The sequence below is a fragment of the Vreelandella subterranea genome (assembly GCF_900111305.1).
In the GTDB taxonomy this organism is placed as follows: Bacteria; Pseudomonadota; Gammaproteobacteria; order Pseudomonadales; family Halomonadaceae; genus Vreelandella; species Vreelandella subterranea.
Map to the genome: position 1 here is coordinate 1 of NZ_FOGS01000002.1, position 57,671 is coordinate 57,671.

Annotated in this window: 51 protein-coding genes and 1 pseudogene (1 of these 52 running past the window's edge); 19 read left to right on the forward strand and 33 right to left on the reverse strand. The window is 58.3% G+C overall.

Going from position 1 to position 57,671, the window contains the following annotated elements; all coding sequences use genetic code 11:
- Positions 1–555 (forward strand): annotated as a pseudogene (locus BMX75_RS02855) (IS5 family transposase); the annotation flags it as partial.
- A gap of 699 nt (positions 556–1,254) precedes the next feature.
- Here the strand turns inward: BMX75_RS02855 and BMX75_RS02865 are convergent.
- From BMX75_RS02865 to BMX75_RS02875, 3 genes are all read right to left on the reverse strand, one after another.
- Positions 1,255–1,755, reverse strand: coding sequence for a hypothetical protein (locus BMX75_RS02865; protein ID WP_092825108.1), 501 nt, complete (start codon positions 1,753–1,755; stop codon positions 1,255–1,257).
- Positions 1,756–2,032: 277 nt separating this feature from the next.
- The gene (locus BMX75_RS02870) at positions 2,033–2,383 is read right to left on the reverse strand and encodes a hypothetical protein (RefSeq protein WP_092825110.1); all 351 of its coding nucleotides are present in this window, start codon (positions 2,381–2,383) and stop codon (positions 2,033–2,035) included.
- Positions 2,384–2,519: 136 nt separating this feature from the next.
- Entirely contained in the window at positions 2,520–3,005 is a 486-nt protein-coding gene (locus tag BMX75_RS02875; RefSeq protein ID WP_092825112.1) for a hypothetical protein, read from the reverse strand.
- A gap of 513 nt (positions 3,006–3,518) precedes the next feature.
- On the opposite strand from BMX75_RS02875, the gene BMX75_RS02880 reads away from it, so the two are divergent.
- Positions 3,519–4,373, forward strand: coding sequence for a mechanosensitive ion channel family protein (locus BMX75_RS02880; protein ID WP_092825114.1), 855 nt, complete (start codon positions 3,519–3,521; stop codon positions 4,371–4,373).
- A 101-nt stretch (positions 4,374–4,474) separates the two neighbouring features.
- Here the strand turns inward: BMX75_RS02880 and BMX75_RS02885 are convergent, their stop codons facing one another.
- The gene (locus BMX75_RS02885) at positions 4,475–6,166 is read right to left on the reverse strand and encodes a methyl-accepting chemotaxis protein (RefSeq protein ID WP_092825116.1); all 1,692 of its coding nucleotides are present in this window, start codon (positions 6,164–6,166) and stop codon (positions 4,475–4,477) included.
- Positions 6,167–6,440: 274 nt separating this feature from the next.
- Here BMX75_RS02885 and BMX75_RS02890 point away from each other — a divergent pair, with 274 nt between their 5' ends.
- A complete protein-coding gene (locus tag BMX75_RS02890; protein ID WP_092825944.1) occupies positions 6,441–7,373 on the forward strand; it encodes a ketopantoate reductase family protein in 933 nt (310 codons plus the stop codon).
- A 10-nt stretch (positions 7,374–7,383) separates the two neighbouring features.
- Here BMX75_RS02890 and BMX75_RS02895 read toward each other — a convergent pair whose 3' ends face one another.
- Positions 7,384–7,974 (reverse strand): LysE family translocator, encoded by a 591-nt coding sequence (locus tag BMX75_RS02895; protein WP_092825118.1) that lies wholly within the window; start codon positions 7,972–7,974, stop codon positions 7,384–7,386.
- 102 nt (positions 7,975–8,076) lie between these two features.
- On the opposite strand from BMX75_RS02895, the gene BMX75_RS02900 reads away from it, so the two are divergent.
- A complete protein-coding gene (locus BMX75_RS02900; protein WP_092825120.1) occupies positions 8,077–8,526 on the forward strand; it encodes an Lrp/AsnC family transcriptional regulator in 450 nt (149 codons plus the stop codon).
- A 33-nt stretch (positions 8,527–8,559) separates the two neighbouring features.
- On the opposite strand, the gene mmsB is transcribed toward BMX75_RS02900, so the two are convergent.
- The 3 genes from mmsB to BMX75_RS02915 all read right to left on the reverse strand — a co-directional run bounded on the left by mmsB (position 8,560) and on the right by BMX75_RS02915 (position 11,882).
- Positions 8,560–9,462, reverse strand: coding sequence for a 3-hydroxyisobutyrate dehydrogenase (mmsB, locus tag BMX75_RS02905; protein WP_092825122.1), 903 nt, complete (start codon positions 9,460–9,462; stop codon positions 8,560–8,562).
- A gap of 87 nt (positions 9,463–9,549) precedes the next feature.
- Positions 9,550–10,665: an enoyl-CoA hydratase/isomerase family protein gene (locus tag BMX75_RS02910; RefSeq protein ID WP_092825124.1), complete on the reverse strand. Its 1,116-nt coding sequence runs from the start codon at positions 10,663–10,665 to the stop codon at positions 9,550–9,552.
- A 62-nt stretch (positions 10,666–10,727) separates the two neighbouring features.
- Entirely contained in the window at positions 10,728–11,882 is a 1,155-nt protein-coding gene (locus BMX75_RS02915; protein ID WP_092825126.1) for an acyl-CoA dehydrogenase family protein, read from the reverse strand.
- Positions 11,883–12,213: 331 nt separating this feature from the next.
- Between BMX75_RS02915 and BMX75_RS02920 the strand changes: the two genes are divergently transcribed.
- The 8 genes from BMX75_RS02920 (at position 12,214) to BMX75_RS02955 (ending at position 21,903) form a co-directional block, all read left to right on the forward strand.
- Complete coding sequence (locus tag BMX75_RS02920; protein ID WP_092825128.1) at positions 12,214–12,663, forward strand: MerR family transcriptional regulator; 450 nt, start codon at positions 12,214–12,216, stop codon at positions 12,661–12,663.
- 88 nt (positions 12,664–12,751) lie between these two features.
- The gene (locus BMX75_RS02925; protein ID WP_092825130.1) at positions 12,752–13,921 is read left to right on the forward strand and encodes an isovaleryl-CoA dehydrogenase; all 1,170 of its coding nucleotides are present in this window, start codon (positions 12,752–12,754) and stop codon (positions 13,919–13,921) included.
- Between the two features lie 22 nt (positions 13,922–13,943).
- Complete coding sequence (locus BMX75_RS02930) at positions 13,944–15,551, forward strand: carboxyl transferase domain-containing protein (RefSeq protein ID WP_092825132.1); 1,608 nt, start codon at positions 13,944–13,946, stop codon at positions 15,549–15,551.
- Between the two features lie 12 nt (positions 15,552–15,563).
- The gene (locus tag BMX75_RS02935) at positions 15,564–16,388 is read left to right on the forward strand and encodes an enoyl-CoA hydratase/isomerase family protein (protein WP_092825134.1); all 825 of its coding nucleotides are present in this window, start codon (positions 15,564–15,566) and stop codon (positions 16,386–16,388) included.
- Positions 16,385–18,466, forward strand: coding sequence for an acetyl/propionyl/methylcrotonyl-CoA carboxylase subunit alpha (locus BMX75_RS02940; RefSeq protein WP_092825136.1), 2,082 nt, complete (start codon positions 16,385–16,387; stop codon positions 18,464–18,466). Before BMX75_RS02935 ends, BMX75_RS02940 begins: the two co-directional genes overlap by 4 nt.
- Before the next feature lie 11 nt (positions 18,467–18,477).
- On the forward strand, positions 18,478–19,386 hold the full coding sequence (locus BMX75_RS02945) for a hydroxymethylglutaryl-CoA lyase (protein ID WP_092825138.1): 909 nt from the start codon (positions 18,478–18,480) through the stop codon (positions 19,384–19,386).
- A 59-nt stretch (positions 19,387–19,445) separates the two neighbouring features.
- Positions 19,446–21,143, forward strand: coding sequence for an AMP-binding protein (locus BMX75_RS02950; RefSeq protein WP_092825140.1), 1,698 nt, complete (start codon positions 19,446–19,448; stop codon positions 21,141–21,143).
- A 190-nt stretch (positions 21,144–21,333) separates the two neighbouring features.
- Complete coding sequence (locus tag BMX75_RS02955) at positions 21,334–21,903, forward strand: hypothetical protein (protein WP_092825142.1); 570 nt, start codon at positions 21,334–21,336, stop codon at positions 21,901–21,903.
- Here the strand turns inward: BMX75_RS02955 and BMX75_RS02960 are convergent.
- Complete coding sequence (locus BMX75_RS02960; RefSeq protein WP_092825144.1) at positions 21,900–23,804, reverse strand: monovalent cation:proton antiporter-2 (CPA2) family protein; 1,905 nt, start codon at positions 23,802–23,804, stop codon at positions 21,900–21,902. The two genes, BMX75_RS02955 and BMX75_RS02960, sit on opposite strands and share 4 nt — an antisense overlap.
- Before the next feature lie 111 nt (positions 23,805–23,915).
- Here BMX75_RS02960 and BMX75_RS02965 point away from each other — a divergent pair, with 111 nt between their 5' ends.
- From BMX75_RS02965 to BMX75_RS02975, 3 genes are read left to right on the forward strand one after another with little or no spacing between them, the layout of a single operon-like run.
- On the forward strand, positions 23,916–24,194 hold the full coding sequence (locus BMX75_RS02965) for a Trp family transcriptional regulator (protein WP_066320066.1): 279 nt from the start codon (positions 23,916–23,918) through the stop codon (positions 24,192–24,194).
- Positions 24,191–25,612, forward strand: a complete 1,422-nt coding sequence (locus BMX75_RS02970; RefSeq protein ID WP_092825146.1) for an anthranilate synthase component I family protein — start codon at positions 24,191–24,193, stop codon at positions 25,610–25,612. Before BMX75_RS02965 ends, BMX75_RS02970 begins: the two co-directional genes overlap by 4 nt.
- Positions 25,609–26,277, forward strand: coding sequence for an anthranilate synthase component II (locus tag BMX75_RS02975; RefSeq protein ID WP_092825148.1), 669 nt, complete (start codon positions 25,609–25,611; stop codon positions 26,275–26,277). The genes BMX75_RS02970 and BMX75_RS02975 overlap by 4 nt, the downstream gene beginning before the upstream one ends.
- An 11-nt stretch (positions 26,278–26,288) precedes the next feature.
- Here BMX75_RS02975 and rluF read toward each other — a convergent pair whose 3' ends face one another.
- The 7 genes from rluF to cysM form a co-directional block, all read right to left on the reverse strand.
- Positions 26,289–27,344, reverse strand: coding sequence for a 23S rRNA pseudouridine(2604) synthase RluF (rluF, locus tag BMX75_RS02980; RefSeq protein ID WP_092825150.1), 1,056 nt, complete (start codon positions 27,342–27,344; stop codon positions 26,289–26,291).
- Between the two features lie 36 nt (positions 27,345–27,380).
- Positions 27,381–27,926 carry a DUF924 family protein gene (locus BMX75_RS02985; protein WP_092825152.1) on the reverse strand — a complete coding sequence of 182 codons (546 nt, stop codon included), beginning with the start codon at positions 27,924–27,926 and terminating at the stop codon, positions 27,381–27,383.
- Positions 27,927–27,997: 71 nt separating this feature from the next.
- Positions 27,998–30,646, reverse strand: coding sequence for a phosphoenolpyruvate carboxylase (ppc, locus tag BMX75_RS02990; RefSeq protein ID WP_092825154.1), 2,649 nt, complete (start codon positions 30,644–30,646; stop codon positions 27,998–28,000).
- Between the two features lie 34 nt (positions 30,647–30,680).
- Positions 30,681–31,523, reverse strand: coding sequence for a nucleoside triphosphate pyrophosphohydrolase (gene mazG, locus BMX75_RS02995; RefSeq protein ID WP_092825156.1), 843 nt, complete (start codon positions 31,521–31,523; stop codon positions 30,681–30,683).
- Complete coding sequence (gene relA / locus BMX75_RS03000; RefSeq protein WP_092825158.1) at positions 31,523–33,805, reverse strand: GTP diphosphokinase; 2,283 nt, start codon at positions 33,803–33,805, stop codon at positions 31,523–31,525. Before relA ends, mazG begins: the two co-directional genes overlap by 1 nt.
- 60 nt (positions 33,806–33,865) lie before the next feature.
- Positions 33,866–35,266 (reverse strand): TRAM domain-containing protein, encoded by a 1,401-nt coding sequence (locus tag BMX75_RS03005; protein ID WP_092825160.1) that lies wholly within the window; start codon positions 35,264–35,266, stop codon positions 33,866–33,868.
- Positions 35,267–36,163 carry a cysteine synthase CysM gene (cysM, locus tag BMX75_RS03010; protein ID WP_066320041.1) on the reverse strand — a complete coding sequence of 299 codons (897 nt, stop codon included), beginning with the start codon at positions 36,161–36,163 and terminating at the stop codon, positions 35,267–35,269.
- 92 nt (positions 36,164–36,255) lie between these two features.
- Between cysM and BMX75_RS03015 the strand changes: the two genes are divergently transcribed.
- The gene (locus BMX75_RS03015) at positions 36,256–38,952 is read left to right on the forward strand and encodes an ATP-binding protein (RefSeq protein ID WP_092825162.1); all 2,697 of its coding nucleotides are present in this window, start codon (positions 36,256–36,258) and stop codon (positions 38,950–38,952) included.
- Between the two features lie 60 nt (positions 38,953–39,012).
- Here BMX75_RS03015 and acpS read toward each other — a convergent pair whose 3' ends face one another.
- The 11 genes from acpS to rpoE all read right to left on the reverse strand — a co-directional run bounded on the left by acpS (position 39,013) and on the right by rpoE (position 49,056).
- Positions 39,013–39,390, reverse strand: a complete 378-nt coding sequence (gene acpS, locus BMX75_RS03020; RefSeq protein ID WP_092825164.1) for a holo-ACP synthase — start codon at positions 39,388–39,390, stop codon at positions 39,013–39,015.
- A gap of 3 nt (positions 39,391–39,393) precedes the next feature.
- Complete coding sequence (gene pdxJ / locus BMX75_RS03025; protein WP_092825166.1) at positions 39,394–40,218, reverse strand: pyridoxine 5'-phosphate synthase; 825 nt, start codon at positions 40,216–40,218, stop codon at positions 39,394–39,396.
- A 32-nt stretch (positions 40,219–40,250) separates the two neighbouring features.
- The gene (recO, locus tag BMX75_RS03030) at positions 40,251–40,943 is read right to left on the reverse strand and encodes a DNA repair protein RecO (RefSeq protein WP_092825168.1); all 693 of its coding nucleotides are present in this window, start codon (positions 40,941–40,943) and stop codon (positions 40,251–40,253) included.
- Positions 40,944–40,951: 8 nt separating this feature from the next.
- The gene (gene era, locus BMX75_RS03035; protein WP_092825170.1) at positions 40,952–41,851 is read right to left on the reverse strand and encodes a GTPase Era; all 900 of its coding nucleotides are present in this window, start codon (positions 41,849–41,851) and stop codon (positions 40,952–40,954) included.
- Positions 41,848–42,540, reverse strand: coding sequence for a ribonuclease III (gene rnc, locus BMX75_RS03040; protein WP_092825172.1), 693 nt, complete (start codon positions 42,538–42,540; stop codon positions 41,848–41,850). The genes era and rnc overlap by 4 nt, the downstream gene beginning before the upstream one ends.
- A gap of 61 nt (positions 42,541–42,601) precedes the next feature.
- Complete coding sequence (lepB, locus tag BMX75_RS03045) at positions 42,602–43,396, reverse strand: signal peptidase I (RefSeq protein WP_092825174.1); 795 nt, start codon at positions 43,394–43,396, stop codon at positions 42,602–42,604.
- Between the two features lie 15 nt (positions 43,397–43,411).
- Complete coding sequence (gene lepA, locus BMX75_RS03050) at positions 43,412–45,226, reverse strand: translation elongation factor 4 (protein WP_066320015.1); 1,815 nt, start codon at positions 45,224–45,226, stop codon at positions 43,412–43,414.
- 186 nt (positions 45,227–45,412) lie between these two features.
- The gene (locus tag BMX75_RS03055) at positions 45,413–46,837 is read right to left on the reverse strand and encodes a DegQ family serine endoprotease (RefSeq protein ID WP_092825176.1); all 1,425 of its coding nucleotides are present in this window, start codon (positions 46,835–46,837) and stop codon (positions 45,413–45,415) included.
- Between the two features lie 63 nt (positions 46,838–46,900).
- A complete protein-coding gene (locus BMX75_RS03060; protein WP_175474686.1) occupies positions 46,901–47,356 on the reverse strand; it encodes a SoxR reducing system RseC family protein in 456 nt (151 codons plus the stop codon).
- Positions 47,357–47,504: 148 nt separating this feature from the next.
- Positions 47,505–48,266: a sigma-E factor negative regulatory protein gene (locus tag BMX75_RS03065; RefSeq protein WP_092825180.1), complete on the reverse strand. Its 762-nt coding sequence runs from the start codon at positions 48,264–48,266 to the stop codon at positions 47,505–47,507.
- 190 nt (positions 48,267–48,456) lie between these two features.
- The gene (gene rpoE, locus BMX75_RS03070; RefSeq protein ID WP_066320008.1) at positions 48,457–49,056 is read right to left on the reverse strand and encodes an RNA polymerase sigma factor RpoE; all 600 of its coding nucleotides are present in this window, start codon (positions 49,054–49,056) and stop codon (positions 48,457–48,459) included.
- Between the two features lie 326 nt (positions 49,057–49,382).
- On the opposite strand from rpoE, the gene BMX75_RS03075 reads away from it, so the two are divergent.
- Positions 49,383–50,459, forward strand: a complete 1,077-nt coding sequence (locus BMX75_RS03075; RefSeq protein ID WP_092825182.1) for a 3-deoxy-7-phosphoheptulonate synthase — start codon at positions 49,383–49,385, stop codon at positions 50,457–50,459.
- A gap of 42 nt (positions 50,460–50,501) precedes the next feature.
- Here the strand turns inward: BMX75_RS03075 and dinG are convergent, their stop codons facing one another.
- Positions 50,502–52,631 carry an ATP-dependent DNA helicase DinG gene (dinG, locus tag BMX75_RS03080; protein WP_092825184.1) on the reverse strand — a complete coding sequence of 710 codons (2,130 nt, stop codon included), beginning with the start codon at positions 52,629–52,631 and terminating at the stop codon, positions 50,502–50,504.
- A 5-nt stretch (positions 52,632–52,636) separates the two neighbouring features.
- Positions 52,637–53,911 carry an ATP-dependent RNA helicase RhlB gene (gene rhlB / locus BMX75_RS03085; protein WP_092825186.1) on the reverse strand — a complete coding sequence of 425 codons (1,275 nt, stop codon included), beginning with the start codon at positions 53,909–53,911 and terminating at the stop codon, positions 52,637–52,639.
- A gap of 145 nt (positions 53,912–54,056) precedes the next feature.
- On the opposite strand from rhlB, the gene BMX75_RS03090 reads away from it, so the two are divergent.
- Entirely contained in the window at positions 54,057–54,305 is a 249-nt protein-coding gene (locus BMX75_RS03090) for a hypothetical protein (RefSeq protein WP_092825188.1), read from the forward strand.
- A complete protein-coding gene (gene xthA, locus BMX75_RS03095; RefSeq protein WP_092825190.1) occupies positions 54,305–55,138 on the forward strand; it encodes an exodeoxyribonuclease III in 834 nt (277 codons plus the stop codon). Before BMX75_RS03090 ends, xthA begins: the two co-directional genes overlap by 1 nt.
- Positions 55,139–55,153: 15 nt before the next feature.
- Here xthA and BMX75_RS03100 read toward each other — a convergent pair whose 3' ends face one another.
- The 4 genes in view from BMX75_RS03100 to BMX75_RS03115 are tightly spaced (at most 15 nt apart) and all read right to left on the reverse strand, a layout consistent with a single transcriptional unit that may run on beyond the window.
- Positions 55,154–56,254, reverse strand: coding sequence for a tetratricopeptide repeat protein (locus tag BMX75_RS03100; RefSeq protein ID WP_340148038.1), 1,101 nt, complete (start codon positions 56,252–56,254; stop codon positions 55,154–55,156).
- 15 nt (positions 56,255–56,269) lie between these two features.
- A complete protein-coding gene (locus BMX75_RS03105) occupies positions 56,270–57,028 on the reverse strand; it encodes an energy transducer TonB (protein ID WP_092825194.1) in 759 nt (252 codons plus the stop codon).
- Positions 57,025–57,432 carry an ExbD/TolR family protein gene (locus BMX75_RS03110; protein ID WP_092825196.1) on the reverse strand — a complete coding sequence of 136 codons (408 nt, stop codon included), beginning with the start codon at positions 57,430–57,432 and terminating at the stop codon, positions 57,025–57,027. The genes BMX75_RS03105 and BMX75_RS03110 overlap by 4 nt, the downstream gene beginning before the upstream one ends.
- Positions 57,425–57,671, reverse strand: the final stretch of a protein-coding gene (locus BMX75_RS03115) for a MotA/TolQ/ExbB proton channel family protein (RefSeq protein ID WP_092825198.1). Its footprint extends 296 nt past the window's final position; the window shows 247 of its 543 coding nt (coding positions 297–543); its start codon lies off the right edge, out of view — the gene reads right to left on this strand; the stop codon is at positions 57,425–57,427. Before BMX75_RS03115 ends, BMX75_RS03110 begins: the two co-directional genes overlap by 8 nt.

Genomic DNA, 57,671 nt, shown 5'->3' on the forward strand with positions numbered 1-57,671 from the left:
TTCGACCTCCATCAGAGCAACACGATCAGCCAGCGGTGCCGGTAAAAAGGGGGATCGATAGAACCGCCCGATCATGCTCTCGGCCGCAGTCGTGGTGGCCTGACCACCAAGATACACTTACTGTGCGATAGCCAGGGTTTTCCACTTACCTTTTCCCTCTCAGCAGGCCAGCGTGCCGATTCAACCCATTTCATCGAGTTGCTGGAGAAGGTTCGACTACCAGGGCGTTCCGGTAGGCCTCGCAAACGCAGTCGTTATGTCGTGGCTGACAAGGGCTACGATAGTGATGAGCTTCGACGCTACTGCACGCGTTACGGCATGCGGCCCATCATCCCCAGACGTCGCATGCATAGGCGCCCGCGTCCTGGCCTGCCGCATCAGTTCGACCGGCCGAAATACCGTCAGCGCAATGTGGTAGAACGCCTATTCGGTTGGTTGAAAGAAAAGCGTCGGCTAAATACCCGCTATGACAAGCTGGCCAGTAGCTTCAGGGCCATGGTGACCCTGGCTTGTATCCAGCAATGCATGAGAGCCGACTTTTCAGACAGAACCTAGAGCGTCATTCGACTCAGCTTCGAGAAGCCACGATGGCTAAGTGACAGAAGTTTGATATGGACAAACGACGGCCGATGTCAGGCCGTCGCTATCGGCCAAGAGCGGTCTTTTATGTTTCACTAACATAGCGCTTTAACGGCTGGCTGAGGCGCGCCCTCCCGACAATGAATCGCAGGCCGCCACTTGTGCCAGCGTCGTTTCAAGCCAATGGTTATAAGATGTACCCTTTCCGCTCAAAATAGAGTTGATATTGACGCATGAGCGGATAAAGATAGTCACGTACATCACGCCCGCCAACAACAAAATAGGTATGATTAAGGGAGTCACCAACCCTCGTCAATGCCACATTACTCCCTCGAACTACCTTCGCGTCCATATTGGATCGATAGTGTTTCGCGGAGTTACAAAGTTCACGTACCAGATTGTAATTGGGATCATTGTGGAGCAATCGATGCAACTCCACTTCCTCATGCTCTGCGTCAGTAGCCATCGTGTATCCTTTGTGCCCAAATGGCCAAATCCAATCCCGGAGATGCGACAGTGACGTCACTAAATTGAACAGAGTGTAATGGTTGGGCTCGTTCTCAAAATCGACAAAATCAGATCGGCATTTCCGGAACAGGTCAAAAGGGCCACTAAGCTCAAAGAATCCATTTTTCATCGATCCGTAACCATATTACGCAAAAATTATGTGTTTTCTTAGTGGATTTGCACAAATATGCCCGTTGCAGGACCACCTGTTGGCTCCCAATAAACACGAGCACCAAATTTGTAATCATCAACGTGAGCTTTTAATTCATCGGATTCTGATTCAAATATTGTAAACCTATATGATTTTTCTATAGTTACCTTGTCTCCATCTATTGCCACTGTCATCTTATATTCCCCAGGGCTCCAACTGAATTTTTCATTAAAGAATTCCTTTATCGGATGAACGTTCACATCATCCGCCTCGGCCAATGCATCTGGGTTTCGCCTTCTCTTCTCCATAATATCTTGCCGCAGCTCCGACTCCATATCCCGGTACCTTTTCTCATCATCTCGATCAAAAAAATTCAGGAAATTAGCTATATGGGACCAGTCTTCGTCTGGGCGCAAGAAGAATGGGGTGAATAACACGGAATCCTTGTCAGTCGGCTTTTGAAGATAGTTTTGAACAGGAAGCGTAAATACATGAGTATTATTTCTGGTGAAACGCATAGACATCGACCTTATGCGAACAGTCCTTCCACCGATGTTTGACACAATAATGTGAGCTTGAACATTAGGATTTCCGATCTTATGGGTCAGAAAAACCCTAGAATAGAGCTCGAGATCTAGCCTCGGCCGCCTAAACCAAAGGCGGACAGGTGGTAGCTGTGAAAGTACTATTGCAATTGCTGATACCACAACTGCCCAGAAAGACCAATTTGTTATCATAATTTATCCAGTGCGGTAGTCCAACATTTACATATAACGCCTAAGCTCAGCCGCCGCTTCAGCGGTCGGCTGGAGCGCCTTGTTCTGTGTTTTTGGTAGTCTGGGTCTTCATGAACATGGAGGCAAAAAGCTCCGTCTCTTCACGAAGGCTTTGAACTCTATTTCTAAAAGACTCCATTTCACTATTTTCAATCTCATATCCGTGCATCAGCCTAGTAATTCGATGTATAAAATAGTTTCGTTGACTTAACAGGAAATGTAAGTGGTAGCTCACCGTATCGGTTAAGTTTCCTGATGACTCCAATTTTTTAATAAGTCCACCCAGTGGGATTTTTTCTCCGACCTGAACTCCTTTCTCATTCAGAAAATCAACAAGGACTCCTTCAAGACGTCCAACGGCCAAGACCATTTCACCTAAGCACCTTGTAAAATCCGAGTTGGATATAAGCTTATCGTATGTTTCAGTCATCGTTACCTACACAGAACGCTTTGCTCACCGGTAAATTAGGAGCGCAGCGAGTAATTTATCCGTGTGCAGCAATTTGTTAGGCTTCTGCAAACCCAGCGTCAGTGAGCTTGAATGCGTCACCATCTGACTGAACATCCACCCAACCTTGCGCAACGGCATACTCCATTCCCGGCTTAAAGTCCTCTGAAGCCAATCCACGAGAATGCCAAACCGCAGTAAAGTTGTTTATACGTAGGACATGCCCAGGCCGTGAATTGAAGTGGCCGACGAATATTTCTAGTATTTCACGAGCAGTTTCTTCGGGTGTTGGTAATGTCGCCATTCTGGAGTACCCCGTTTCAGTTAGTTTATATGAATCACCGGACGGCATTGCATCCACCCAACCTTGGGAAACGGCATAGTCCATCCCCACATTAAAGTCCTCTGAAGCCAGCCCACGAGAATGCCAAATTGAGGTGAAGTTATTGATACGCAGGACATGACCCGGGCGGGACTTAAAGTGCTCGACAAATATTTCTAGGATCACATGTGCTGTGTCTTCTTTTGATGGCACCGTCGCCATTTGCATCTCCTTAATTTGAAAGCCTAACAGCGTATTAGACGGCGCGTTTTATGATGGAATGAACGAGCTGGCACTTTTTTCCGGCAAATGCAGCTTGCCAGGCCCTCCCAAGGCTATGATTCTTTGGTCTATTAATTTCCATTAGGCCGTATAATCAAAATTCGCGTGCCTGCTGCATTTCCCGGCATGTCCGCTCAGGGTCGATAGCCGACCAAAGCCCCCTATTCATGCGCGCCCAATATCCTGCACGCCAGCGGCATAGTGAGCGGCTATTTCTTCAACCACCTTAGCACTTGATCGCATGATCCGCTCTACATCACGGGATTTTCACCTTCAACGCTGCCGCAAAATACCTTGCTAATCAGTGTATCCCGGACCAGTTGGCTTTAAAGGCGGCACACGCGTCGCCCATGCTTTCCGTGGAAGGTGGCGCTCGCCGCTGATCGACGGCATTGCATCACTGTGCCAAGATCGTGATTTGCCGAATATCTGCAAGAGGAGCGCCAAACCATCATGCCTGAGGATTCCTTCTGGTTGGAGCTGTTGAGCAACCGGCTGGTGAGCTCGATTGCACTCGTGGCGATTCTCATAACGCTGCGTATCCTTGCCGTGCGTGTCATTCGCGGGCGCCAAGAGATTCTGTCCGATTACCGGCGTGCGTGGCTGGCCCGTATCCGCAATGTGGCCGTCATCCTGACGCTACTCGGCCTGGCGTTGATCTGGCTGCCTTCCCTGCATGCCTTTGCGCTTTCCATCACCGCTTTTGCCGTGGCCTTGGTTATCGCAACCAAGGAGCTGATTCTGTGCCTTTCGGGCACCGTGCTGCGTATCGTCAACCAGCCGTTCGAGATTGGTGACTGGGTCGAAATCGGCAGCCTGCGCGGTCAGGTGGTCGACGAGACCATGCTGGCGACGACTCTGCAGGAAATTGGCGGCGCCGTGGGCCGTTTTGAATACTCCGGCAAGACCATCGTGGTGCCCAACAGCGTGTTCCTGACCACCCCGGTTCAGAACCAGAACTTCTTCAAGAAGTGGGTGTATCTCGACGTCTGCGTGGTGTTAGAGGCCGACGTGGACATGCGATCAGAACTGTCGGCTCTTGAAGACGAAGTGGCCTCCCTGCATGCGCCGCATTCCGAATTGGCCCAACGCTACAGCGAGGTCATCAGAAAACGCAGCGGCGTCGACATCGCCGACCCCCAACCCCGCGTGACCCTGACGACCACGGACATTGGCAAGCAGCGGATTGGCGTCACGCTTTTCTGCCCCACGCCAAGCGCCTTTGAAATGGAACGCGCCATCAACGACGCCGTACTGCGCCGCTATTGGCATTTGCGCGCGACAGCGAACGCCTCGGCCCCGGCATAACCAGCTACACGAGCCTGCTAGAAACGCTGGCAGCGGGCCACTCCGGCAGTAGCCCTATTACTATTACCAGGCGATGAGGCGCCCTCATCCAAATCGATGACTTAAAATTCTTCCCACTCCAGTTCTGCTACTTTTTTGGTGCTGGCAGGCTGGCCAAGTGAAGGGCGCGCCGGATTGCTGGCGATTGCTCTTGCCGCCGGTTTGCGAAGCGGCAGCGCTGGAGAGGCCACGCCACCCTGCAGCTTGAAGATAGCCACCGCTGTTTCAAGCTGGGCGGCCTGGTCTTCCAGGGACGCAGCGGCGGTCGCGGCTTCCTGAACCAAGGCGGCGTTTTGTTGCGTTACCTCATCCATCTGTGAAACGGCCTGGTTCACCTGTTCGATGCCATCGCTTTGCTCTGTGGATGCCGCCGAAATTTCATCCATGATGTCGGCAACGCGCTTAACGGACGCCATGATCTCTTCCATTGTCTTACCGGCTCCTTCCACCAGGGTAGACCCCTGATGCACCTGGCCTGCCGATGTTTCAATGAGGCCTCTTATCTGCTTGGCGGCATCGGCGCTGCGGCTGGCAAGATTGCGCACTTCCGTGGCAACAACGGCAAAGCCGCGGCCTTGCTCACCCGCACGCGCTGCCTCGACTGACGCATTTAGGGCCAGAATATTGGTCTGGAAGGCAATCGAGTCGATCACGCCGATGATTTCGCTGATCTTCCTGGAGCTTTCCGAGATGCTATGCATCGTGTCGACGACTTGGCCAACCGCGTCACCACCCCGCGCGGCGGTGGCAGAGGCATCGCTCGCAAGCTTGCTACCCTGACGGGCATTGTCTGAATTTTGCTTCACCGTTGCGGTGAGCTGTTCCATGCTGGCAGCGGTTTCTTCCAGCGAGGCGGCTTGCTGCTCCGTGCGTGATGAGAGGTCGGCGTTGCCCATTGAAATTTCCCGCGCCCCAATATGAATCGAGCCACTGCTGTCACGCACGCTCGATACCGTTTGAGAAAGTCCTGACTGCATATACTGCATGGCTGCGAACAGTTGGCCGATTTCGTTCCGGCCACGATCCGCGATCTTGTGCGATAAATCGCCCTGGGCAATGCGCTCAAAGTGGTGAACGGCTTCCTGAAGGGGGCGAATGACCACGCGCATCATACCGATGCGCACCAGAACGACACTCAGGATGACCAGCAACAATGCGCCGATCCCTACGTACTCTGACGTCGTCATGGTTGACTCGTAGCCTGCCATCAGCTCACGGCCGCGTGCTGTGGCATAGTCGATAAAGGCTTCATTGGTTTCGATATAGGCAAGATTGAGCTGGTCGCCTTCGCGCTTGGCCGCTCGATAGGCCCGTTCATCATTGCGGTTTAGTGCTTCGTACTGAGGTATCAGGCCTCGCGAGAGCAATTGAGTAAAAGCGGTCTCGATCGCGTCTGCGTAAGGCTTGCCTGTTTCTGTCTTGGGCACAGACAAAAACGCATTAAAACGCTGCTGGGCCATCTGGAGGGTCTTCCCTGCCTGGTCAAGATAGCGTTCTGCGAGCGCCTGATCTCCCTCGTTCAAAGCATCGAGGTGGTTCATAAAAAACAGCTGTGTATCGGCAATATTCACCTGCGCCCGATTCAAAGAATTCAGCTGTTGGACATTGATGCGGTTGAGCTCATCAATCGAACCAGCGCCCAGCATGCTGGTTTTGTAGCCAAGCCCCGCCACGACCAGAATCAAGGTAGTAAACAGGCCTAGCACGACCGTCAGGCTCGCCTTGACGGTTAATTTTTTCAATAGGTTATGCATCTTCGTTCTCTACGAGAGGGAGCCATTCAAGGTGAATGCATCCAGCCAATGGGAGGGCACCTCGTAAAAAAAGTATTTAAAATACTGGTTTATGCGAGGTTAGAGAGAATATCGGCGCCAGGTGAATAAAATTGAGTTAAAAAAGACGCCATTTCTGACAATATTGACCTGTGTCAATTAACGATGACAGTCACCCCGGACCTACCGGCCTTCAACTCTGGGTAATGAACACGGTAAGCTTGTCGCCATACTCGCTGCAGATGCTGTCTCGATGATGACTCCCCACTGGATACTCGGCCCTGGCGCCATTGGCCGCCTGTTGGCCCATTCGCTCTCGCCCATAGGTGACGTTACCCTGGTTGGCCGCCGGGCGCTGGCTGAGCCGCAATGGCTGACCACGCCGGAAGGCGAGCGGCGCCTTCAGCGTTTAAACGCGCTTACCGTTGATCAACTGGCCTCTGAAGGCCTGCCTGCGCCTGGGTTTGTGCATATCACCACCAAGGCCATGGCCGCTGAAGCGGCGCTTGAAAGCATCTCGAATTTCATCCCCTCGACGACCCCGCTGGTGCTCTGGCAAAACGGCTTTTTGGCCCAGCCGCGGATTACCCAGGCGTGGCCGGGCCCTGTGCTAAATGCCACCACGACTCAAGGTGCTTATCTGAGCGGCGATGCTGAGGTGGTGCATGCGGGGCGCGGGCACACCTTTATCGGCGATTTGCATAACCGGCACCCTGCCCTGGCGAAAACGCTGGTGCAGACGTTGGCCCAGGCGGGATTTGATGCCACGGCAGTGGACGATATCCGCCAGCGGCTTTGGCAGAAGCTGGCAGTCAACGCCGCCATCAACCCGCTGGTGGCGCTACATGGCGTGCACAATGGAGAATTACGCGGTGCCGAGTATTCGGGCCGCGTGGCGTCTGTGATCACCGAAGTGGCGATGATACTTCAGGCAGAGGGCATTCAGCCGCCAAACGCTGGCCACGGCGAAGACGCGTGGCGGGCGCTGGTATGGCAGGTGGTGGACAATACCGCGGGTAACAAGGCCTCGATGCTTCAGGATGTGGAGGCCCGCCGCCCCACCGAGCGCGGGGCGATTTTGGGGCCACTCATCGAAAGTGCCCAGCAGCATGGGTTGCCATGCGAGGTGCTGCAAGCGCTTGATGCCGAGCTAGCGGCGTTGGAAGCCAGTTACCTGAGCCCTCGCTAAGCACAAAAACCTAGCCCAGCACCGGATACAGCGAGCCCACCAGCAACACCGCCATGGTGATATTGAACGCCCGATTACGCCTGGGGCTGGTCAGCCATTGGCGTACCATCAGGCCCAGCCACGCCCAGATCGAAATCGCGGGGAAGCTGACCATGGCAAACACGCAGGCGACCATCACCACGGAGAGCAGGGTTCTGTCCGGCGCGTAGAGGGTGATGGCCGAAAGCCCCATGGCCCAGGCTTTGGGGTTCACCCACTGAAAGGCGGCTGCCTGCAGGAATGTCATGGGCGTGCCTTTTTCATCCGACGCCTTGAGCGGCGCGGCGTTGGCGACCTTCCAGGCCAACCAGAGCAGGTAGGCAACTGAGATCACCTGCAGCACCTTGTTCAGCAGCGGATAGGCGTCGAAAAGCGACATGAGCCCGCCCCCCACTATCAGTACCATGACACTGAAGCCCACCATAATGCCGAGCATGTGGGGCAGGGTTTTCCTGAAGCCGAAGTTCGCGCCTGAGGCCATCAGCATCAAGTTGTTAGGCCCAGGGGTTACGGTGGCCACAAATGCAAAGACCGTTAAGGCAGCCAATACCGATATGCTCATTCTCGCTGTCTCTTTTGATTAACTATGCGTAGAATTTTACGGGCTTACACTCGCAATTTTGCGCCTAATATCCATTTAAATGATCACTCATCGCAATAAAATATGAAGATAGACACCATTGACAGAAAAATATTGCACGAGCTCAAACGCGATGGAAACCTGAGCAACGTTGAGCTTGCCAAGCGGGTCAACCTGTCTGCCTCGGCATGCCTGCGCCGGGTGCAGGAGCTCGAGAAAAACGAGGTCATTCTCGGGTATCGGGTAATCACGGCGCCAGAGGCGATGGGGCGAGGCTTTGTGGCGTATGTCACGGTGGGGTTGGCAATACATACCAAGGCGGCTCAGGAGGGTTTTGAGCGGGCGATGGCCGTGGCCAATGAAGTGGCGGAATGCCACAACATCGCTGGCCCGTTCGAGTACCTTCTACGCGTCGAAACCCGCGACCTCGCCAGCTACAAGCGCTTTCATACCGAGGTGCTGGGCACCCAGCCTCATGTCAGCGCCATTTCCACCCTGATTGTGATGGGCTCGCCCAAGGACGAGCGCGGCTAGGGGCGGCCAACGAGCCCATCATTTGCCTGCGCGTTATGCGTTACCGTCTTTGTCCTGATAGAACCGCATCAGGCTCGAGAAATCGAGCTTGCCGTTACCGCCTGCTTTGTGGAAAGTAAACAATGAGCGGGCGGCGGAGCCCATGGGCACCGGCGAGGCGCTTAGCTGGCTGACGTCCATGGCCAGGCCCAGGTCCTTGATCATCAAGTCGACCTGGAAGCCACCCTGATAGTCGTTCGACGCGGGCGCCTTTTCCATTACGCCCGGGTAGGGGTTATAGCCATTGAGCGCCCAGTTGCCACCGGAGCTTTGCTTCATGATTTCCGACAGCACCGCTGGGTCCAGGCCGTTTTTGACGCCCATGTTGATGGCTTCACAGGTACCCGCCATCAGGATCGACAGCAGCATGTTGTTGCATACCTTGGCAATTTGCCCGGCGCCATGATCACCGGCGTGAAAGATGTTCTTACCCATGGCGTCCAACACCGGCTTGGCCTGTGCGAACTGGGCCTCACTGCCACCCACGATAAACGTCAGCGTTCCTGCCTGGGCGCCGCCCACACCGCCGGACACCGGCGCATCGACAAAGCCGATCCCTTTCGCCTCACCCAGCGCCGCCACGTCTCGGGCGGTATCCGCATCGATCGTGGAGCAGTCGATCACCAACGCGCTGGGCTTGATCACGTCAAACAGGGGCGCATCACCTTCGGCATAAAGGCCCATGACGTGCTTGCCTGCGGGCAGCATCGAAATCACGAAGTCGGCATTGGCAACGGCCTCCTGAGCGGAATCTGCTACTTCGCAGCCCTGGGATTTTGCCGTTTCCAGCGCGCTTGCCGAAAGGTCGAAGGCGCACACATGAAAGCCTGCCTTGACCAGGTTGGCGGCCATGGGGCCGCCCATATTGCCTAAACCGATAAATGCGACGGTGCTCATAACGTTTGTCCTTGTTGTATGTAATAAGTTATATGCAATAAGTTGTATGTAATCAGTTATGTGTAATAAGTCGTAAGTTGCAAAACGTCAGCGAAGATCGTGGAGCGGATTCGTAGCCCACGGCGGCGTTAAAAGCTCGTCGATGAACGACGCTTCAACCGAGGCCACATCGGGGTAGGTCCAGTCAGGCTCACCGTCTTTATCCACCAGCAGGGCACGCACCCCCTCGGGGAACTCCCGGTGACGGCAACACTGGACCGAAAGCGCCAGTTCCGACTGAAACACCTCGGCAAGCGACATGTACTTGGCCCGCTTGAGCTGTTCATCGATCAGCGTGATGGACACCGGGCTGCCGTGAGCCAGCGTTTTCTGCGCTTTGCTAAACCACTTGTCTTCACTTTTGACGTCCGCAATAGCGGCAACAATTTGTTCAACGGTGTCATGATCCATCAGTTCGCGGATCAGCGGTGAGAATTTATAAACCGGGGCTTCCAGCTCTTCGAACACCGGCTGGGAGGCCTGCTCCAGCTCGCGCAGAATACGGTTGACGACCCCATGGGTATCCGTGTTCTCCCCTTCGCCCCAGGCGGCTTGAGTCAGCTTTTTCGCCAGCGTATCGCGCTCGTGGCTGGCAATGGCTCGGTCGGCCAGGCCCAGGTGAACGGCATCCGGCGCGTTGATCTGGCTGCCCGTCATGGCCAGAAAACGCCCGGTGCCGTTGGGCAAGCGGTTAAGGAACCAGCTGGCACCCACATCCGGGTAAAGGCCGATGGTGACCTCGGGCATCGCCAACCGTGATGTTTCTGTCACCACTCGATGGCTACTGCCGCTTAGCAGCCCCATACCGCCGCCCATGACAATGCCATTACCCCAGCAGATCACTGGCTTTGGGTAGGTATGCAGCGCGTAATCCAGACGATACTCCTGATGGAAAAAGCGCTCCGGAAAATCGGGATCGCCCTCACCCTTAATCGCCTTGTAGAGGCTGACCACATCGCCACCGGCGCAGAAGGCTTTTTCTCCGGCGCTATCAAGCAGCACGGCGACCACGCGCGGGTCCTCCTGCCAGTCGGCCAGGCGGGGCAGTATTTCCTCGATCATTTCCAGGGTCAGGGCATTCAGCGAACGCTCAGAATTGAGGGTTATTTCCGCAATGACGTGGCCGTCCTGGGTGGGGTGTTCGGCAAACAGTACGCTACTCATCTAACCATCCTTATTCGGTGCAACCACTACAACGATTTGATCAACGACCGGCTTTGCAGCGTTCATAGCTCAGCGGCACCTTCTGCAAGCACCCGGCGTGAAATGATCAGACGCATGATCTCATTGGTCCCCTCAAGGATACGATGCACGCGTGTATCACGCACAAAGCGCTCCATCGGGTACTCCTTGATATAGCCGTTGCCGCCGTACAGCTGAAGCGCTTCGTCACATACCTTGAAGCCTACATCGGTGGCGAAGCGTTTGGCCATGGCGCAGTAGGTAAGCGCATCCGCGTCGCCCGCGTCCAGCTTGGTGGCGGCCAGGCGCACCAACTGCCGCGCGGCAACAAGCTCGGTCACCATGTCGGCCAGGCGGAACTGAAGCGCCTGGAAGTCCGCCAGGCGCTTGCCGAACTGTTTGCGTTCGAGCATGTAGGCCCGCGCCTCGTTGATGGCCTGCTGAGAGGTACCGATCGAGCAGGTGGCAATATTGATTCGGCCGCCATCCAGGCCTTTCATGGCAATCTTGAAGCCGTCACCTTCGTTACCAAGCATCTGATGGGCAGGCACCCGAACGTCTTCGAACGTGATCGTACGGGTCGGCTGGCTGTTCCAGCCCATTTTGGCTTCCTTACGGCCATAGCTGATGCCGTCTGACTTGGCATCCACTGCGAAGGCGGAAATGCCCGCTGCGCCCTCTCCGCCCGTGCGTGCCATCACCACCAGCACATCGGTACTGCCCGCACCGGAAATAAACATTTTACTGCCGTTGAGCAGGAAGTCGTCGCCGTCGCGCTTGGCCGTGGTTTTGAGCGAAGCGGCGTCGGAGCCTGAGTTGGGTTCGGTCAGGCAGTAAGAACCTAATAGCTCGCCGGTGGCCAGCTTTTCGCCCCACTGCTCGATGGCGTCAGGCGTGCCGAAATCGGCCAGCATCCAGGTGACCATGTTATGGATAGTGAGATACGCCGTGGTCGAGGTGCAGCCCATGGAAAGCTGCTCGAAAATGATGCTGGCATCCAGCCGTGAAAGCCCAAGCCCACCGACGCTTTCCGGTGCATAGAGCGAGCAGAAGCCCAACTCACCCGCCTTGCGGATCACCTCAACGGGGAATATGGCCTCCTGGTCCCATTCCGCCGCGTGGGGAGCCAGCTCATTTTGGGCAAAGGCACGCGCCATATCGGCAAACGCAACCTGGTCTTCACTCAGCTCGAAATTCATGGCGACGCTCCGCTGAAAGCCGACCCCTGATACCAAGCCACAAGGGGGCGCTTTCGATATTGTGATTGTGTTCTTCAAGCGTGGATGACGAAAAGCCAAACACGCTAATTGACGTTTACGTTAACTTATATTTTAACCCTGCCATAAGCAACCACCCTCCCCCTCGACCTTTGGTGTAATCGGCGCAAGTCTGTCGGGGCTTAAGCGCCAAACAGGGCGACACCTTATTTACGTTAACGTAAACTTGTTTTAACCTCAGTGGCAGTGTTCCATAGAAGGTATACCTTAAGCATGATTCTTGGGAACAATGCCCTTTTGAGAGAACGTCACCATGAGCAAAACCTACTCGATCAGTGAATTGGCCAACGAATTTGATTTGACCACCCGCAGCATCCGTTTCTACGAAGACCAGGAGTTGCTTCACCCCACCCGCCGCGGGCAAACCCGCGTCTACAGCAGTAAGGATCGGGTGCGACTCAAGCTGACCATTCGTGGTAAACGTCTTGGCTTTTCACTCGCCGAAATCCGCGAGCTGTTCGAGCTCTGGGACGAGACCCGCAGCGGTAGTAAAAAACAGCTGAATTTAATGCTCAGCAAGATCGCCGAGCGCAGGGCGGCACTCGACCAGCAGATGAAAGACATCACCATGGTCCAGCTTGAGCTCGAAAGCGCAGAAATTCGCTGCCGCCAGGCGCTGGAAGAACTGAATCAAAAGCAACGCGAAGAAGAGCAGATGGAAACCGATACAACATCGCCCTCTTCATCCGCGACCACGCATTGACCGGATAACGGCACTAGATACCGCCAGCGCGCTGACCAGCACTCTTTTCAATATCACTATCAACACAATGAACAACAGGTGATTGACCATGTTTTCACACTACTCAGAACTCAATTTCGGCCTTGATGACGAGCTGAATATGCTGCGCGAGCAGGTCAACGCCTTCGCCGCTAGCGAGATCGCCCCCCGCGCTGCCGAGATCGACCAGAGCAATGAATTTCCCAACGACCTATGGAAGAAGTTCGGCGACATGGGGCTGTTGGGGATTACCGTTTCTGAAGAAGATGGTGGCAGCGGTATGGGCTATCTCGCCCACTGTATCGCCATGGAAGAAATTTCCCGCACCAGCGCCTCGGTGGCGCTCTCCTACGGCGCCCACTCCAACCTGTGCGTCAACCAGATCAAGATCAATGCCTCTGCCGAGCAGAAAGCCAAATACCTGCCCAAGCTGATCAGCGGCGACCATGTGGGGGCGCTTGCCATGTCAGAACCCGGCGCCGGGTCTGATGTGGTTTCCATGCAGTTGCGTGCTAAACGCGATGGCGACCACTACATTCTCAACGGCAACAAGATGTGGATCACCAACGGCCCGGACGCGGATGTGCTGGTGGTCTACGCCAAGACCGACCCGGACGCCGGTTCCAAAGGCATTACTGCCTTTATTATCGAAAAAGGCATGCCCGGTTTCTCGACCGCCCAGAAGCTCGACAAGCTGGGCATGCGCGGCTCCAACACCTGCGAGCTGGTGTTCCAGGACTGCGCCGTGCCCGCCGAGAATATTCTGGGCGATGAGGGCAAAGGCGTTCGCGTGCTGATGAGCGGCCTGGATTACGAGCGCACCGTGCTCGCGGCCGGCCCTATCGGCATCATGCAGGCCGCCATGGATGTGGTGCTGCCCTATATTCACGAACGCAAGCAGTTCAACCAGTCGATTGGCGAGTTCCAACTGGTGCAGGGCAAGGTAGCGGATATGTACACCACCCTGAACGCCTGCCGGGCCTATCTGTATGCCGTGGCAGGAGCCTGCGACCGCGGCCAGACTTCCCGCAAAGACGCTGCCGGGGTGATTCTCTACTGCGCGGAAAAAGCCACCCAGGTAGCACTGGATGCGATTCAGCTACTCGGCGGCAACGGCTATATCAACGAGTACCCCACCGGGCGGCTGCTGCGTGACGCCAAGCTGTATGAAATTGGCGCAGGTACCAGCGAGATTCGGCGGATGCTGATCGGTCGCGAACTCTTCACTGAAACCCTTTAACGAACATCAGCAGGGCCGCGCCATGAGCACCGTGAATAGCCAAATCAATCCCCGCAGCGATGTGTTTCAAGCCAACGAAGCCTCCATGCTCGGTGAAGTCAACAAACTGCGTGAACTGACCGCAGCCATCTCCCAGGGCGGCGGCGCCAAGGCCCGGGAGCGTCACGAAAGCCGCGGCAAACTTTTCGTGCGTGACCGTATCGATCATCTGATCGATGAAGGCTCACCGTTTCTCGAATTTTCAGCGCTTGCCGCCCACCACGTTTATGAAAGCGAGATCCCGGCGGCAGGCGTGGTCACCGGTATTGGCCGCGTTTCCGGCGTCGAGTGCGTGATCGTCGCCAACGACGCCACGGTGAAAGGCGGCACTTACTTTCCGCTGACGGTCAAAAAACATATTCGCGCCCAGGAAATCGCCCGCAAGCATCGCCTGCCATGCCTCTACCTGGTCGATTCCGGCGGCGCCTTCCTGCCCCGTCAGGATGAAGTCTTCCCCGACCGTGACCACTTCGGGCGCATCTTCTACAACCAGGCGACCCTCTCCGCCGAGGGCATCCCGCAAATTGCCGTGGTGATGGGCTCATGTACCGCGGGCGGCGCCTATGTGCCCGCCATGGCGGATGAATCGATCATCGTCAAAGAACAGGGCACGATTTTCCTCGGCGGCCCGCCGCTGGTAAAAGCCGCCACCGGCGAGAGCATCAGCGCTGAAGACCTGGGCGGTGCCGACGTGCACGCCAAGGTCAGCGGCGTGGCCGATCACTATGCGGAAAACGACGCCCATGCACTGCAGCTGGCCCGCGCCTGTGTGTCCCGGCTGAACTGGCAAAAGCGCGGCCAGCTCGCCATGCAGGCGCCCAAGCCCCCCAAGCTCGACCCTTCCGAGCTGTATGGCATTGTCGGCACCGACCTTAAAAAACCCTATGACGTGCGGGAAGTCATTGGCCGCATCGTCGATGACTCCGACTTTGACGAGTTCAAGCGTTACTACGGCGACACCCTGGTTACCGGCTTTGCCCATATTCACGGCTACCCGGTGGGCATCGTGGCCAACAATGGCGTGCTGTTTTCCGAAAGTGCCGTGAAAGGCGCGCACTTTATCGAGCTGTGCGCCCAGCGCAAGATTCCGCTTATCTTCCTGCAGAACATTACCGGCTTTATGGTGGGCTCCAAGTACGAGCACGAAGGTATTGCCAAGCACGGCGCCAAGCTGGTCACCGCCGTGGCCTGCGCCAAGGTGCCCAAATACACCGTCTTGATTGGCGGCAGCTTCGGCGCCGGTAACTACGGCATGTGTGGCCGCGCCTATGATCCTAACCTGCTGTTCATGTGGCCCAATGCGCGCATTTCCGTAATGGGGGGTGAACAGGCCGCGGGCGTGCTTTCCCAGGTAAAGCGCGAACAGTACGAGCGCGAAGGCCGCGAGTGGACGCCGGAGGAAGAAGAAGCCTTCAAGCAACCCACCCGCGAACAATACGAGCACCAGGGCCACCCCTACTACGCCAGCGCTCGTCTGTGGGACGACGGCGTGATCGACCCGTTGCAAACCCGCGATGTACTGGGGCTTTCACTGGCTGCCGCGATGAATGCTGAAGTCGAAGAGACACGCTTTGGCGTGTTCCGGATGTAAGGGGCAACCACCATGGCTTACTCAACACTGATGATTGAAAACGGCGTGGCGCGCCTGACCCTGAACCGCCCCGAGGTGCATAACGCCTTCGACGACAGTTTGATCGCCGAGCTGAACGATCACTTGAGTCGGCTGCATTCGCTTGCGGACGCAGGGGATGTGCGCGTGGTAGTACTCGGTTCTGAAGGCAAGAGCTTCTCGGCCGGAGCCGATTTGAACTGGATGAAACGCATGGTCGATTACGACCTGGAGGATAACCTCGCCGACTCCCGCAAACTCGCCGCATTGATGCACGGTCTCGACACACTGCCCTGCCCGACGGTTTGCCGCGTTCAGGGTGCCGCCTTTGGCGGCGCGGTGGGGCTCGCCGCCTGCTGTGACGTAGTGATTGCATCAGGAAACGCCAAATTCTGTCTGTCGGAAGTCAAGATTGGCCTTTCACCCGCCGTCATCAGCCCCTATGTGCAGCGCGCCCTGGGCGAGCGGCAAATGCGCCGCTATGCGCTAACCGCCGAGGTAATAGACGCGGAAATGGCGCTCGCTCTTGGTCTAGTCCACTTGGTAGTGGAGCACGATAAGCTGGACGACGAAGTGGACACCATGCTGGCAACGCTGTTAGCAGGCTCGCCCCAGGCCCAGCGTGCCACCAAAGCGCTGATGGCCACGGTGGCTCAAACGCCTGACAGTGATGCCACCCGCGAGCATACCTGCCAGGTCATCGCCCAACTGCGGGTAAGCCAGGAGGGCCAGGAGGGTTTATCCAGCTTTTTTGAGAAGCGCCGCCCGGATTGGGTCGACTCCAATAACACATCTAACGCTTCGGAGCGTCGCTCATGAGTCATTCGCCCTCTATCAACACAACAGAAAAAGCGGACAACGCTGCTCGCACAACACCTTTTGACACCTTGCTGGTCGCCAACCGCGGCGAAATCGCCTGCCGGGTGATGCGCACGGCACGCCGCATGGGCCTGAAAACCGTCGCCGTCTACTCCGACGCCGATGCCAGCGCCCGCCACGTGCGCGAAGCCGACGAAGCCGTGCGCTTAGGCCCTGCAGCTGCGCGGGAAAGCTATCTCAATATTGAGGCCGTGATAGACGCCGCCAAGCGCACCGGCACCGGTGCGATTCACCCGGGTTACGGCTTTCTTTCCGAAAACGGCAGTTTCGTCAAGGCGCTTGAAGAAGCAGGCATTACCTTTGTGGGCCCGCCCGCCTCGGCCATTGCCGCCATGGGCGATAAATCCGCCGCCAAATCGCGCATGGCCAATGCGGGTGTACCGCTGGTGCCTGGCTACCACGGGGATGACCAGGGCGATACCCTACTGCGCAGTGAAGCTGACCGAATCGGCTACCCGGTCATGCTCAAAGCCAGCGCGGGTGGCGGTGGCAAAGGCATGCGCGTGGTTGAATCGGGTGATGGCTTTCAGGCCGCGTTAGACGGCTGCCGCCGTGAGTCCAAAGCCGCCTTCGGCGACGACCGCATGCTGATCGAAAAATACCTGGTGCAGCCCCGCCATGTGGAAGTGCAGGTATTCTGCGACCGCCACGGCAACGGGGTTTACCTGTTCGAGCGTGACTGCAGCGTTCAGCGGCGTCATCAAAAGGTGATCGAAGAAGCCCCCGCTCCCGGCATGACGGCGGAACTGCGCAGCGCCATGGGCGATGCGGCGGTGCGTGCCGCAAAAGAGATCGGCTACGTGGGTGCAGGCACCGTGGAGTTTCTGTTAGATGCGGACGGTTCCTTCTACTTTATGGAGATGAACACCCGCCTCCAGGTCGAGCACCCGGTCACCGAGATGATCACCGGCCAGGATCTGGTCGAGTGGCAGCTACGCGTGGCCATGGGCGAACCGCTCCCGTGTCATCAGAATGAGCTAACCATTGCCGGGCATAGCTTTGAAGCACGTATCTACGCCGAAGACCCGGAGCAGGATTTCATACCCGCCACCGGCCTGCTTACCCGCTTTGCACTGGATCTGGAAGGTGCAGGCTTGAACGCCGATCAGGTTCGCTTGGATAGCGGTGTGGAAAGCGGCGATGCGGTATCGATGCACTACGACCCCATGCTCGCCAAGTTGATTGTGCACGGCCCCGACCGCGATGCGGCGCTGGCGACGCTTAACCGCGCACTTGCAGCGCTGGACGTTCAAGGGGTGGTCACTAACCGTGCCTTTTTAATGCGCCTGGCGACCCACCCTGGTTTCAAGAACGTGGAGCTGGATACGCGCTTTATCGAACGCAACGAAGCCACGCTATTCGCGCCGCGAACCTATAGCCGGGAAGACTATGCCAGTGCCGCGCTGATTGGCCTGCACCAGCTTGCCCAGGAATGCGAGAGCGACTCTCCCTGGGATCGCCACGACGGCTTTCGCCTCAACGCGCCCCACACCATACGCATCGCCCTGTGTGACCCGGCAAATGCTCAAGCACCGGACAGCGATGAAGCGGTGGTCATCGTGGAGGGCAAGCGCAACGCTGGCGAGTCACTTTGGAACCTGACAATCAATGATGAAACGCTCACCGCCAGCCTTCAGCCGCTGACCGGCGACGCCGTCGCCGTCACCCTGAACGGCCACCGCCAACGCCTGCAGGCACGCCGGGATGGGCACGTGGTGATCATGGCCGACCCCAGCGGTGAAACCCGCCTGTTCTGGCGGCGTATTGATGCCATTGACCACGGCCACCACGAGGCGGAGTCTACCCTCACCGCGCCTATGAACGGCACAGTGGTTGCGCTACTGGTGGAACCCGGTGTTGCCGTCGAGAAAGGCATGCCGCTGATGGTCATGGAAGCCATGAAGATGGAACACACCATGACCGCGCCCACGGATGGCAGTGTCGAGATTTTCCATTTTCAAGCTGGCGATACGGTCAGCCAGGGCGCTGTGCTGCTCGACTTTGCGGCCAACGAATAGGAGTCACTCTTATGCCATTGCCGACGTCCGTCAAGCTGTTTGAGATGGCCCCCCGGGACGGCCTGCAAAACGAGCCGGGGGGCATCGTGCCCACGGGGACCAAAATCGCCCTGATCGAGCGGCTGGCCAAGGCGGGTATGACGCATATTGAAGCGGCCAGCTTTGTGTCACCCAAGTGGGTGCCGCAAATGGGCGATGCGGCTGAGGTAATGAGCGGCATCAAGCGCCAGCCAGGCGTGGTCTATTCTGCACTGACGCCCAACCTGAAAGGCCTGGAGAACGCCCTGGAAACGGGCGTTGACGAAGTGGCCGTCTTTGGCGCCGCGTCAGAAGCGTTTTCGCAAAAAAATATCAACTGCTCGATTGCCGAGTCACTGGCGCGCTTTGAACCGGTACTGGAACGCGCCCGTGAGGTCGGCATTCGAGTTCGCGGCTACGTCTCCTGCGTGCTGGGCTGTCCGTACGAGGGCGAGATAGCACCTGGCAAGGTGGCCGAGGTAGCCAAGGCACTTTATGACATGGGCTGCTACGAAATTTCACTGGGAGACACCATTGGTGTGGGCACGCCAATGGCCGCCAGGCGCATGATCGAGGCGACGCGCCAGCAGGTGCCCGTCGAGTTTCTGGCCGCTCATTTCCACGATACTTACGGCATGGCGCTGGCGAATCTTTACGCGGTAATGGAAGAAGGCATCAGCGTGATTGATGCCGCCACCGCCGGGCTCGGCGGCTGCCCCTATGCCAAGGGCGCTTCCGGCAATGTGGCCACCGAAGACGTGCTCTACCTGCTTGAAGGGCTGGGGATTGAAACGGGCATCGACCTGCAGGCCGTGATCGATACCGGCTACTGGATTACCGGCCAGTTGGGCCGCAAGCCCAGCTCTAAAGTCGCCCTGGCAAAAGGCCGCGCCAGCTCATAACAAATAACAAACCGTCGCGGCCCTCGCTCGGACAAGACAATAATATTTGGAGAGATACCATGGCATCACCTGCACTTACCCTTCCAAGCTACACCAGCAGCACCGCCCACAAGCCGCTGCTGGGCATGACCATTGGCGATAAATTCGACCAGATCGCCGCGCAGTACCCGGATAACGACGCCTTGATTGCATTACACCAGAATATTCACTGGTGCTACCGCGAGCTCCAGGATGAAGTGAACCGCTGTGCCCGTGCTCTGCTGGCTATTGGCGTCAAAAAAGGCGATCGTGTGGGCATCTGGGCGCCCAACTGCAGCGAATGGACCGTCACCCAATTCGCCACTGCCAAAATTGGCGCCATCCTGGTCAATATTAATCCCTCCTACCGGACCCATGAATTGGAGTACGCGCTGAATCAATCCGGTGCCCGCTTTCTGGTGACGGCCAACCGTTTCAAAACCTCGGACTACAGCGCCATGCTGTATGAACTGGCGCCAGAACTTAACACCTGTGACGAAGGCCGGTTGACGTCACAAAAACTGCCCGAGCTTGAGTGCGTGATTAATTTAAGTGCCGATAAACATCCCGGTATGTGGCGTTGGGCCGACATGATGGAAGCGTCTCGCCACGTCAGCCAAACCGACGTTGACGACCTGCAGGCCACGCTCCAGTTCGACGACCCGATCAATATTCAGTACACCTCGGGCACCACGGGCTTCCCCAAAGGGGCGACGCTCTCCCACCACAATATTCTCAACAATGGCTTCTTCGTTGCTGAAAGCATGGGCTTTACCAGCGAAGATCGCCTGGTGATCCCGGTGCCGCTTTATCACTGCTTTGGCATGGTGATGGGCAACCTGGGCTGCATGACCCATGGTGCGGCCATGATCTACCCGGATGAAGGCTTTGACCCCGGCGCCGTGCTAAAGGCGGTGCACGAACAGAAAGCCACCGCGCTGTACGGCGTGCCGACCATGTTTATCGCCGAGCTTGACCATCCGGACTTTGCAAGCACCGACCTCTCGTCGCTGCGCACCGGGATCATGGCGGGCTCCATCTGCCCCGCCGAGATCATGAAGCAGGTGATCAGCAAGATGAATATGAAGGGTGTGCAGATCGCCTATGGCATGACCGAAACCAGCCCGGTATCCACCCAGACCGGTGCCGATGACAGCCTTGATAAGCGCGTTTCCACCGTGGGGCGTACCCAGCCGCATCTGGAAACCAAAATCGTTGACCCCGGCAACGGCGGTATTCTGCCCCGTGGCGAAATCGGCGAGCTGTGTACTCGCGGCTACAGCGTCATGTTGAAGTACTGGAACAACGACAAAGCCACCGCGGAGGCGATTGACGAGGCAGGCTGGATGCACACCGGCGACCTGGCCACCATGGACGAAGAGGGTTACATCCAGATCGTCGGTCGCATCAAGGACATGGTGATTCGCGGCGGGGAGAACGTCTATCCCAAGGAGATCGAGGAATTCCTTTACGCCCACCCGGCCATTTCAGAAGTACAGGTGACCGGCGTGCCGGACAAGAAGTATGGCGAAGAGCTGATTGCCTGGGTCAAGCTAAACAGCACCGCAGATGAAGTCACTGGGGAAGAACTGCGCGAATACTGCAGGGGCAAGATCACCCACTTCAAGATTCCGCGCTACTTCAAATTCGTCGATGAATTCCCGATGACCGTCACCGGCAAGATCCAGAAATTCAAAATGCGCGAGATTTCCATTCAAGAGCTCGGGTTAGACGACTAGCGGCACACGCTGGCGGCTCGTCGGCTAGCGAAGGAGCATCAAATGGCTTTCCACTCGTCCCGGGTGACGCATTATGGGCAAGCACCTGGTCGAAAACCTGGTCAATAGGGCAATTAAATTGGTAGAAATCAAGGCCAGTTGCTACGCTTACTAGGTCTACCTTTTCATTACGCTTCTAGGTGTAAGAAAAATGCCAATGAAACGCTTGGCAAGCACCCTTCTTTTTTGCGCCGTGCCTTACGCTGGCGCCCATGCTGACGAGTTCGCGCCCGCCACGTCGTATGCCTTGCCCGAAAGTGAGTTAATGCAGCTGGACAATGGCGTCATCCTCGAAGGCAGCGACCTGAGCAGTATCGACAGTTACACCAGCGGCTTCCGGTTAACCGCTGGTTTCAGTCCATGGCAGTTGCCCCAGTTGGATATCGGCGCTGAACTGGCCTACCGCGAGAGCGAAGAAGTCCCCATTTCATCAAGTATGACGCCGTTGATCATGGACACCCTCAGTCTGGGTGGCGCTGTGGTCGCAGGCTTGCGCATGGGGGCGTTCAGCGTTTACGCAAAATCAGGGCTAACCGAGTGGCGCGGTGAAAGCTACCGGCCAATGCAGGACATCGACGAAAGCGGCACCGCCCTACTGCAGGGATTTGGTGCCACCCTCACCGTCGACCGTCTCGTCAGCCGCCTGGAATACGAGCGGGTCGATGACCCCACCCTTGATCATCTCAATATGCTCAGCGCTTCATTGCATCTGCCGTTTTAACTTTTTTCATCACTATCTTCCGTCGGCACAGGCGGCGTCCAGATCGGCACGTCCTCACGCTGGGGCTCGGGCCAATCCTGCTGCATGGCGCTGTTCAGGGCTTCTTCCAGCTTCATGAAAAGCTCGCCGTAGCGAGGGCTGAAGTTGATGCCTTCCTCGATCTCTTTCCAGGCATCGAACAGTTCGTCCTCGTGGGCCTCCTCGTTCTGCACAAATGCCCAGGTCATCTGCTTGGCGCGCATCGGGTGGACCCCCATGGCCGTCAGCGCATGCCCGCCCATCTCCAGCGCGGAATGGTAGGTTTCGCTGACGATGTCGTCGGCACCGGCCTCGCGCAATTGATAACCATGGCCACGGTCAAATGCCCGGGCCAGCACCCACACATGGGGGTAGTAATGCTTGACGTACTTGACCATATCAACGGCACGCTTGCGGTCATCAATGGCCACGACCAGCAAGCGCGCCTGTTCAATACCGGCGGTTTCCAGTAGATCTGAGCGACTGGCATCGCCGAAATAGCTTTTGATGCGGATTCGGCGCAGGTTCTCGATCTGCTCGAGCTCGTGATCGAGCGCGACGATGGGCATGTTGTTGGCGCGCAGCAGGCGGCAAATGATCTGCCCGAAGCGCCCCACGCCCGCCACGATTACCGGCGCCTGCTCGTCGATGTCATCGGGCTGGCGCCCGTCGTTCTTGACCCGGCGATAGCGTGGCAGCACCAAGCGGTCGTAGGCGATGAACAGCAGCGGCGTCAGGAACATCGACAGCGCAATGACCAGCGACAGCACCTGGGAAATCTCGACGGGAATCACGCTATTCTGCACACTGTAGGTCAACAGCACGAACCCGAATTCACCGGCCTGGGCAAGGCTCAGGGTAAACAGCCAACCGTTGCTGCCACGCACCCGAAACAGCAACGCCAAAACGAGCAGGATGGTTGCCTTGACGGCAATTACCACGACGCCAAGTACCAGCACCGTGCCCCACTGCGAGGCCAGTACCTGAAAGTCGATCCCTGCACCGACGGTGATAAAGAACAGGCCAAGCAGAAGCCCCTTGAACGGATCGATATTGGCTTCGATCTCATGCTTGAATTCGCTGTTGGCCAGTACGATACCGCCCAGAAACGCCCCCAGTGCCGGGGAAAGGTTCACCAGGCTCATGAGGGCAGCGATACCGATGACGAGCATCAGCGCCGTCGCCGTGAACACTTCACGCAACCCGGAGCCCACCACGTAACGGAATAGTTTCGGTACCAGGTAGTAACCGCCGGCAATCACGCTGCCGATCGCCGCGACCACCACCAGGGCATACGCCCAGCCGGGCAAGTGCGCCACCAGGCTTAAGCCCGCATGACTGGCGCGATCATCCCCTGCCCCCATCAACGCTGGCAGCGCCAGCAGGGGAATCAGCGCCAGCATGGGAATGACCGCGATGTCCTGGAACAGCAATACGGAGAAGGCGCTGCGGCCTCCCTCGGTTTTTTCCAGGCCCTTTTCACTCAAGGTTTGCAGCACAATCGCTGTCGAGGACAATGCGAACAGCAAGCCGATAGCGAGCGAGGTTTGCCACGTAAGCCCCAGCCACCAGGCAATGGCTGTGCCTGCCACCGTGGTCAAGCCTACCTGCAGTCCGCCAAGACCGACCAGGCGCACGCGCATGGCCCAGAGCCCTTTCGGATCAAGCTCCAGGCCGACCAAAAACAGCATCATCACCACACCAAATTCGGCAAAGTGCTGAATCGTGGTCGTTTCCTGGCCCACCAGACCCAGTATCGGGCCAATGACCACACCGGCCATCAGGTAGCCCAGTACCGAGCCAAGCCCATAGCGTTTTGCAAGGGGAACAGCAATCACCGCCGCCACAAGATAAATAAACGCCTGGATAAAGTACGCGGTCATCGAGACTCCTTGTATTTTTTTAAACTAGCTTGACTTCACTGACGCAAACGGTATCGTACTAGTACGCTAGTACATTATCTATTACCTGGTGGCACACGATGTCTTCAAACCATGCTTTCAAACGATGATTATCAGGCGGAGCTGGTTCGCCACTTGCTTGCCATCGACTCTCCAGAGGCAATGGATGAAGCGCTTGCCAGCCTGCTGACCCCTGCAGAGTATCAAGAAATCAGTAAGCGCCTACAGATTTTCAAGCTGCTGCGCGAGGGGGTCCCCCATCGCAAAATTGCCGAAACCCTGGGCGTAGGGATCGCCACGGTATCCCGTGGCTCACGCGCCTTGACCTCGTTACCCTCTTCACGACCTTCTTCACGGAATGATCATCTATGACCACGGCCGATAAGCAAGACGCACAAGGCCCGCAGCCTTTTACGCTGCCGCGCAAGCCTCACTATGTGACGCTGGCGGCGGACTGTGATTTTTTTGCGCTCTTCCAAAAAATCGAACGGCAGTTTACCAACTGCTACATGCTGGAGTCGCTGGGCGAAGATAGCCATATGGCGCGCCACTCGATCATCGGCTTTGACCCAGAGTACACGCTTTACGCCAACGGCCACACGCTGACGATCGAAGACCGCGACGGCCATGCCAATCACTACCCGAGCGATAACCCTTATGAGTTGCTGCGCAGCCTGATACCCCAGAACATTATTTCGCGTAAATATGCCGGTGGGTTAAGCGGTTACCTCGGTTACGACGCCATGCAGTACTTCGAACCCTCGCTGACACTCAAGGCCAGCGATGACTTCGATACGTTCCGGTTCGGGCTGTATAAAGACGGCTTGATCCTCGACAAGATGACCGGTGAGGTTATCTATTTTTACTACGACAATAGCCGCTACGAGTTCCTGCAGACGCTGATTGACGCCGACGACACGCCCCCCGGCCCGCTGCACATCACTGCCCTGGGTGACACCATGAGCCAGGCAGAGCACGCCGAGGCCGTGGCCAAGGTGAAACAGGACATCATCGACGGCAAGGTCTTCCAGTGCGAGGTCGGCTTTAAAAAGCGCTTCCGGATTCAGGGCGATACCCTGGCGCTATACGACCAGCTACGCACCATTAACCCCTCGCCGCAGATGTACTACGTCAAGTTTGGTGATCAGAAGCTGATTGGCGCAAGCCCGGAGCTGCTGTTTCGACTACGCCAGGGCGAAATGGAAACCTTCCCCCTGGCGGGCACAACAACTCGTGGTCAAACGCCCCAGGAAGATACGCAGCTTGCCCGGGCACTGCTCAATGACCCCAAAGAGATCGCCGAGCACAATATGATCGTCGATCTGCACCGCAATGATATCGGCCGGGTGGCGCAGTTTGGCACGGTAAAAGTCCGCAGCCTGATGGATATCAAGCGTTTCAGCCACGTCCAGCACATCTCCAGCGAGATTGTCGGCATTATCGCCGAAGGTGACGACATGTTCAGCGCCCTGGCCAGCAATTTCCCGGCGGGCACGCTCACCGGCGCCCCCAAGATCGAAGCGATGAAGATTATCGACGACCTGGAAAATGACGGACGGGGCCCCTACGGCGGCGCTGTGGGGCAGTTCTCGTTCAACGGCGACTGCACCTTTGCCATCCCCATTCGTACGGTATTTGTGAACGGCGAGCGTGCTTACGTGCAGACCTGCGGCGGCAACGTATATGACAGCAACGCCGAGGATGAGTACGAAGAGATTCGCCGCAAGTTTGCCGGCACCCGCAAGGCCTTGGCCCCCTTTATGAGCACGGAAACGGAGAGCCCCGCATGAAGGTGCTGATCATCGATAACTACGACTCCTTCACCTATAACCTGTATCAGTTCATTGGTGAGATTCTGACCACCGAAAAAAACCGCGGCAGGGTGCCCCATTTCGAGATACTCGTTAAGCGCAACAACCAGATCGACTTCAAGGCCATTGAAGCCATGGCGCCGGATCGCATTATCATCTCGCCTGGCCCCGGCTCACCGGATGACCCGCGTTACTTCGGCGTCTGTGCAGAGGTGATAGAAAAGCTCGGTAAAACCACCCCGCTGCTGGGGGTTTGTCTCGGCATGCAGGGCATTGTGCACGTGTTTGGCGGCCAGGTGGTCAAGGCGCCGCTACCCATGCACGGCAAGATCAGCCCGATCAATCATAATAACCGCTCGGTGTTTAATGACGTCCCCGACCAGCTCGAAGTGATGCGCTATCACTCGCTGATTGCTGATGCCGCGACCCTGCCTGAATGCCTGGAAGTCACCGCGACGGTAGGTGCCCTGGCGGCTGACAGCTTTGAGCAGCGTAGCCGCTGGCAGGCGGTCGGCGAATTCGAATTGATGGGGGTTAAACACCGGGACTACCCCATTCACGGCATTCAGTTTCACCCGGAATCGTTTGCGACCGAGGGCGGCAAGGAGTTGATTGGCAACTTTCTGTTTGCCTATGACGCCTGACGTCGGCGCTATTACTTTCGGCGCGAGGGAGACTTTCCCTTCATCGGCTTGTTTTTGCCACCACTGCCTTTGACGGGCTTGCCTCGTCCGGTCGCCTTCCTGCCAGAAGGCACGCCACTTGACTTGCCTTTAAGCGCTGGTTTGCCGCCAGCGCTTTTGGCCTTGGGCCGCCCTGACCCGCTGGCAGTGCGTTTTCCCGCCGCTTTTCCAGCCCCTTTTCCCGCCTCTTTGCTCGGCGCTTTGTCACCGGCTTTACCGCCACGCTTGCCCGGCGCGCCAGCGGCATTTTGCCGAGATTTATTCTGTCTGCCCGAACGCTTTGGCGCAGACGAGGGCGCAGGCTTGGCCTCTGAACTGGCGGTTAACGCCTCAATCTTCGCGATCTCTTTCGGGGTCAAGTCGCGCCAGTCGCCCAGCGCCAGGCCCTTGAGCGATACATTCATGATGCGCGTGCGAATGAGCTGGGTGACGTCATAGCCGAAATAATCACACATGCGGCGAATCTGACGGTTCAATCCCTGCACCAACGTTATCGTGAACTCGAAGGTGGATACTTTTTCCACGTGGCATTTCTTGGTGACCTGACCGAGGATGGGTACCCCGTTCTGCATCCCTTGAATGAAGTCATCGGTAATCGGTTTGTTGACCGTTACCCGGTATTCCTTTTCATGGTGGTTGTTGGCCCGCAATATCTTGTTCACCAGGTCGCCATTGTTGGTGAGCAAAATCAGCCCCTGGGAGTCCTTATCCAGCCGACCAATGGGGAAAATGCGCGTGCCGTGTTTTACAAAATCGACAATGTTGTCTTTTTCGCTTGGCTCAGTGGTACAGACAATACCCACCGGCTTATTGAGCACAATGAGGACGAGATCTTCCTCTTCCTGGGGCTCGATATCCTGGCCGTTCACCTTGACCCGGTCGCCTGCCACCACCTGGTCGCCTGTCGTCGCGCGGCGTCCGTTAATCCAGACGTTGCCCTGCTCCACATAGCGGTCGGCTTCCCGCCGTGAGCACAGGCCGCTTTCGCTGATATATTTGTTGATACGGGTAGATTTTCGTAACGTCATAGAACGCCATGTGGCTGAAAGGGATAAAGAAAACGCTTAAAAAGACGACCCGGGCTGCTTCAGAAACGCCAGCTCCTCGTCGGTAGAAACTCGCCCCAGCAGCGCATTACGGTGCGGGTAGCGGCCGAAGCGATCAATAATCGCCTTGTGGCGGACTTCAAAGTCGAAGTTTTTCTCCAACCCCGGCTGGTTGAACAGCGCCACCGCCCGCTCGTGAATCGCCGCCGATTCGCTATGCATATAGGGCATATACAGAAACGCCCGCTGCTCACTGGAAAGCGACGCATCGGCACCAGCGGCCACCGCTTCCTGAGCCAGCGCCAGCGCCAAGGTATCGGTGGCGAAGGCACGGGCGTCGTCGCGGTAGATATTGCGGGAGAACTGATCCAGCACAATGATCTCCGCAAGCCGTCCTCGGGGCGTCTGCCGCCAGGCGTAACACTCGCACTGAGCCGCCTGGGCATGCAGGGTGCCAAACCGTTCCCGAATCGCCTGGTCCATCTCGGGATCTTTTTTAAACCACTGCGCAGGCGTCAAGGCCTCAAACCAGAAGTCGAGCACCGCTTGAACATCCGAGAGCATTGACGCCTCCTTGTTGTAACAAAGTGTTGTAACAAAGGGTTGTGGTGATAAAAGGAACTCGCGGGCGTTGCCTAACCTGTATTACGCAGGCCAGCCGCGATCCCCGCCATGGTAACCATCAGCGCTCGAGACAGGTCAGCGCTAATCGCACCATCAGCATCACGGTTACGCTGCAATAACTCCGCCTGCAAGCCGTGGAGCGGATCGATATAGGGGTTACGCACATCGATCGCCTGACGAATCAGCGGCGTATTTTCGAGCAGTTCCTCCTGCTGCAGAATATCCAGTACGGACTCTTCCAGTCGCGCGAACCGCTCGCGCAGCTGCTTACCCAATGCCTTCAACGAGGGCTCATCCACCAAGCGGTGCTCGTAATAGGCGGCAATCGCCACGTCGGCCTTGGCCAGCAGCATTTCCAGCATATCGAGGTAGGTGCCGAAGAACGGCCACTCGTTGCGCATTTCCTGCAGCACCTCGCGCCCGCCCGGCTGCTCAAGCCGACGCGAGAACGCCTCGCCGCTACCCAGCCACGCGGGCAGCATCAGGCGAATTTGCGTCCAGGCGAAAATCCACGGAATCGCCCGCAGGGTTTCCACCCCACCGTCCTGGCGGCGCTTGGTTGGCCGGGAGCCCAGCGGTAGCCTGCCCAGCGCGCCTTCCGGCGTCACCGAACGGAAGTAGGGTACAAAATCCGGGTCTTCGCGCACAACGCCGACATAGGCGGCGTGGGCGACGCTGGAAAGCTGGTCCATCTCTTCGCGCCAGTGTGGCTCCGGTGCTCTCGGCGGCAGCAGCGTGGCTTCAAGCACGGCACAGGCATAAATCTCCATGGAACGAAGCGCAATATCGGGCTGGCCAAACTTGAAGCGAATCATCTCGCCCTGTTCGGTCACCCTTAAACTGCCGTTCACCGACCCCGGCGGCTGGGAAAGAATCGCCGCGTGGGCGGGGCCGCCGCCACGACCAACGGTGCCACCACGGCCATGGAACAGGGTCAGGTCGACACAGTGGCGCTCGCACACATTGACCAGCGACTCCTGGGCCCGGTACTGCGCCCAGGCGGCGGCCAGCTGCCCGGCATCCTTGGCAGAGTCTGAATAGCCGATCATCACCTCCTGGCCCTTGCGCATCAGCTTGCGATAGCCCGGCAGCGCCAAGAGCTGGTCGATCACGTCGCCTGCATGATCCAGGTCGTTAAGGGTTTCGAACAGCGGCGCGATGGGCAGCGTCACGTTGCCACCGGTTTCCTTCATCAACAGCGCCACGGTAAGCACATCGGAGGGTTCAGCGGCCATGGAGATGATATAGGTACCCAGTGCTTCAGAGTGCTCCTGGGCGATCACCTTGAAGGTATCCAGCACCTCGCGGGACTCCGCCGAACACTCCCAGCGGCGCGGGATCAGCGGCCGCCGCGATTCAAGTTCAGCCAGTAAAAATTCCTGACGCTGGGCTTCATCCCACTCGCGATAGTGGCCAAGATTCAGGGTATCCGTCAGTTCTTCCATGACCTGGGCATGACGGCTGGCTTCCTGGCGAAGGTCTAGCTTGGTCAGCGTGACGCCGAAGACCGCGACGCGGCGCAGGGTGTCCAGTAGCGCGCCATTGGCGATGGTATCCAGGCCTACGTCGCACAGTGAGCGATAGCAGGCCAGCAAGGGGGCATACAGCTGATCGCGGGTTTCGATAATCGCCCCGCCGTCATGGCTCCGCCCTTCCAGTTCGGCCTTGGCCCAGTCGCGGGTGGACTCCATTTTCGCCAGCAGGCGTTTAAGTACTTCGCGGTAAGGCTCGGCCACATCGCCCGCCTCAGCCTTGAGGGCACTATTGGCCTTCCACATGGAGAGTTCGGTCTTGAGCTGTTCAAGGTCGCGCAGGTAAAGGTCCGCCGCCATCCAACGGCCCAACAAAAGCACTTCCTTGGTGACCTTTGCCGTGACATTCGGGTTGCCATCCCGGTCACCCCCCATCCAGGAGGCATAGCGAATGGGCGCAGCATCCAGCGGTAGACGTTCGCCGGCCGTTTCCAGCAGCAGGTTGTCGAGATCCCGGTGAAAGTCAGGCACCGCCTGCCACAGCGAATTTTCAATCACGGCAAAGCCCCACTTGGCTTCATCCACCGGAGTGGGCCGCTCGTGGCGGATCTCGTCGGTGTGCCAGGCCTGGCTGATCAACTCCTCCAGCCGCCCCTGGGCGCGGGCACCACGCTCCGGGTAGTCATCAGAGCCTTCAATGGCCGTCAGGCAGTCATCGATGGCATCGTACTTTTGAATCAGCGTGCGTCGAATGACTTCGGTGGGGTGCGCGGTGAGCACCAGCTCAACCCGCATATTGGCAAGGCTCTCGACCAGCTTGCGCGGCGAGTTGCCTGCCTGCTCGGCGCGTTTGAGCAGCTCGCCAAGCACCGGCTGCGAGCCTGGCTTATAGTCTTCAACGCGGCGGAAACGCGCCCGATAGTGCTGCTCGGCAATGTTGGCGAGGTTGAGAAACTGGTTAAAGGCACGGGTGACGGGCAGCAAATCCTGCTCGGGCAGTTGGCGCAGGTATTCGATCAAGTTGCGTTGCTGTAGCGAATCACCCTGCCGTCCCTGCTTGGCGTGGGCGCGAATGGTTTCGATTTTATCGACAAACGATTGGCCTAGATCATCGGCAATGGTTCGCCCCAGGCTGTCGCCCAGAATACGCACGTTATCGCGTAGCGATTCGTGTAGGTCATGACTCATGGCGTGGCCTCCTTGCAGGGGTCGCGGAATTCAATCAATGGGTTTCTTCGGCTTTGGCCGCCAACCAGTGACTTTCCATCTCGTCTAGAGAGGCATCCGTCAATGGCCGCCCCGCCGCTTCCAGCTCACGCTCGACAAAACGAAAGCGGCGTTCGAATTTGGCATTGGTGTTACGCAGGCACTGCTCGGGGTTGGCACCCATGGTGCGTGCTAAATTAGTGACGGCAAACAATAGGTCGCCCACTTCTTCCTGAGCGTGGACGCTGTCGCCAGCGGCGAGGGCCTCTTCCACTTCATCGAGCTCTTCGCGGATCTTGGCCAGCACGCCCTGCGAATCCGGCCAGTCAAAGCCTACGCGTGCCGCGCGTTTGGAAAGCTTGGCCGCTCGGCTGAGCGCTGGCAGGGTGCGTGGCACGTCGTCAAGCACCGAGGCAGCCGCACTGGCGCTGTCGGCACCTGCCCTTTCATCACGCTCTGCGGCTTTTAACGATTCCCAGCGGCTATTCACCTGCTGGGTCTGCACATCCTCGGCACTTACCCCCGGTGGGCGACGTGAACTCAAGGTGCCATCGGGAAAGACATGCGGGTGGCGACGCAGCATCTTGGCCGTTAGCGTATCGACAATGTCGTGGAAGTCGAAGCGCTGCTCTTCCGCTCCGAACTGGGCGTAGTAAACCACTTGAAACAACAGGTCACCCAGCTCGCCGGGCAGCTCGTCAAAAGCGCGTCGTTCGATGGCATCGGCCACCTCATACGCTTCTTCAAGGGTGTGGGGCACAATGCTGTCCCAGTCCTGCTTGATATCCCAGGGGCAACCCTGTTCGTGGTCACGCAGTACCTGCATCAGGGTTAGCAAATCATCCAGCGAATATCGCATCAGGCCCCGCCTCCCCGCGTTGTCTTGTCCGGATCGGTGTCGCGCAGGCGACGCACCTCGGTCACATTGGGCAATTGCTGAATACGCGAGAAAAGCCGCCCCAGCGCTTCCAGGCCATCGACTTCCAGGGTAATACGCAGCCGGGCAATGCCTTCGTCGGTGTCGGTCAGCGTGTTCACCGCCAGCACGTTGACTTTTTCGTTGCCCAACAGGCCCGTGACGTCGCGCAACAGGCCCGAACGGTCCCAGGCCTGGATCTCGATGGTCACCGGATAGCGCGTCTCGGCGCGCTCGCCCCACTCGACTTCAATAATGCGCTGGGGTTCGTCCAGGCGCAATTGCAGGATATTGCTGCAGTCCTGGCGATGCACCGTCACGCCGCGACCCTGGGTAATGAAACCGACGATAGGCTCGCCGGGAACCGGCCGACAGCAGTTGGCCATGCTGGTTTTCAGGTTGCCGACCCCCAGCACGGTAATGTCACTTTTGGTCGCCTTGCTGGACTGGCGCTTGGGCTTGGGCTTGGCGAGCAGTCGGTCGAGCTGTTCCTGGTCATCGGTTTCACCAAACAGCTGCTGGGCCTGGTGAAGCACCTGTCCGATACGCAAGTCACCCGCCCCCAGTGCGGCGTACATGTCATCCGGTGTCTGGTAATTAACCGCTTTGGCCAGCTTGGGCAGATCGAGCCCGTCGACATCCAGGCGGCGCATTTCGCGATCAAACAGAACGCGCCCTTCCTCCAGGTTCTGGTCGCGTGCCTGGTACTTGAACCAGGCCTGGATCTTCGCCCGGGCCCGGGAGGTGCGCACATAGCCAAGGCTTGGGTTAAGCCAGTCCCGGCTTGGCCCGCCTTTCGTCGCGGTAAGGATCTCGACCTGCTGACCGGATTTCAGCTTGTAGGTAAGCGGCACGATACGGCCATTGACCTTGGCCCCGCGGCAGCGGTGTCCAATTTCAGTGTGCACCCGATAGGCAAAATCGATAGGCGTGGCGATCCGCGGCAGGTCGATGACATGACCATCGGGGGTAAACACATAGATACGATCCGGGGCGACATCGCTTGAAAGCCCTTCGCGCAGGTCGCCAAAGCCGCCCACCTCGTCCTGCCATTCGAGCACCTGGCGCAACCAGGCGATCTTTTCTTCGTAGCTGCGGCTTTTGGCGTTGGTATCGTGGCCCTTGTAGCGCCAATGGGCACAGACGCCAAGCTCAGCTTCGTCGTGCATCGCAAAGGTGCGAATCTGAATTTCCAGCACCTTGTTTTCCGGCCCCATCACGGCCGTGTGCAGTGACTGGTAGCCGTTTTTCTTGGGGTTGGCGATGTAGTCGTCAAACTCGTTGGGTACGTGATGCCAACGGGAATGGACGATGCCCAATACCGTGTAGCAGTCGGTCACTTCGGGGACCAGAATACGCACGGCGCGCACGTCATGAACCTGGGAGAAATCGATCCGTTTGCGCTTCATTTTGCGCCAGATCGAATAGATGTGCTTGGCGCGCCCATCAACATCGTAATGATGGATGTTCTGAGCTTCCATCAAGCCTTTCAAGGTCTCGACCACATCGTTGATATAGCGGTCCCGGTCGAGGCGCTTTTCTGCCAGCAGCTTGGCAATCGCTTTGTATTCTTCTTCGTGGAGGTAACGAAACGACAGGTCTTCCAGCTCCCACTTGAGCTGCCCGATACCCAGACGGTGCGCCAGCGGCGCGTAGATATCGGCCACTTCCCGGGCGACCTGTTGGCACTTTTCCCGGGGCGCATCTTTGACCTGGCGCAGGGCACAGGTACGCTCGGCAATTTTGATCAGCGCCACGCGCACATCGCCGACCATATTGACCAGCATCTTGCGCAGGTTTTCCTGCTGGTTGTGCTGACCCATGCCATGGTTGGGGGCCAGCGGATAGCTGATTGCGGCCATCTGCAAGACACCGTCGATGAGGTTGGCCACCTCATTGCCAAAGCGCTTGGTAACCCCCTCCAGGCTCAACAGGCCTTCACGCACCGCACGGTAGAGCACCGCGGCTTCAAGCGTTGACTGGTCGAGCTTGAGTTCCCCCAGGATGTCGGCCATTTCAAGGCCCATGCGGAAGCTGGACCCCGGCGTCAGCCACACACGGTGCGACCTGGGCGCATCGAGCTCCAGGGTTTGAGCAAGCTCACAGGCCTCGCGCAAACGCTCGGGTTCGGGAAGACGCACGTCTTCTTGCAGGCGAGATAACCATTTCTGCAAGTCCACCGTTCCGCTGTCGGTTAGCGGCTGGTCTTCACGCACTTTTACCATGACGATTCTCATCCATTCGAGGCAGCGGTTTGCGATACCGCTGCCGAGGCTAACGACGTTTTAGGCACACTTTGTGTGTTCAAACAGCATCAGCGTTTCCATATGTGCAGTGTGCATGAACATGTCGGCCACTGCGACGTGATTGATGCGGTAACCTGCATGCACAAGGTGTGCCGCATCACGGGCAAGCGTGGCGGGATCACAGGAAATATACATTACCCTGGCAACCGGACTGCGTGCCAGCGCTTGGCAAATGACCTCGGCCCCACTGCGTGGCGGGTCGAGCACCAGTGCCTGCAGATCCACAGCCTCGAGCAGCGAGGCGACGGTATCCGGATCGCTCAGATCCGCCTGCTGGCCCGTCACATCAAGTCGGTTTAGATGGGCATTATCCGCAAGGCGCTCGACCATGGCAGGACTGCCTTCCACGGCATGTACCTCCGCCCCGGCCGCGGCCATTGGCAGACTGAAGTTACCGATACCGGCAAACAGGTCCATCGTCCGTTGGCCGGGAGAAGGTGCCAGCCAGCGCATGGCGGTATCGACCATCTGCTGGTTCACGGCGGCGTTGACCTGTAGAAAGTCACCGGGCGCAAAATGCAGCGTCAACGCCTTTCCATCAGGTATATCGAGGGTCTCTTCCAGTACCGGCGGCGCACCATGCCAGTGCAGCGTCGGGCTCTCACGCCCCAACCAGGTACCCAAAGCGACGTGATGATGATCAGCAAACGCCTGCCAGCGCTCGGCGTCCGCCGGATTGGCTTTCAATTGACGAACCAGAACCACCCGCTGACTGTCGGTCGCCAGCAATTCGATGTGGCCCACCTGGCGCGGCGCATCCAGCGTTGCCAACAGCTCGCGCAACGGAGCGATCAGCGCTTGCAGGCCATCGACCAGGACGATACAGCGTTCGATGTCGATCAGTCTGTGAGAGTGGGCCGCTCGAAAGCCTAACAGGGCATGGCCGTCGCCATCGACTTTGACGCCCAGGCGTGCACGGCGGCGGTAGCCCTGCACATCATCGTGCAGCGATTCGACCTCGCCCAGCTCGATTCCCTGGCGAGCCATTAAATCACGCACTACTTCCCTTTTATGCTCGCGCTGCGAGGCCACGGTCATGTGCTGCAAATCGCAGCCGCCGCAATGGCTGAAATGCGGGCAAGGCGGCGAAACACGCTGCGCCGCGGAGGTCAGCCGTTGTTTGACGTGGGCTTCGTCATAGCGCTTGCGTGTCTGGTGAACCGCAACTTCGAGGTGCTCGCCGGGTAGTGCCTGGTCGATAAAGACCGTTTTGCCCTCGGCGTTGTGAGCCACCCCGCGTCCGTCATGCGCCAGGCGCTCTACCACCAGCGCGCTTGTCGCTTGCGGCGCCTGATTCGACGATTTTGCCGCGGGTTGGCGTGCCAGCCCGGAATGCCCCGACGCGGGGCGCGGCGGTCGCCGTTTTCCCAACATGGCCATCTATACCTCCGGGGCAAACAAGCCCGTGGAGAGGTAGCGATCTCCCCGGTCGCAGACGATAAACACGATCACGGCATTTTCTACCTGCTCGGCAATACGCAGCGCCCCTGCCAGGCTCCCCCCCGAGGAGACGCCCGCGAAGATCCCCTCTTCACGCGCCAGGCGCCGCATGTGCTCTTCGGCTTCATGCTGGGCAATATCCAGGGTGGTATCCACCCGCGGGGCTTCAAAGATGGCGGGCAGATATTCCTGCGGCCAGCGCCGGATCCCTGGGATGCTCGCCCCGTCGGCGGGCTGCAGGCCGACAATCTGAATCGCCGGATTCTGCTCTTTCAGATAGCGCGATACCCCCATGATGGTGCCGGTTGTCCCCATGGAGCTGACAAAATGGGTTACTTCGCCGCCCGTCTGCCGCCAGACTTCAGGGCCTGTCGTCCGATAGTGGGCCAGCGGATTGTCCGGGTTGGCGAACTGGTTGAGCGGCTTGCCCTCACCCCGAGCGATCATGCCGTCGGCAATATCCCGCGCTTCTTCCATACCGCCTTCCTTGCTTGCCGACACCAGCTCCGCGCCGAAGGCGGCCATGGCCTGCCTGCGTTCCTCGGAGGCGCTCTCGGGCATTATCAGCACCATGCGATAGCCCTTGATGGCAGCAGCCATCGCCAGGGCAATCCCGGTATTGCCCGATGTGGCTTCGATCAGGGTGTCGCCGGGGGTGATATCACCGCGTGCTTCTGCCTCACTGAGCATCGACAACGCGGGCCGGTCTTTCACCGACCCCGCCGGGTTGTTACCTTCCAGTTTCGCCAGGAGGGTATTGTTGCGCCCCGCGCTGATGCGCTTCAGACGCACCAACGGCGTGTTGCCAACCACCTCTTCTAACGTGGGATAATCCATCGCATCAATTCCTTATCGTGATCGTTACCTACATTATATCGGTGCTAACGTACACTGGACAGGTAACCCTCTTGAATCAGCAGGCTGCTTTCATGTCTTTGAACACGCGACTTCTTTTTGCGCTGCTTGGCCTTCCGCTCGTGGTCTATGCCTGCATGGCGATACTGCTCGTCATCCAAAACGACCAAAAAGCCCACGCGCTGCTGGAGGAGCGCATTGTAAGCGCCAGCCACTCCCTGGCCCCTCGCATGGCGGAGGCACTGCTAGAGACAGATATTGATCAGCTGGACACCCATGTTGGCACTTTCCTGGCGCAGCAGAGCGTCAGCTCAGTCACCATCTTCGATAACCAGAACAACCGTCTGCTGGTGCGCGGACGCACCAACTCAGCATCATCGCTCTCGTCATATCCCAATACCACACAGCTGGTCACCACTGATGATGGATGGCGCTTGCAAGTTCCCCTGGAAGCGCCGACAACCGGTAACGAATCTCCCACACGAGCGGGGTGGCTCGAGGCCACGATAGACACCTACTCACTAAACCTTGCCCGCTATCAGATGATTGCCAGTTTAAGCCTGGGAGGCATGCTGCTCGGGCTCTGCCTGTTCTTGATTGCCTTTGCGATCAGCCGCTATGTCACGCGGCCGATCGAAGAGGCAAATCATGCACTTTATCGCCTGTCGCGGGGGGATTATGAGCAAACGGCGATGTCACATAACGCCGTCGAACTGAACCAGTTGGCCCAACAGATCAATGCGCTGGCCCATCACCTCCAAAGCGCCAAACATGACATGCAAGCGCAAATCGAACAGGCGACCAGCGAACTCCAGGAATCCATGGAGACCATCGAAGAGCAGAATATCAAGCTCGACCTGGCCCACCGTAGCGCGGTGCGTGCCAATACGGTGAAGTCCGAGTTTCTCGCCAACATGAGTCACGAGATCCGTACGCCGCTGAACGGAATCATCGGATTCTGTCGACTGCTGGGCCGTTCGTCCCTGGATGACCGCCAGCGCGATTGGTTGCAGCACGTGCACAGGGCCTGCGATAACCTGCTCATGCTGGTCAACGATGTCCTCGACTTTTCCAAGCTGGAAGCCAACCGGCTAACCCTGGAAGAAGCCGACATCGACATCGTGACCCTGGTTGATGAGGTGCTCGGCCTGCATGCTCCCGAGGCTCAACGTAAACACCTCCACCTGGTGGCCATGGTGTACGACGATGTCCCCACACCACTCAGCGGCGACCCGCTCAGGCTCCACCAGGTGCTCAACAACCTGCTCAGCAATGCCCTCAAGTTTACCCAGCAGGGCGATGTGGTCGTCAGGGTCATGCTGGAGCACTACGCGGGTAAGCATGTCGTGCTGAATATCAGCGTCAGCGATACAGGCATTGGCCTGAGCGAAGAGCACCAGCAACAGCTGTTCAGTGCCTTTTCCCAGGCCGAACCCAGCCACCCCCGGCAGTTTGGCGGCAGCGGGCTCGGCTTGACCATCTGTCGTCAGCTCATTCACCGCATGGGGGGCGAGATCAGCGTCGAGAGCGAACTCAATAAAGGCTCGACGTTCTCTTTCACCCTGCCCCTCCAGGCCACCCACGCCGGCGAACGCAGCCCAGAGCTGCACCTTGACGGCCCGATCGTCGGCGTTCACGAACCCCACACCACCACCAGGAATGTACTGGATCACCTGCTGGAACGCTGGGGCGCAATGCCGGTTGCGCTGTCCGGGAACGCTGCCTGCGATTTGCTGCTCATCAGTCTTGACCAGGATGATCTACAGCCCAAGGCACTCAGCCACTGGCAGGGCATCATCCGTGCCGCCGAGTGCCCCGCACTGGTGCTGGTAAACGGATCAAGCTTTGAACTGCCTAAACTCGATTTTCCGTTCAAAGGCGAGCTGCTTTGCAAGCCATTTACCCGCTCGCAACTGGCTGCCTCGCTGACGCACCTATTGGTACCGGTCAGCGAAACCCGCGCCCTCCAAAGTGCGCCTCTTCCGGCGTTACCTGCTGCCAATGAGGGGTATCGATTATTGGTCGTCGACGACAATACCTCCAACCGGCAACTGCTGAGTGCATTATTGGAGGGGCCCGACAGGCACATTACCATGGCGGCAAGTGGCCATGAAGCGATCGAGATGGGTCGGGAGCAGACGTTCGACATGGTACTCATGGATATCCGCATGCCGGAGATGGATGGCGTGCAAGCCACCCGGACGCTGCGACGCATCAGCAATGCCTGGAGTCGCTGTCCGATCATTGCGGTGACCGCGCACGCGTTGAACAGTGAACGTCAACGCTGGCTGGCCGAAGGGCTGGACGACGTGATTGTCAAGCCGATCGACGAGCATGACTTGAACCAGTTGCTCAACCGGTTCCTGGGCATTGACACGCCGGATTCAGCGCCCCAGCCAACTAAAAAACCGCCCAGCGAAACATCCACATCCGCCACCTTACCGGTGATCGACCTGACGCTGGGTGCGCGCCTGGCCGGGGGCAAGGATGACATTGCACGGGCCCAGATCAAGCGCCTGATCGACAGCCTGCCCGCCACACGGCAAGCCATGGAGGCTGCCTATCAGCAGCGCAACATCGAGGCGCTGCTGGACAGCGTCCACGACCTGAACGGCGCCAGCCGCTACTGCGGGACCCCCGAGTTGGCACTGATTGTCGAGACCCTGGAGACACGGCTGCGCACCAGCGGGCTGGACCACGCGGAAAGCCTCATCAACGACCTTTACCGGGCCATGGACAAACTCATTGCCCAGCGGGGCACGCTTGGCTAGGACGACCTAGCTTTCCAAGACCACTTAGCTTTCCAAGATCACTTAGCTTTGCAGGACCACTTAGCTTTCCAGGACCACAAAAGCAATGGCATAGGCATCTTCATCGCTTAACGTGATGTGCAAGGCGTTCACCCCGGCGACTGACGCTTTCTCGGCAGCCGTCCCCTGGAGGTCGAAGTAGGGTTTGCCCAGCGCATCGTTGAACACCTGGATATCGCGCCACTGAAGCCCATGCCGCAACCCCAGGCCCAGCGCCTTGACAAAGGCCTCTTTGGCCGCAAACCGCTTGGCCAGAAAGGCGACCGGATGGGCTTTCTGCTGCCACACGGCGTGCTCTTCAGGGCCCAGGATACGCAGCGCGAAACGCGGTCCGTGACGCTCCAAGGCCCGCTCAAAACGCTCGATCCGGGCGATATCGGAGCCAATACCGACGATCACGGATCAGTGCCCACAGCAGCCATCATGCCCATGACCGTGCTGCTCCTCGTGTTCATGATCATGGGCATCCAGCGCCGCCATCAGACCGGCTTCCTGACCCGCGATAATCAACCGCTTCATGTCGGCAACGGCATCTTTCAGGCCTACAAACAGCGCACGTGCGATAATCGCGTGACCGATATTCAACTCGTTGATACCCGGCAACGCCGCGATGGCTTCCACATTGTGGTAATGCAACCCATGACCGGCATTGACCACAAGCCCAAGCGATACCGCATGCGTGGCGGCAGCGGTTAACCGCTGGTACTCGGCCGTGGCTGTCTCGCTGCCGGGGTGCGCCTCGGCATACGCTCCGGTGTGCAACTCAATGACCGGTGCGCCCGCCCGCTGCGCTGCGTCGATCTGGTCCGCGTCAGGATCGATAAATAACGACACTTCGCAACCGGCTGCCGCCAGTCGCTGGCAGGCACTGGCCACGGCGTCGAAGCCTCCCACCACGTCGAGACCGCCTTCCGTGGTCAATTCTTCGCGCTTCTCGGGGACCAGGCATACATGGGCCGGACGAATGTCCTCGGCCAGCGTCAGCATCTCTTCCGTGACCGCCATCTCCAGGTTCATGCGCGTATTGAGCACCTCGGCCAGCAGCTTCACGTCGCGCAGTTGGATATGGCGCCGATCTTCGCGCAGGTGCACGGTAATGCCGTCGGCGCCCGACTCTTCGGCTAACAGCGCGGCCTGAACGGGATCCGGATAGCGGGTGCCGCGTGCCTGACGCAGCGTGGCAATATGATCGATGTTGACGCCTAACAGTATCCGGGGGGGATGCATAAATGGCCTCCAGTTTTATAAAGGATGATTACCTAACGTTGGCGACGCTGGGCAAGATCGCGCATCAATTCCCGGGAGCGTAATGCAGTGGTCCCCAGATGCGGCGCCAGCGCGGCGCGCATGACGGCCTTCAACGCGTTGGCAAGCGTCGGTTCCTGCCAGTCATGTTGATCAATATAGCGTAGGGTGCGACCGTCCAGCCCTTTGGCGGCCGGGATGAACGCCCGGCTGGCGGCATCGAATCGGTACTGGGCCTGAGGGTCGAGCGCGCCACCGTCAGGGGTGCAGAAGCGTGGCGTGGCGTCCAGGACCTCCAGCAGTGACCATTCGTAACGGCGCAGCGCCAGCGCACGGGCGGCAGGCATCGGCAGCGCCTCCAGCAAGGCGGTGTAAAAGGCAAAGACATTGCCTGCGGGCAGTTCCAGCGGCAGCAGGCGAGTCGCAATCTCGTTGGCGTAAAACCCGCACAGCAGGCCCTCCCCAGCCAGCAGCGCTGTTGCTCCCCGCGACTCCATCAGGTGCAGCCGCTTGAGCTCACGTTCGCCCCGCCAGGTCACATGAAGGGGGGTAAAAGGCTGGAGCCGCTGACGCGATTTTGACGTGGGTCGCTGACCGCCCTGGGCGACCGCTCGGATGCGGCCATGGTGGAGTGTCAACAGATCCACCAGCGCACTGGTTTCGCGGTATGGCCTTCGGTGCAGCAGGAAGGCCGGCTCCGCCGACATTGCCATGCTCAATCGAGATCGTAGCCCAGGCTCTTAAGCGCGCGTTCATCGTCTGACCAGCCGCGCTTTACCTTGACCCACAGGTTCAGCATGACTTTGGTTCCCAGCGCACGCTCCATGTCCAGGCGCGCCTCACGACCAATGCTCTTGATGCGCTCGCCGTTTTCACCAATCAAAATGACTTTCTGCCCCTGACGTTCCACCAGAATCAGCGCACTGATATGGGTCACGCGTTCGGTTTCGCGAAATTCTTCAATTTCCACGGTCATCTGATAGGGCAACTCGTCACCCAACTGGCGCATGACTTTTTCCCGCACCAGCTCAGCCGCCATGAACCGCAGGCTACGGTCGGTAATCTGGTCTTCGGGGAAATAGTGAATGCTTTCAGGAAGATATTTGGCAACCTCTTCTTCGAGGGTATCCACCTGGGTGCCGTGCTTGGCGGAAATGGGCACAATGGCGGCAAATTCCCGGCGCGCGCCAACCTCGGCAAGCCAAGGCAGCAGGTCACCTTTGTCGTTGAGTCGATCCACCTTGTTGACCGCGAGAATGATAGGCGCCTTGACGTGTTCAAGGCGTTTAAGCACCGCCTGGTCTTCATCGGTCCAGCGGGTGCGGTCAATAATGAACACCACGCAGTCAACGTCCCGTAGGGCCTGGGTCGCCGCCTGGTTCATGAACCGGTTGATGGCTTTATTGCGATCCTTGGACATGATATGCATGCCCGGCGTATCGACGTAGATAAACTGGGCGTCGCCTTCCGTCTTGATCCCCATCACCTGGTGGCGTGTGGTCTGCGGCCGCCGGGAGGTAATCGAAATTTTCTGCCCCAGAATACGGTTCATCAAGGTGGATTTGCCGACGTTGGGGCGGCCGACAATCGCAACGAATCCACAGGACTGGCTCATGCATTGTCTCCAGGACGTTTTTCAAGGTGGGCAAGCGCTTCTTCAGCGGCTTGCTGTTCTGCGTGGCGACGGCTGGGGCCTTTGCCTGTCGTGTGCTCGCTCAGCAGATCAATGTAACATTCCACAGTGAACATCTGGGCATGAGCCTCCCCCTTGACGCTAACCACTTCGTAGCGGGGTAGCGCCGCCTGTCGCGACTGAAGGAATTCCTGCAGCCGTGTTTTGGGGTCTTTCTGGGTGTCCTGCAGCGAGATACCCGCCAGCCGTTCGGCGTACCACGACAGGACCCGCTCGCGAACGGCATCCATGCCTGCATCCAAATAGATGGCACCGATCACCGCTTCTACCGCATCCGCCAGGATCGATTCCCGGCGATGCCCGCCGCTTTTCATTTCGCCTGAACCTAACCGCAAGCACTCGCCAAACGTCATTTCCCTGGCCAGTTCAGCCAGCGTCTGCCCTTTGACCAGGCGCGCCCTCAGGCGCGATAGCTGACCTTCACGGGCCTGGGGAAAGCGCTCATAGAGCGCTTCCGCAATCACGAAATTGACGATGGAATCGCCCAGAAATTCCAGGCGCTCATTATTGCGACCGCCATAACTGCGGTGGGTCATGGCCAGCTCTATCAGTGTAAGATCACCGAAGGTATGACCAATGCGTCGGCAAAAAGCGGTTAACGAAGTACTCACGGGGCCCCTACGTCATTGACGTTGACTAAAAATAAATGGTTATACATGACGATTGGTTTCATTACTCGATGCGGCGTACGTCGGTAAAGCTCGGCAGCCCGCCATCCCAGTGCATCCAGACGGCGAAGGCGCGCCCGACAATATTGTCTTCAGGCACAAACCCCCAGTAACGGCTGTCATTGGAGTGGTCGCGGTTGTCGCCCATGGTGAAATAGTGACCTTCGGGCACCTCCACCTCACGCATCTGCGGCCCGGGATCACGGGGGTTGTTATAGATATAATGCTCAACGTCACCTAGACGCTCTTCAAATAGCGGCTGCTGGCTGGCGCTCTCTTCCATCAGTTCCTTGGGAACCGGTTCGCCATTGATGAACAGCTGCTTGTCTTCATAGCGAATCCGGTCACCAGGCAGGCCTACCACGCGCTTGATGAAGTTGACCGAAGGCTCTTCAGGGAAGCGAAACACCATGACATCGCCCCGCTCAGGGTCATCGACTTCAAGGAACCGCGTGTTGACGACCGGTAGACGCAGGCCATAAGCGAACTTGTTGACCAGAATGAAGTCGCCCACTTCAAGCGTCGGACGCATCGACCCGGAAGGAATTTGAAACGGCTCAACGACAAAGCTGCGCACCACCAGCACGACCAGCAATACCGGGAAGAATGAGCGCGAATAATCGACCGGCCATGGCTCTTTAAGCAGCTTTTCACGGGTGGCCGGGTCCAGCCCTTCCTGGGTGCTGGCGTCGGCGCGCTCGACACGCTCCTGACGCCTGGGACGCAGCCAGACCACATCCAGCAAATAGATAACGCCAGAAAGCGCAACGGCAAGTACCAGCAGTAATGCAAAATCCATGGGTGGACGTCTTCCTTAGTCGTTAACCTTGAGTACAGCAAGGAAGGCTTCCTGGGGGATCTCCACCCGACCGACCTGCTTCATGCGTTTCTTACCCGCTTTCTGTTTTTCCAGCAGCTTTTTCTTACGGCTGACATCACCGCCGTAACATTTTGCCGTCACGTTTTTGCGCAGTGCTTTGACAGTAGAGCGCGCCACCACCTGCCCCCCGATAGCGGCCTGAATCGCCACGTCATACATTTGCCGGGGAATCAGCTCTTTCATTTTTTCCACCAGCAGTCGACCACGCGAGTGGGCGTGATCGCGGTGAATAATCACCGCGAGGGCGTCCACTTTATCACCGTTAATCAGCACGTCCAGGCGAGCCAGATGGGCCATTTCAAAACGCTCAAAATTATATTCAAGCGACGCGTAACCACGTGAAATAGACTTCAACCGATCAAAAAAGTCCATCACGACTTCAGACATCGGTAATTCGTAGGTCAATTGGATCTGGTTGCCGAGAAACTGCATGTCCAGCTGGGTGCCGCGGCGCAGTTCACACTCGGAAATCACATTCCCGACAAATTCCTGGGGTACCAGAATGCTTGCCCGCACAACGGGTTCGCGCATCTGCTCGACGTCGGCCATGTCGGGCAGCTTGGAGGGGTTCGATACGTAAAGGAGATCGCCATTTTTCATGGACAGCTCGTAGACCACCGTGGGGGCGGTGGTCAGCAGGTCCAGATCGTATTCACGTTCCAGGCGCTCCTGGATGATCTCCATGTGGAGGGTGCCAAGAAACCCCACCCGGAAACCGAAACCGAGCGCGTCTGAATTTTCCGGTTCGTATTCGAGCGACGCATCGTTGAGTGCCAGCTTTTCCAACGCATCGCGAAAATCTTCATAGTCATCGGAATTGACGGTGAATATACCGGCATACACCTGCGGCTTGACCTTTTTAAAGCCTGGCAGCCTGGGCACATCCGGTGTTTTGGTATGCGTGATGGTATCACCCACAGGAGCACCGTGAATGTCTTTGATACCCGCTACGATAAAGCCCACTTCACCAGCACGCAGAATATCGGTCTGCTTGCGCAGCGGCGTAAAAATGCCCACTTCAGTGGTATTCCAATCCCTGTTTGTGGAATTGATGCGGATCTTGTCGCCTTTGCGCAGCGTGCCGTCAAAAAGCCGAACCAAGGACACAACCCCAAGGTAGTTATCGAACCACGAGTCGATAATCAGCGCCTGCAAGGGGGCGTCAGGGTCGCCTTTGGGGGGCGGTATATCGCGTACCAGACGTTCTAACAGCTCATCGATGCCAAGCCCGCTTTTAGCGGACACCTGACAGGCATCGGTCGCATCGATGCCGATGATCTCCTCGACTTCCTGAGCCACCCGATCGGGGTCGGCCTGGGGCAAGTCGATTTTATTCAGCACCGGCAAGACTTCCAGCCCCTGTTCAACGGCGGTGTAGCAGTTGGCAACCGATTGGGCTTCCACCCCCTGAGCGGCATCGACAACCAGCAGCGCGCCCTCGCAGGCGTAAAGCGAGCGAGACACTTCATAAGAAAAGTCGACGTGGCCGGGCGTATCGATAAAGTTGAGCTGGTAGACCTGCCCGTCGGACGCGGTGTAGTCCAGGGTGACCGACTGAGCCTTGATGGTAATGCCACGCTCGCGTTCGATATCCATCGAGTCAAGCACTTGTTCTTTCAATTCGCGCTCGGTTAATCCACCACAGGTTTGAATCAACCGGTCTGATAGGGTGGATTTGCCGTGATCAATGTGCGCGATGATCGAGAAGTTTCTGATGTGCTTGATTTTGCTAACTGTTTCTTGGGTCATTGGCCGTTTTTATCCGGTATATGTACGCAACCATGTACGGTTAACAATCTTGCTGTGGTATACGCAGTAGAAATTTGACGCCATTGTACCGTTACGACGGTCCCGGTGCTATGTGCAAAAGAAAGAGCAAAAAAAACGACAGCCCGCTTAGTGAAAACGGACTGCCGTTATAGAGAGGTTAATCAGTTACTCAAAGCGCAGCGCCACGAAGAGCGAGCGTCCATCACGATAGAGGCGTAGCGGAATCGCTCGGTCGGTGGGCAACTCCTCGACAATGCGACGCAGCTCTTCAGGCGACGTCAAACTGCGATGGTCCAGGCTCACCAGCACATCACCCACACGTAGACCGGCGCGGGCTGCCACGCTACCGGGCGCTACTTCACGGACGATGACGCCGCCTTGCAGGTTAAGTTGCTCACGGGTTTCCTGGTCAATTTCGGCCACCGAAACACCCAGGCGTACCTGACTATCGTTGGACGACGATGGTACAGCCGCTTGTTCAGCATTGGGCCAGCTACCCAGCTCGACCGACTCGCTGCGCTCTTCTCCATCGCGCATCAGCAACAGATCCACTTCATTGCCCGGCGCGACACGGCCAATCAGACGCGGCAGGCTGCTCGAGCGGTCCACGGTTTCGCCGTTGACTTCGAGAATCACATCGCCTGCCTGAAGCCCGCCTTTAGCCGCTGGCCCTTCGGGGTCAAGGTCAGCGATGAGCGCGCCCTCGGCCTCTTCCATGCCAAATGATTCGGCCAGGTCACGGGATACGGGCTGTATCATCACCCCCAACCAGCCACGGTTGACGTACCCATCTTCGCGAAGCTGGTCGGCCACATCCATCGCGACGTTGATCGGGATGGCGAAGGAAACGCCCATGAACCCGCCGCTACGCGTGAATATCTGCGAGTTGATACCGATGACTTCGCCATCGAGATTGAACAGCGGGCCACCGGAATTACCGGGGTTGATCGCCACATCGGTTTGAATGAACGGCACGTAGGCATCCCGCGGAAGCGTGCGGTTGATCGCGCTGATAATGCCGGCGGTCACCGAATGGTCGAACCCGAAAGGCGAGCCTATCGCCGCCACCCACTCACCAACGCGAAGCGCGTCGGAATCGCCGAGCTGTAACGTGGGCAAACCGCTTGCTTCCACCTTCAAAAGCGCCACATCGGTTTGCGGGTCACTACCGATAAGCTCGGCGGTCAGCTCACGGCGGTCGTTCAAACGCACCAGAATTTCATCGGCATCCTGCACCACGTGAGCATTGGTCATCACGTAGCCGTCTTCACTGATAATGAAGCCAGAGCCCAGTGATTGGCGCTCTTCTGTGCGCCCCCGACCGCTACCTGGAGGTGACGGGAAACGATCACCGAAATTATCGCCAAAGAAGTGACGAAATATCTCGGGTATCTCTTGGCCGCCAAAATTGTCAAAGGAAGGCCCGCCGCGTTGCACCGTGCGGCTGGTGGAAATATTGACCACACCGGGCGCGGCGTCTTCAACGAGACCGGTAAAGTCGGGCAGATCCCGGGCATGGGCGCTTTGCCCCAAAGCGAACAATAAGACAAAGCAGACCCACAACGTCGAGGAAACCATTAAGCGCTTCATGCAAGAACTCCTACTTAAAAACACTACCATGCCAAGTTGATACAGCTCGCAGCGAGCCATCCATCACGGTGCGTCGATCAATTGCGGGCGGAAAAACTCTGCTCGCTGACCTAACACATATTTAAGGCCGACCATGCCACACATCAAGACACCAAAAAAAAGCCCTGGGGCAAGCCAGGTCGAATCACTTACCACACTCCCGATGGCGGCGACCACCAACCCCATCAAAAGCGGCAACCCATAGATCAACCCCGTCAACTGTGTTATCGAGGCTTTTTGCATTGCCACCGTTACCTCGCTGTCCACGGGGGGCAAGGGCTCTCCGCGGGAAGATGGCGGCAGGTCTATTTCCAACTGCCACGCGCGGGGACGCGAGAGAAGCCCCGCCCCACAGCCTTGGCCCTTCGCACATTGAGTGCAGCCAGCCGATGCTCTCACTTCGACGACAATTCCCTTGTCGTGGTAGCCCACCACGCGTGCCTGGCGCTCAATAAATGTCTTGCTCGCTGATATCGGCATCACTGCCCTCTCCATACACCTCGCCACACAGTCATCGCCCAAGGAGCGCTCGCCAGAACCGTATCCATAAAAAATGGACGTTGAAATAGAGAGAGGCTCTTTTCAACGTCCATTTATCACTTTCCATGTTCGCCGCTCGGCTTGCTGATCAGCGTTGGCCCAAGGGCTCTGTCACACCGGCGGACCGCATCAATGTCGATCCTTGATCGGCTTGATGACCCGTTGCACTTTGGGTTTGCTGCTCAAGGTAAGACTGCAGCATGCGTAGCTGCTCGATGTCGATGTTAGTCCCCTGCTGGGCCGACACGCTTTGCTGAGAACCAGGACCGGCAAAGCCGCCTTCACTGACATTCATCAGCCCGCTACCCGAGGCTTGAGCATTCATGCGGAAAGGGGTCTGCTCGAACATGGGCATCTCGTTTTGCCCAGCTTGCCCAGCGCCCGCCGCCTGACCACCGGAGACCGCCGGTGTCGTGGCAAGATTGACCGGCTGGACCTGGTTAGAAGCAGGCGCAGAGCTGGATGCCACCCCTTCGTTACCGCTCTGATCGACGGTGACGCCACTGTTGCCGAAGAACTGAACGCCGGTAATCACCATCAGCGAAACCGCCGCTGCCACGCCAGCGCCACGCGCGAAGGAAACGCTTCCAGCACTGCGAGTGGCCGTCGAGTCGTCTTTCGACGTGGGTGCGGGTTCATCCTGCAGGCGCGCCATAACACCAGCGGAAAGGTCAACGCTCATGTCCACGTCCCGTTCGCGCCGCATCATGCTACGCGCCAGATGGTAGCGTCGCCAGGTATCAGCGGCATCATCATCGTTCGGTAGTGCCTTCAACACTCGGCGCAATTCAAGCTCATCACTTTCGCCATCCATTAATGCCGAAAGTGACTCCCGTGTGTTTTGACTCATACTTCACACCCTCACACTGTTGAGAAGAAGCGCTGATGCCATCGTAATAGGTTGCTTTTACGCTGATTCACCGGCTGCTTCACTGTCGCTTCCCATTGGGAATGTAATGGCTTTGACGATGATGGCACCAAACAGTTCACGGTGATCAGTCATTTTTCGCCATTAGCGTTTAATCTACCCACATTGACCATTAATCATCGCGGCTGTTCCGTGCCGTGGACACCAGTGGGCGAATATGTTCGTCAACGGCTTCGCGAGCACGAAAAATGCGCGAACGCACCGTCCCTACCGGGCACTGCATCACCTGGGCGATATCTTCGTAGGCCAGCCCGTCGAGCTCACGCAGCGTAATCGCGGTGCGCAAATCATCCGGCAGCTTTTCGATCGCCTCGTAAACCGCAGCTTCGAGCTGGTCACGGGCAATCGATGCTTCAGGCGACTCGGCATCCGCCAGGCGGCCGCTTTGGTCGACGATTTCGGCGTCGGATATATCCAGATCGCTACCGGGTGGGCGCCGCCCACGGGACACCAGGTGATTTTTGGCCGTGTTGATCGCGATGCGATACATCCAGGTGTAAAAGGCGCTTTCCGAGCGAAACTTTCCCAGCGCCCGATAGGCCTTGATAAAGGCTTCTTGAGCAACGTCGTGAACTTCGGCATGGTCATGGACATAGCGCCCAATCAGGCCAATAATTTTATGCTGGTATTTCTTGACCAGCAGATCAAATGCGCGTGTATCGCCTTTTTGGGCACGTTCAACGAGCTGTTGGTCTGTTTCATGAGTGCCCATTCACACGCTCCCCCCACCCGGACGGTGACCGCCGAGCGTAACTCTTCCTTTAAACCCGATACACTGGGTGTTGACAGCAAGCAACATAACGTTCCTTGGGCATTGGTTAATCATTCGAATGACATGAATTGGCACTGTAACGTGATCGCCTTTTGATAGCTAAGTGTTACGCGTTCTGCACGGCGCATCAAGCGTTTACCCCTTGAACAAAACCCAGCGGCTGACTTCAATTTACCTCGCCAAGTTCCGCAACAATTGATTTTTACTGCGCTGACAAGCGATAGTAGGCGCCATTAATCGATCATCACGCACGCACAGGTAGCACAATGTCAGATCAGCAGGTCAACAATCTTAACGTCCTTGCCCAGGACGTACTTACCACCCCGGAAACCCTCAAGCAGGATGTGCCGCTTACCGATGCTGCCGAGCGCACCGTGATAGAGGGTCGTCATACCATCCAGCGCATTCTGGACGGCAGCGATCCGCGCTTGCTGATGGTAGTGGGCCCTTGCTCCATTCACGATGTCGATGCCGCCCTCGATTATGCCAAGCGCCTGCGCAAACTGGCGGATGAGGTCAGCGACAGCCTGTATATCGTGATGCGGGTGTATTTTGAAAAGCCCCGCACTACCGTCGGCTGGAAAGGCCTGATCAACGACCCGCACATCAACGACTCGTTCGAAATCGACGAAGGCCTGCATATCGCCCGCAAGCTGCTGGTCGACCTTGCCGAGGTCGGCTTGCCGCTGGCCACCGAAGCCCTGGACCCGATCTCCCCCCAGTATCTTCAGGACTGCATCAGCTGGTCCGCTATCGGCGCGCGTACCACCGAGTCGCAAACCCACCGCGAGATGGCCTCTGGCCTGTCTTCACCGGTCGGCTTCAAGAACGGTACCGACGGCAGCCTGGACGTGGCGATCAATGCGCTGCAATCCGTCGCCAGCCCGCACAACTTTCTGGGCATCAACCAGTCGGGACAAGTCGCCATCATACGTACCCGCGGGAACGGCTATGGTCACGTGGTACTGCGCGGCGGCAACGGCAAGCCCAACTACGATAGCGTGAGCGTGGCCCTGGCCGAGAAAGAGCTGAAAAAAGCCAACCTTTCCGCCAATATCATGATCGACTGCTCCCACGCCAACTCGAACAAGGACCCGGCACTTCAGCCCCTGGTCCTTGAAAACGTGACCAACCAGATATTGGATGGCAATACGTCCATCATCGGCCTGATGGTGGAATCCAATATTGGCTGGGGCAATCAGAAGGTCCCTGCCGATCTAAAAGACCTGCAATACGGCGTTTCGATTACCGATGCCTGCATCGATTGGCAAACTACCGTCGATGCCTTTACCCAGATGAACGACAAACTGGCACCGGTTCTGGCCAAGCGCCGCCCGTCGTAACCCTGTCTGTCGCCCACCGCGTTGAACGCGGTGGGCGTCATGTCATGAGGCGATTTCACGCCTGAAAGGGGGTAGCGCATCCAGTAGCGCCTGACCGTAGCGTCGCGTGATGACGCGCTTATCCAACAGCGTGATCGTGCCTTTGTCGCTTTCCTTGCGGATCAGACGGCCGCAGGCCTGCACCAGCTTGATCGAGGCATCCGGCACGCTGATGCGCATGAACGGGTTGCCGCCCTGGCTTTCGATCCACTCGGCAAGCGTCGCCCCCACGGGATCATCCGGCACCGCAAAGGGTAACCGTGTGATGACCACATGGGTCAGGTAATCACCGGGTAGATCGATGCCCTCGGCAAAACTGGCCAGTCCGAAAATAATACTGCCCTTACCGCTATCCACCGCCGCGCGATGACGCTCAATCAGCTCCCGCTTGGGCAATGCATCCTGAGCCAGCACGCGCTCTCTGACGGGCTCACTCAGCGCCTTCTCGACCCCGCGCAGCTGCGCCCTTGATGAAAACAGTACCAGCGCCGCTTCGCGGTCCGCCAGTTGGGTCACAAAGTCGACGATCGCCTTTTCGTGGGCGTCACGGTCACTGGGGTCCGTCGCTTCCTTGGGCACGCTCAGCACGGCATTGGCGTAATCAAACGGGCTGGGCAGCGCCTGGTAGCGGTAGCGATTGGCAAGCCCTGCCCGCTCCTGAAGCCGTTCGAAGCGACCCAGCGCCGTCAGTGTTGCCGAGGTGACCACGGCGCCATGGCAGCGCCCCCAAAGGTGCTTGGCCAATGTGTGTGCGGCGGATACCGGGCTTGCCGAAAACTCGATTTCCGGCTCGCCAGCCACCCGACTCAGCGTGATCCAGCGCGCGCTGGGCGGCGCATTGGCCGCGTCACGGTCGCTGAACGCTTGCCACAGTGAGTGGGCATCCAGCGCCCGTCCGTGGAGCAGCGCCACCAGCGGCAGCCAGGTTTCCGCCTGCTCGCGGTCAAGGCCGGTCTGCTTGTCTGGATCGAGGCTTTCACGCAGCACATCGCTGATGCTCTCAAGACTGCGCGACAAGGTGGCAAACAGGGTTAACAGCTGCTCGGCCTGCTCGCGCAGGGCATCAGGAATCTGCCCCTTTTCAAACCGCGACTGATGGGTGGTTTCTTCATCAGCCAGGCCATTGGCGCGACCCGCCAACTGATGGCCCATACTGAACACATCGCCCAACGCGGGTTCCAGGGTATGAATAAGCTCGGGCAAACCGGCAAGCAATCGGGCGATGGTTGGCTGGACAGCCAGCCCCTGGTTCAAATCCGTCAAGCTGCTCTTGAGGGTTTTCAACCAGCGCAGGCAACCATTGATGGCAAAGCGGTGGGCAAAATGCGACAGCGCCTTGTCGGGCAGGTGATGGCCTTCATCGAATACGAAAATACAGTCGGCGGGGTCCGGCAGGATGGCCCCGCCGCCCAACGCCAGATCCGCCAGCACCAGGTCGTGGTTGGCCACGATGACATCGGCGTTTTCCAGCTCCCGGCGGGAGCGGAAAAACGCACAGGCACCAAAATGGCCGCAGCGGCGTCCGGTACACTGGCGGTGATCGACGGTCAGTCGACGCCAGTGGGCATCATCGATCGCATGGGGCCAGTTATCCCGATCGCCCTCCCATTCACCCTGCCCGTAGGCCTCGGCCATATCGCTGGCAATCACGCCAAGGTCACTGCTCTGCGACTGCAGTGACTGCTCGAACAGCGAAAGCGTGGGATTTGGCTCAGCCCCTTCCAGCGCCTGGTCCAGCCGCGCAACGCAGACATAGCGCCCTCGCCCCTTGGCCAACGCATAGCGAAACGCCAAACCACTGTGATTCGCCAGGGACGGCAGGTCGTGATTGAGCACCTGTTCCTGAAGCGCCACGGTGGCGGTCGAAATGATCAACCGCTTGCCGCGAGCCTTGGCGATGGGCAGCGCGGCTACCAGGTAGGCCAGGGTTTTGCCCGTACCAGTCCCCGCCTCCAGCACACAAACGTGGTTGTCGCTTGTGCGCTTGCCCTCGTCGTCACACTCGATGCCCCCCAGCGTGCGGGCGATTTCAGCGATCATCAGCCGCTGCCCGTAGCGCGGGGTCAACTCGAGGTTTTCCACCACGCGACGGTAGGCGTCCTGAATCTCGCTTTTAAGGGCAGTATCGAGCATGCGGCTTAAAGCATACCTTCCGGCGGATGTTCGCAGGGCAGCTTGTCGTTGATATAGCGCTCGATCTCAGGCAGAGAAAAAGCATCCTCTTCGCCGACAAAGCTGATTGAGACGCCTTTTGCGCCTGCCCGACCGGTCCGCCCGATACGGTGAACGTAATCTTCCGGGTCTTCCGGCAGCGTGTAGTTGATCACGTGACTGACGTCTTCGATATGAATGCCACGCCCTGCGACATCGGTGGCCACCAGCACCTGGATCTCGCCTTCGCGGAAGCTTTCCAGGGTCTTGATACGCTGGTTCTGCGGCACATCGCCTGACAGCATGGCGGCACTGATACCGGCTTTCTTGAGCAGACTGTCGAGCTGGCGTACCAGGTCACGGCGATTGCCGAACACCATCACCCGCTCGAAGCTTTCCTGCTCCAGCAGCTTGACCAACAAACGCTGCTTGTCATCGTCAGAGACCATGTAGACCCGCTGGTCGATATCGGCCTGATTCTCGACGGTCACTTCGATCTCAACGTGGGCCGGATTGAGCGTCCATTGGCTGGCCAGGTTGAGAATATCGTCGGTGAAGGTGGCCGAGAACAGAAAGGTCTGGCGCTCTTCTTTCTTGGGCGTGTAGCGGATGATTCGCTTCACATCGGGAATAAAGCCCATCGATAGCATGCGATCGGCCTCATCCAGCACCAGCACTTCCACCTCGGAAAGGTCGATATCGCGCTTCTCGTGAAAATCGAGCAGGCGGCCGGGTGTGGCGACAAGCAGGTCGATCTTTTTACCCAGGCTATCGCGCTGCTTCTGATAATCCATGCCGCCCACGACGCTTGCCACGTTCAGCTTGGTAAAGCGGGCAAGGGCCTTGGCGTCCTTCTCGATCTGCAGTGCCAGCTCACGGGTAGGCGCGATAATCAGCGCACGCGGCGCGCCGGGCTTCTGCCCATCCGGGGCTGGCTCTTCGAGAAAATAAGCCAGCGCCGAGATCAGGAAGGCAGCGGTTTTTCCGGTTCCGGTCTGTGCCTTGCCGACAATATCGCCGCCCAGCAGCGTATGACGCAGTGCCTCGGCCTGAATGGGCGTGCAGTACTCAAACCCTTGAGCATGAATCGCACGCATTAACGGCAGCGGCAGATCGAAGTCATGAAAGCGCCATTTGCCGGCCACGGCAGGCACCTGAAACTGGCGAAGATCCCAATTCGACTGACGACGACGCGGCTTCCGACGACGACGTTTAGGCTTACGGTTCTGGGCCGATGCTGTGGTCTGTTCCGACTCGCTCATAGGCTATCTATCTGTCCATTGCTGTGGATATTAGGCATCTTGACGCGCGCATTGTAACAGGGCTTGGCGATAAGAGCGCGCCCTGCTGTCGAAGGAGGTGACTAGACTGCTAGAATAGGCCCATTAACGAACCAAGGAGCGCGATATGACGCGTAAGAAAAAGACCCGTTCGCTGGCGGATAAAGTCACCATCAAAACCGGTCGGCGTAAAGATTATAAAAAGTGGCGTCATGATAACCCTGATCAGGTGACATCATCACGCCGTTTTGTGGCAAAAAAACAGCAGCAACGCAAACTTCAGGCCTTGCGCAAGCTGGCGCGCCAACAGAGCGGGCAGGATATCGCCATTCACCCCGACAAGGATACGGATAACCCGCCGGGAGATCGTTCGTGATGCGCCTTGTTTCTTTCAATATCAACGGCATTCGCGCGCGACTTCATCAACTGCAGGCTTTGATCGAGTCGCAAAAGCCTGATGTGATCGGCCTTCAAGAAACCAAGGTGCAGGATAGCGAGTTCCCCCTCGCCGATGTAGAGGCCATGGGCTATCACGTTTACTACTACGGCCAAAAAGGCCACTACGGCGTTGCGCTGCTGTGCCGTCACAAGCCTGAGGCGGTCTTTTACGGCTTCCCCGACGATGACGAAGACGCCCAGCGGCGCATGATCGGCGTCAAACTCCTCGCCGACGATGGTCAGCCCGTCACCGTGTGGAACGGCTATTTCCCCCAGGGGGAAAATATCAACCACCCCACCAAGTTCCCGTACAAGACCCGCTTTTACCAGCAGCTGGCGCGCCTGCTTGACGAGCAGCACCAACCCGACGAGCGCGTTGCGGTCATGGGGGACTTTAACATTTCACCCGAGGACCAGGATATCGGCATCGGCGAAGCCAACCGCAAACGCTGGCTCCGCGAAGGCAAAACCAGCTTCCAGCCCATTGAGCGTGAATGGCTGGAAGGTATCAAGGCGTGGGGATTGAGCGACAGCTACCGGCTTTGCCACCCCACCGATGCCGAGTGGTTCAGCTGGTTCGATTACCGCTCAAAAGGCTTTGACCGCGAACCCAAACGCGGGCTGCGCATCGACTATATTCTGGTTACCCAGCCGCTGGCCGAGTGTATCAGCGCCGCGGGAATCGACTATGTACTGCGCGGCATGCAGCGGCCCTCTGATCACGCCCCCACCTGGAGCGACTTCTCGCTCAGCCTGACGTCGGCGGAATAACCCACGCGGTCTGCTTTATAGTGAATGGCGCGGTGACTGCTCGAGCGTCGCCAGCCATTCAGCCGCCTGGGCATCGCCCAGCGACTGGGCACGGGACAGCGCCTTCTCGGCACGCTCATCCTGCCCCCAGACAAAAGCGAGTTGTCCATATTGTCGCCAGTCACTGCCTTCTTTGCTGAGGGTCGCTAATGCCTGCCAGGCATCAAGGGCCCGACTCTTGTCGCGGGCCTGATGCCAGGCGTTCGCCAACAGGCGCAGCGTGGTTTCATCCCGCACGATGTCGCCCGCTTCAAGCCATCGTTCAAGAAACTCGGCGGCTCTGGCGGGCGTCCCCCCCGCCATGTGCAGGTTTATCAATTGCCAGCGGTCCTCGTCCTCATCCAGCCTTCCCAGTCGCCAGGCGGTGTCCCAGAGCGCCGCGGCGATACCCGGCTGACCGGCCCGCTGAGCGAGCCCGGCGGCTTGGCGCCAGTGAGTCGCATCACTGCCTTCATCAAGCCCGCCCAGCAAGACGTCAAGCGCCTGATCGGTTTGCTGGGTGCGCTGGTAGATCACCAGCGCCAATCTGCGCTGGGTAGCATCAGGCTCAGCGGTTTGGCTCAGGCTGCGTTCAAGCCAATCCGCCGCTTCCTGCCAACGCTGGGCGTCGGCGAGCCAGCGGGTCAGCTTCCAGATGTCAGCGGCAGGGGCTGCGGTGCCCTGGGACTCGAGCCACTCGGCAAGCAAGGTGCTGGCCTGCGTCGTCTGCCCCGCCGTGCGGCGCAACGATGCCTCTTCGCGCAGCCAGCGGGCCGCCTGGGCTTGCTCACCTGCAGCCAGTTCGCGCGCTTGCGCCAAGCGATTTGCGGCATCACCCGGCTGGCCCTGGCGCGCCAGGGCGTTAGCGGCCAACTGCTGATACAGCGCGCTGGCCCAGCGGTCAGCCGCATTCCCCGTTTGCAGACGGGTGGCTTGCTGGGTGGCCTGGGTGACCACGCTTGCGTATTGCGCGTCGCGTAATTGCGTCTGCAAGCGGTTCAGGTCGTCAATGATATCGCCGGGAAGCGCCGGGCTGGCGTGGGCAAGCGATGCCCACAAACCGATTAAACAGATGCACCCCCATACACGCATGGTCATACCTCAATAAAGTCGTTAACGCAGTTGAAACTCGATCCGCTGGGTCGCGTTGCGCAACCGATCACTAGGCTCGAACTGCCACTGCGCAATCGCGTCGCGGGCCGCATCGTCAAATACCCGGCGTGGCTGGGCATCCGTAATGCGAATCGAAGAACCATCAACGCTGCCGTCACGACGTATGGTAAACGATACCTCAACAAAGCCCTCCATGCCGCGACGCTGGGCGCGAGCAGGGTACGTCGGATTGACCCGACTGGTCGGAGCGGCCTGGCCGACATTGACCGGTTCATCCGACACTTCCTGCGGCGCTTCTGGCGCTGCCTCGCGCTCGGCGTCGGAAGGCTCGGCTTCACTTGGCTGCGCAACCGGGTCGGGCTGCGGCGTTGGCTCAGGCGTCGGTTCCGGTTCTGGCTGCGGCTCGGGTTCCGGCTCGGGCGTCGCCTCGGTCAATTCCGGCAACTCACTTTCCATCTCCACCGGCTCTTCGGGCGGCTCGGGGAGATCAATCTCCGGCAAGGCAATGGTGCTGTCGGCCACCGGGGGCGGCTCGGGTGTCGGCATCGGCTGTGGCGGAGGCGTGGGTGCCTGTTCAGCCTGCGGGGGTGGTGCCTCTTCTTGCGGGGCGACTTCGGGGGCTTCCACCATGTTCATCGAGACCGTCTGCTCAGGTGGTTCCACCTGGTCGTCCGGCGGCGCGACCAGCAGCGCCAACAGCCAAAACAGCCCAATCGCCAGTATCCCACCACTCACCATGGATAATGCCTGGCGTATCATTGGCCGCTCCGGCTGGCCGCCACCGCGACCTGATCCACACCGGCCTGGTCAAGACGGTCCATCACTTCAATCAGCAGCCCGGTGGTCGACTCGCGATCCGCCTGGATGACCACCGAGCCATCCTCGCTGAGCATGCCGGCAACTTCTTCGCCTACCCGGTGGGCGTCGATCGCGCGGCCATCCACCCATACCGCCCCTTCGGGCGAGAGCGCGACCAATACCTGGGCATCGGGCCTGGGACTGGCGTCACTCGACTCCGGGCGGTTGATCTCAATCCCGCTTTCCTTGATAAAGCTGGTGGTCACGATAAAGAAAATCAGCATGATGAACACCACGTCCAGCATCGGCGTGAGGTTCACCTCGGTGTTTTCGTCAGCGCTTCCCATCGAACGTCGTCTACGCATCATTTTCCTCCACTGCCCGCGCCATCCGGTCGTGCAACCGCTGATCCTCGCGTCGAATAATGTGTTCCAGACGACTGATAAACAAAAGCCCGACCACGGCGATCGCCATGCCGGTCAGCGTCGGCAGCGTTGCCCGTGCCACGCCATCGGCCATTGCCCGGGCCTGATGGGTATCACTCAGCGACAGACTGTCGAAGACGCCGATCATGCCGGTCACGGTACCCAGCAGGCCAAACAGC

Bases quoted from the DNA above. Each gene is read 5' to 3' on its own strand.
- pdxJ (WP_092825166.1), bottom strand. From the start codon at position 40,218: ATGCATCCCCCCCGGATACTGTTAGGCGTCAACATCGATCATATTGCC.
- BMX75_RS02910 (WP_092825124.1), bottom strand. From the start codon at position 10,665: ATGAGTAGCGTACTGTTTGCCGAACACCCCACCCAGGACGGCCACGTC.
- BMX75_RS03105 (WP_092825194.1), bottom strand. From the start codon at position 57,028: ATGATACGCCAGGCATTATCCATGGTGAGTGGTGGGATACTGGCGATT.
- era (WP_092825170.1), bottom strand. From the start codon at position 41,851: ATGAGCCAGTCCTGTGGATTCGTTGCGATTGTCGGCCGCCCCAACGTC.
- BMX75_RS02925 (WP_092825130.1), top strand. From the start codon at position 12,752: ATGTTTTCACACTACTCAGAACTCAATTTCGGCCTTGATGACGAGCTG.
- BMX75_RS02885 (WP_092825116.1), bottom strand. From the start codon at position 6,166: ATGCATAACCTATTGAAAAAATTAACCGTCAAGGCGAGCCTGACGGTC.
- BMX75_RS03060 (WP_175474686.1), bottom strand. From the start codon at position 47,356: ATGCCGATATCAGCGAGCAAGACATTTATTGAGCGCCAGGCACGCGTG.
- BMX75_RS03110 (WP_092825196.1), bottom strand. From the start codon at position 57,432: ATGCGTAGACGACGTTCGATGGGAAGCGCTGACGAAAACACCGAGGTG.
- BMX75_RS02970 (WP_092825146.1), top strand. From the start codon at position 24,191: ATGACCACGGCCGATAAGCAAGACGCACAAGGCCCGCAGCCTTTTACG.
- ppc (WP_092825154.1), bottom strand. From the start codon at position 30,646: ATGAGTCATGACCTACACGAATCGCTACGCGATAACGTGCGTATTCTG.
- recO (WP_092825168.1), bottom strand. From the start codon at position 40,943: ATGTCGGCGGAGCCGGCCTTCCTGCTGCACCGAAGGCCATACCGCGAA.
- BMX75_RS02870 (WP_092825110.1), bottom strand. From the start codon at position 2,383: ATGGTCTTGGCCGTTGGACGTCTTGAAGGAGTCCTTGTTGATTTTCTG.
- relA (WP_092825158.1), bottom strand. From the start codon at position 33,805: ATGGTAAAAGTGCGTGAAGACCAGCCGCTAACCGACAGCGGAACGGTG.
- rluF (WP_092825150.1), bottom strand. From the start codon at position 27,344: ATGACGTTACGAAAATCTACCCGTATCAACAAATATATCAGCGAAAGC.
- lepA (WP_066320015.1), bottom strand. From the start codon at position 45,226: ATGACCCAAGAAACAGTTAGCAAAATCAAGCACATCAGAAACTTCTCG.
- BMX75_RS02880 (WP_092825114.1), top strand. From the start codon at position 3,519: ATGCCTGAGGATTCCTTCTGGTTGGAGCTGTTGAGCAACCGGCTGGTG.
- BMX75_RS02875 (WP_092825112.1), bottom strand. From the start codon at position 3,005: ATGGCGACGGTGCCATCAAAAGAAGACACAGCACATGTGATCCTAGAA.
- BMX75_RS02960 (WP_092825144.1), bottom strand. From the start codon at position 23,804: ATGACCGCGTACTTTATCCAGGCGTTTATTTATCTTGTGGCGGCGGTG.
- BMX75_RS02920 (WP_092825128.1), top strand. From the start codon at position 12,214: ATGAGCAAAACCTACTCGATCAGTGAATTGGCCAACGAATTTGATTTG.
- BMX75_RS02935 (WP_092825134.1), top strand. From the start codon at position 15,564: ATGGCTTACTCAACACTGATGATTGAAAACGGCGTGGCGCGCCTGACC.
- BMX75_RS02955 (WP_092825142.1), top strand. From the start codon at position 21,334: ATGCCAATGAAACGCTTGGCAAGCACCCTTCTTTTTTGCGCCGTGCCT.
- BMX75_RS02915 (WP_092825126.1), bottom strand. From the start codon at position 11,882: ATGAATTTCGAGCTGAGTGAAGACCAGGTTGCGTTTGCCGATATGGCG.
- rpoE (WP_066320008.1), bottom strand. From the start codon at position 49,056: ATGGGCACTCATGAAACAGACCAACAGCTCGTTGAACGTGCCCAAAAA.
- BMX75_RS02975 (WP_092825148.1), top strand. From the start codon at position 25,609: ATGAAGGTGCTGATCATCGATAACTACGACTCCTTCACCTATAACCTG.
- BMX75_RS03015 (WP_092825162.1), top strand. From the start codon at position 36,256: ATGTCTTTGAACACGCGACTTCTTTTTGCGCTGCTTGGCCTTCCGCTC.
- BMX75_RS02950 (WP_092825140.1), top strand. From the start codon at position 19,446: ATGGCATCACCTGCACTTACCCTTCCAAGCTACACCAGCAGCACCGCC.
- BMX75_RS03100 (WP_340148038.1), bottom strand. From the start codon at position 56,254: ATGACCATGCGTGTATGGGGGTGCATCTGTTTAATCGGTTTGTGGGCA.
- BMX75_RS02985 (WP_092825152.1), bottom strand. From the start codon at position 27,926: ATGCTCTCGGATGTTCAAGCGGTGCTCGACTTCTGGTTTGAGGCCTTG.
- BMX75_RS02940 (WP_092825136.1), top strand. From the start codon at position 16,385: ATGAGTCATTCGCCCTCTATCAACACAACAGAAAAAGCGGACAACGCT.
- BMX75_RS03065 (WP_092825180.1), bottom strand. From the start codon at position 48,266: ATGAGTCAAAACACACGGGAGTCACTTTCGGCATTAATGGATGGCGAA.
- rhlB (WP_092825186.1), bottom strand. From the start codon at position 53,911: ATGAGCGAGTCGGAACAGACCACAGCATCGGCCCAGAACCGTAAGCCT.
- mmsB (WP_092825122.1), bottom strand. From the start codon at position 9,462: ATGAGCACCGTCGCATTTATCGGTTTAGGCAATATGGGCGGCCCCATG.
- BMX75_RS03075 (WP_092825182.1), top strand. From the start codon at position 49,383: ATGTCAGATCAGCAGGTCAACAATCTTAACGTCCTTGCCCAGGACGTA.
- BMX75_RS03005 (WP_092825160.1), bottom strand. From the start codon at position 35,266: ATGGCCATGTTGGGAAAACGGCGACCGCCGCGCCCCGCGTCGGGGCAT.
- BMX75_RS02895 (WP_092825118.1), bottom strand. From the start codon at position 7,974: ATGAGCATATCGGTATTGGCTGCCTTAACGGTCTTTGCATTTGTGGCC.
- BMX75_RS02900 (WP_092825120.1), top strand. From the start codon at position 8,077: ATGAAGATAGACACCATTGACAGAAAAATATTGCACGAGCTCAAACGC.
- mazG (WP_092825156.1), bottom strand. From the start codon at position 31,523: ATGCGATATTCGCTGGATGATTTGCTAACCCTGATGCAGGTACTGCGT.
- BMX75_RS02890 (WP_092825944.1), top strand. From the start codon at position 6,441: ATGACTCCCCACTGGATACTCGGCCCTGGCGCCATTGGCCGCCTGTTG.
- BMX75_RS03090 (WP_092825188.1), top strand. From the start codon at position 54,057: ATGACGCGTAAGAAAAAGACCCGTTCGCTGGCGGATAAAGTCACCATC.
- BMX75_RS02945 (WP_092825138.1), top strand. From the start codon at position 18,478: ATGCCATTGCCGACGTCCGTCAAGCTGTTTGAGATGGCCCCCCGGGAC.
- cysM (WP_066320041.1), bottom strand. From the start codon at position 36,163: ATGGATTATCCCACGTTAGAAGAGGTGGTTGGCAACACGCCGTTGGTG.
- BMX75_RS02865 (WP_092825108.1), bottom strand. From the start codon at position 1,755: ATGCGTTTCACCAGAAATAATACTCATGTATTTACGCTTCCTGTTCAA.
- BMX75_RS02930 (WP_092825132.1), top strand. From the start codon at position 13,944: ATGAGCACCGTGAATAGCCAAATCAATCCCCGCAGCGATGTGTTTCAA.
- BMX75_RS02965 (WP_066320066.1), top strand. From the start codon at position 23,916: ATGCTTTCAAACGATGATTATCAGGCGGAGCTGGTTCGCCACTTGCTT.
- lepB (WP_092825174.1), bottom strand. From the start codon at position 43,396: ATGGATTTTGCATTACTGCTGGTACTTGCCGTTGCGCTTTCTGGCGTT.
- dinG (WP_092825184.1), bottom strand. From the start codon at position 52,631: ATGCTCGATACTGCCCTTAAAAGCGAGATTCAGGACGCCTACCGTCGC.
- xthA (WP_092825190.1), top strand. From the start codon at position 54,305: ATGCGCCTTGTTTCTTTCAATATCAACGGCATTCGCGCGCGACTTCAT.
- BMX75_RS03055 (WP_092825176.1), bottom strand. From the start codon at position 46,837: ATGAAGCGCTTAATGGTTTCCTCGACGTTGTGGGTCTGCTTTGTCTTA.